This is a genomic window from Chitinophaga sp. CB10 (assembly GCA_001870995.2).
Taxonomy (GTDB): domain Bacteria; phylum Bacteroidota; class Bacteroidia; order Chitinophagales; family Chitinophagaceae; genus Chitinophaga.
Genome location: MLAV02000019.1, coordinates 1 through 57,671, shown reverse-complemented (window position 1 = coordinate 57,671; position 57,671 = coordinate 1). Strand labels below are relative to the sequence as shown.

Sequence of the window (57,671 nt, the reverse complement as noted above, 5' to 3'; positions counted from 1 at the left end):
CGCATCCGGAAACACCCTTTTGAATTCGTATAGCCGTTTATTTTACCAGGTCAAAGCCCCAGTTAACGCCTTTTTCTGTAGCAGGCACGCCATATTCCATCCACACCGGCGCGGGCGCGCCTTTCAGGAGGTGGTCAAAGAATTGTTGTTCCCTGCGGGAAATGTCCTTACGGTTTTGCCGTTGTACGAGGTTATGCGCCTCATTATTATAGTTCAGCATCCAAACCGGTTTGCCGAGCCTGCGTAAGCCGGTGAACAGCTCAATCCCCTGGTACCAGGGCACTGCGCCGTCTGCATCATTGGCCATAATGGCCAGCGGCGTGGTTACTTTAGGCAGGGAGAACAGCGGGGAGTTTTGCAGGTAGAGCTCCGGCTTTTCCCAAAGGGTAGCGCCGATCCTGCTCTGCGAATGCTCGTACTGGAACTGGCGGTTCATACCGCTTTCCCAGCGGATACCGCCGTAGGCGCTGGTCATATTTGCCACCGGGGCGCCTGCCCATGCGGCTGCAAACAGGTTGGTCTGGGTAATCAGGTAAGCCACCTGGTAACCGCCCCAGCTCTGGCCCTGGATGCCCATATGTTTGCCGTCCACGAAAGGTTGTTTGGCCAGGTCCTCTGCGGCGCTTACGATATATTCATAGGCGCTTTTGCCGGGGTAACCCGGTTCGTAGGTGATATCCGGCGCAAACACGAGGTAGCCGCGGCTCACAAAGAAGCTGATGTTCAGCCTGGAAGGCGTAGGAGCGGGAGGCTGGTAGTTATAGAGTCCGTCCGTTAATTTTTCGTAGAAATAGAATATTACCGGGTATTTTTTGCTGGCATCAAAGTTTTCCGGTTTGTATAAGATACCTTCTGCTTTTTTACCGCTGAAGGTGGTCCACTTATAGAGTTCCGCCGTGCCCCAGTTGTATTCCTGCTGTTGCGGGTTGGTGGCGGAGATTTTCACCGCCTTATCGATCGCCGTGCCCACGTAAACATCCGGAGAGGCTACGTAGCTGGCTTTGATATAGGTATATACGTTGGCGTTCTTCGCTTTGGACAGGTCGTTATAACTGTTAGGGCCCAGTACTATCTGTACGGGGTTGCTTACTTTCGCTTTACCGCCCGGCAGCTGCATGGAGAAGTAGCCGTTGTATTTGGTGGTATCCGCAAACGCGGTCATGATGCGGGTTTGGCCGGGCTTGTAGGCGGTCTCCTCCGGGTCGAGCCGTACAAAGCGCAGGCTCACGGCGTTTTTGCGGCCATAGCCGTTGGTTACGTTCACGGGCGCTTTGGCGCCGGAAGGGTCCAGCTGCCAAACATCATAACGGTCGTACACGTACACGTAGTTGTCCTGCTCCATCCAGCCGGCGAGGCCGTAAGGTTCCGGCAGGTCCGGATGATCGTCTTCCTCGTCGTATAATTTCACCGGCACTTTCGCGGAGATATTGGCGGTAAGGCCTGTTTCGTTATTATACGTCCACCAGTTACGGTTTTCCAGGTCATACCAGAGTATATATTTCCCTTCGGGAGATATGGAGTACATACCGTCCAATTTGTCCTTTACCGGTTTACGGCTACCGTCCGCTACATTCACGAGGAAAGCGGTTTTTAAACTCCGGCCCGTCCATTGAACGCGTACACGCTCACCTTTGTCCGTATAACCGAGCGCGTATTTGCCATCGCCTTTTTTGGATGTGACCACTGTTTCCAGCTCTTTATCCCCCAGCTGTACGGCCTTGCCGGCAGAGGGATAGTACACGGCGAGGTAGGTCCTTTTCAGTTCCTTATCCGCATTTTTGAGCTGCATGGGTTGGAGGTAATCGTCCTTATAGTTCCAGATATCCACCTTGGCCACTTCGAAGTCTACGATGGTAGTGTCTTTCGGAGGGAGAATGGGCGCCGTGCCGAAGAACAGGCGCTCGTTATTTTCAGAGAAGTTCAGGTTGCCGTGCGGGCTTACCGTCCATTTGACGGGGAGGGCTTTGTGTTGTTTGTCGACAACGATCACGGCGCTGTCCGCCCCGGGTTTATAGTAATACAGCGCATAGAACTGCTGCAGGGCTTTGGCGCTGTCGCGCGTAGCGAGGTAGGCAGCCTGTTCGCCTTTATTATCCAGCGTCAGTTGTTTATAATCGCCGTAGCCGCGGCTGAGCGTATCTGCTTTGCGGCTGGCGGTATGCCAGAGCAGCACGCCGGTGCGGGAGAGGGAATCTTTTTTATTCCCGCTGATGGCCACGAGGATGGAGTTGCCCGGTTTGCTGAGCGTGTAGGCGGTCGCGTTTTTGATGGTATCCTGCGCGCCGGTCAGCAGCTGGCGGATGACGAGTATGCCGGTTTCGTTTTTATCGCTGCCGGGTTTATCATCATCCTCACGGTCGGTATCCTTTTTAGCCGGCGCTTTGGCATTTTTGCCTTTGGCGGTATCGGCGGCCGGCGCTTCAGCGAGGAAGGCGAGCAGGCCGCTGCCTTTGGCCGGCGTTTTAAATGATTTCACGTTGGCGAATTTTTGCAGCTGACCGGTGGCCAGTGTTACGATCACCAGTGAGTCCTTGGGCATGTCGGCCGGCTTTTTCTTTTTGATCCTGGCTTCGCGCACATCTTTGAAGGGGGCTTTGATGGTGCTGATCACAAATTTTGAATCTTCGGTGATCACCGGCAGCGCGCCGCGAGGCACGATTGTTTCCCTGCCGGTTTTACGGTCAAAGATGATCAGGCGGCCATCCCCTTCCTGCGGGTTGATGGTATAAGCGATCCATTGTCCATCGTTGCTGATAACTTTTGCTCCCGCGGTTTCCCAACCATCGTACACGCTGTGGTCCAGCGGTTTTTTAGATGGTTGTTGCGCATAGGTCATAAGGGCGGTTCCCATCAGCAGGGAGCCCAGTACATACTTTCTCATAAGCGCTAATATAGACGTCAGATTTTAATGGGTCAAGATACAAAAGGACGGACGGTTGTTCATAAAAAAAAGGATGGACGTACAAAAGGCTACATGGAAAGCCGGTCGTTTTTCAATAGTTTTGGCACAAAGTGGACCGGATTCATGAAGCATGTCATGACAGATGAAGATTTATTGACAGCTGTTTCTACAGGAAATACAGCGGCTTTCAGGATCTTTTTTGACACCAATCGCCCAAAACTGTATGGATTTATCCTGAACATGGTGAAGTCGCGCGAGGTGGCAGAAGAGATTGTAATGGATGTATTCCTGCGTATCTGGCAGCAGCGGGAGTTGCTGCAATGGGTAAAAAATATAGACGGTTTCCTGTTTAAGGTAGCCTACAACAAATCGGTGGACTTTTTGCGGGCGGCGGCCCGTAGCCCGGAGCTGGAGCAGGCGTTGTGGGAGGAGTTGCAGCCGGTGAGCGATGCGTATGCGGATTCCCGGTTATTGCTCCGCGACTATGAAGCGCGGTTGAGGGAAGCGATGGACCAGCTGCCGGACAAGCGGCGGCAGGTATATATCCTCAGCCGGGAGCATGGGTACTCGCACGACCAGATTGCGGCTATGCTGCATATCTCCAAAAATACAGTGAACAACCATATCGTGAGCAGCCAGCAATTTATCCGGAACTACCTGGTAAAGCACCTGGACCTGGGCAGTACGGCCTTTATTGCGTTTATCATCAGCCATATTTAAAAAAAATTTCCCGGAGCATAGTTGTCCGGTTAAAATCTGTCGTCAATACTTATAACAGTGAACAAATCATCTATGCCGGAGGCAGACTGGAAACATATTGTAGAAAAATACCTGAATAATACCTGCACGCGGGAGGAGCTGCATCAGCTATTGCAGTGGGTGAATGAGGAGCCTGACAATGAGGCGCTTGTTGCGATGCTGCGTATTCGATGGGAGCAGCAGCAGGCGTTGGCTGCGGATGACGGTACTCGCGGGAAGCAGGGGATTGGAGGAGATGATCCTGCCCGCAGGAACCAGCAAGGAATTGCTGGGGATGATCCCACCCGTAGAAACCAGCAAGGAATTGCTGCAGATAATCCCACCCGTAGAAACCAGCATTTGGTATTTGCCGCAGATGACCCCGCCCGCTGGGAACAGCGTTTTGAACAACTCCTCGCCGCCGCGCCGCCTTCCCGTTTAAAGGCGATCTCCAGACGCGCTATGATGGCTGCTGCGGCAGTACTGCTCTTACTACTTACCACTACTGTTACCTATTACTTTTATCATACCCGGTCATCCATTGTTGCTACCCCGGCAACCGTGCAGACCAACGACGTTCCTCCTGGCGGGAACAGGGCTATGCTCACTTTGGCAGATGGCACGCAGATTTCGCTGGACAGCGCCGCCAACGGCGTGCTGGCTACGCAGGGCGGCGCGCGTATCAGCAAACAGCAAAACGGGCAGATTGCCTATGATGGCAGCAGCGCCAACGCGCAGCAACAATTTAACGTGATGAGCATCCCCAAAGCCGGCAAATACTCCCTGGTATTGTCGGACGGCAGCAAGATCTGGCTCAACTCCGCTTCCACCTTACGCTACCCGCTGGCCTTCGGCAAGGAGAGAAGGGTGCAGCTGACCGGCGAAGCCTATTTCGAGATCGCGCAGGACGCCAAACATCCCTTTATTGTGGAGGTGAACAATATGGAATTGCAGGTGCTGGGCACTTCCTTCAACGTAATGGCCTATGCCGAGGAAGGGCAGATGAAAACCACCCTGGTAAACGGTGCCCTGGCAGTGAACCACCGCGGCGCCCGCGCCTTGCTGAAACCCGGTCAGCAAGCCACTGTCGCCGCCAACGATCCTGAAATAACGATCGCAGCGGCAGACCTGGAAGAAGCGCTGGCCTGGAAAAATGACCGTTTTTATTTCAACAATACGGATATACGAACCGCTATGCGACAATTGGAGCGCTGGTACGATGTGGACTTCACCTTCCGCGATACGCTGAACATGCGGTTAAATGGTACAGTGAGCAGGACGGTGAGCATATCAGGGGTGTTAAAACTACTCACCCTTACCGGCGAGGCCAACTTTACGATCCAGGGAAGAACAGTGACTGTAGGAAAATAGCTTGTAACCAATTAACAACCAAAAATCTAATACCATGAAAAGCAACTAGTCTATTTCGCAGCATTAAAAAAAATGCCGGAGGTCTGGAACACCGCCGGCAGGTTTGAGATAATGCTTTCCACATTTTTGACAGAACGTATTCAACACTACCCAAACAGTAACAAAAGTATGTATTTGCGCACTCTAATCAAAGGTACGCACAGGCGTAGCCTTTGCCAGATCACAATTATTCGTGTGATGCAACTGAATTCTATTTTTATACTAGCTTTTATGCTGCAGGTAAACGCTGCCAGCTTTGGTCAAGCCAGGATCACGCTTTCCAAAAATAATGCGCCGCTGAAGGAGGTGTTTAAAGAAATCAGCCGGCAGACGGGCTTTGACTTTCTTTACACCAACAGGGTTTTGTCCGCCGGACGCCGTGTAAGCTTACACGTAAAGGATGCCGAACTAAAAGAGGTGCTGGGCGCCTGTATGGCCGGGCAGCCTTTAAATTATACCATTGTGGATAAAACAGTGGTGATCAAACTCCAGCCGGAAGCGGCCTCCCATGCCCCCGCGCCGCCGGCGCTCCCGCCTGCGGATGTAAACGGGAAGGTGCTGGACGAGGCAGGCAATCCCATCCCCGGGGCTACCGTGCTGGTAAAAGGTACGTCCAAAGGCGTGGTATCCGCTGCGGACGGCTCCTTCCACCTCCTGGTGCCTGAAAACGGCGTGCTGGTGGTTAGCTTCATGGGTTTTGAAACAAAGGAAATTCCTGTTACCGGCAGCGGTACGGTCAGCGTAGTACTCACTCCTGCCAAAGCAGGACTGGACGAGGTGATCATTACCGCCATGGGTATCAAGAAAGAAAAAAAAGCCCTGGGTTATTCCGTACAGGAAGTAAAAGGGGCGGACCTCACGAAAGCCCGTGAGCCCAACCCCGTGAGCGGCCTTACCGGTAAGGTGGCCGGCCTCGTGATTACGCCCAGTCCCAACCTCTTCGGCGATCCGGGCATCCAGCTCCGCGGCCGCAGCAACGTGCTGATCGTAGTGGATGGCGTGCCTGTAAGCTCCGACTCCTGGAACCTGAATGCAGATGACATCGAATCCTATTCCGTGCTGAAAGGCGCCAACGCTGCGGCGCTGTACGGCTCCCGCGGCCAGAACGGCGCGATCGTAATCACCACCAAACGCGCCAAGGCGGATAAGAAAGGTTTTAAAGTGGAAGTGAATTCCAGTACACAATTACAGGCAGGGTACAACGCAATCCCGAAATATCAGACGGAATACGGCCCCGGCGACGATTTTGAATATGCCTTCAAAGACGGCCGCGGCGGCGGTTTGAACGATGCGGACTACAACATCTGGGGGCCGCGCTTCGAAGGGCAGCTGATCACCCAGTATAATTCCCCCAAGGACCCGGTTACCGGGGAGCTGACGCCTATTCCATGGCTGGCCAGAGGTAAGGACAACCTGACCAACTACCTGCGCAATGGTTTACTCAGCACCAATAACGTCGCTATTTCCACCGCCAATGACAAAGGCGACCTGCGCATCTCCTTTTCGCAGGTGGCGCAGCGCGGACAGGTGCCGAACACCAAATACGGCAGCAGCAACGTCAATTTCACAGGCGGGGTAAACGTAGGGGATAAACTGCGCATCGAAGGCGCTATCAACTACAGCAAGCAATACACGCCTAACTATCCCAGCCTGGGCTACGGCCCCAGCAGCCTCATTTACCTCATTACCGTATGGGGCGGGGTGGATTATGATATCAACGACCTGCGTAATTACTGGCAGCCCGGTAAAGAAAACGTGCAGCAATACAACAGGGAATATACTATCTACAACAACCCCTGGCTGATTGCCAATGAGGCGCTGCACTCGTATAATAAAGACGATGTGTACGGGCACCTGCAAATGTTATATCACCTGTCGTCCAAACTGGATTTTAAAGTACGCACAAACGTGAGTACCTGGAACCGCCGGCAATCCTGGCGCTATCCGATGTCGGCCGACTTCTACGAACCATACCGCCGCGTGGGTGGCTACCGGGAACTCTATGATTATTTCTGGGAGAACAACACCGAAGGCGGCTTCACGTATAAAGATAAAATCGGCGGCAGCTTCAACTTTACCGGGTCGGTAATGGCGAACCTGCGAACTGTGAAAGTGAGCAGCCTTAGCGGTACGACGAAGGGCGGCCTCATTACCCCAGGCGTGTACGACCTGGCCAATACAAAAGAGCAGAACAGCCCTTCCAACGACTTTGGAAAAAGACAGGTGGGCAGCCTCTATGGCTTCCTGGATATGGATTGGAAAAGCATGGTGTTCCTGAGCCTGACCGGCAGGTACGACAGGTCGTCTACCATGCCGTTGAAGAACAATACCTACTTCTATCCTTCCGCTTCCCTGAGCATCATGCTGTCGGAAATGCTGCGCCTGCCGGACTATGTGTCCATGCTGAAGCTGCGTGGCTCCTATGCCAACGTAGCGGGCGACCTGGCCAATACTTCCAGCGATTACGATATTTACAAGCTCCTGCCTTTCTACAGCACCAGCGGTACCCGTTGGGATAACAACGTAGGGATTACCTATACCGGCACGCTGTATAATCCGGACATCCTGCCGAGTCGCGTACAGACCGCGGAAGCAGGCGTGGCGGCTAATTTCTTCAACAACCGTTTGGGTATTGACGCGGCATACTACCGCAATATCGAAGGCCCCGGCGTGGTGAACGTAACGGTATCCTCCGCATCCGGCGTAAATACCGTGCAGCGCAACGCGAATACCTTCATCCGCAAAGGCGCTGAAATCACCCTAACAGGAACGCCTGTACGTAAAAAAGATTTCAACTGGGATGTAATGGTGAACTGGTCAACCAATCACCGTTGGCTCAAGGAGATTGATGGCATACAGCAGCGCATAGATATGATCAAAATCGGGGACCGGTATGACAGCTACTATATCACGGACTTCCAGCGGGATGACAAGGGGAATATCCTCGTGGGCAACGATGGATTGCCGCTATACAATCCGTTCCAGACGAAGATTGGTTATGAAGACAACAAGTTTATGCTGGGGATGAACAACAGTTTCCGCTACAAAAACTTCGGGCTGAGCGTGCAGGTGGACGGCCGTTTCGGAGGACTGATCTCCAACTACGTGGATTATTACCAGTGGAAGTCGGGCACGGCGCCGGCATCCGCCAGCGAATACCGTTTCCTGGACTGGACCAACCGCAACAATCCTGATTGGAACGGAAGCGTAATGACCAAAGGCCAGAAAGTAGTTTCAGGTAAGCTCAATGCGGACAGGGATGGCAACATCATCTCCGACGACAGGAAGTATGCGCCGAACGATGTGCCGGTATTGTGGCGGGATTGGGCGACCGATTATTACATCGCTGACAGGAACCTCGTACACGACGCTACCTTCGTAAAACTGCGCGAAGTAGTATTGTCCTACAACTTCCCTTCCGCCCTGTTGCAACGTACCAAATTCTTTTCCACTGCCAGCATTTCCCTGGTAGGCCGCAACCTGCTGTACTTTACCAGCAAGCATAACAAGAATATGGAACTGGACCAGTACACTTCTGACAATGCCGGTTTCCAGACGCCTGCGGTGAAGAGCTATGGTGTGAACATTAACCTGTCCTTCTAAAAACTGAAAGAAACATGAAAGCGATTATATCTAAATATTTATTGGGCGCCGCGCTGGTTACCGGATTGTGGGGCTGTGAGAAAATGGGCACCCTGCAAAAAGACCCGGCGGCCGTGTACGATGGTAATCCCAAGCTGATATTCACCGGCATCCTGCTCAACATGAAAGACGGCCCCTGGAATGATGTGCAACGCCATAACCAGTACGCCACGCAAAACAACTCCTACTATTACGGCCAGCCGTACGACTGGACTACCAGCGGAGAAGGTTTTTCGGCGTACGACCGTTTACGTGATGTACGCCAGCTGTTGCTGGAGTCCGCCAAGTATGGCGATGTAGCAAAAGGCTATGTGCCGCTGGCCCGGTTTGTAAAAGCCTGGTTCCTCGTAAGGGCTACTGAAATGTATGGGGATATACCCATGACAGACGCCATCAAAGGTATTTCCGAAGGTAATTTTACCCCTAAATATGATGAGCAGAAGGAAGTGTACCGTTACTGCCTGCAATTGCTGGACTCTGTAAATACGGAGCTGACGCCGCTGGTAGCCGGCAACGTAAAGGTAGAGGGCGACTTCTACTACAAAGGGGACCTGGCCAAATGGCAAAAGCTTGTCAACTCCTTCCGCCTGCGGGTATTAATGAGTTTGAGCAAACGCGCGGATGATAATGCGGACCTGAAGGTGAAAGAGCAGTTTGCCGCCATCGTCAGCAACCCTGCCAAATACCCGCTGATACTTACCAATGCGGATAACTTCCAGCTGTTGTACAACGGGAATGCCCGTGATAATAACTACCCGTTATGGCCTGCAGACGGTATTGTGATTAAGCGGGATAATGACAATAACCTCGCCAGCACGATTGTGGATATCCTGAAACGCACGTCCGACCCGCGTTTATTTGTGATGGCGCTGCCTACGGATTCGGCGAAGAAGAGCGGCGACCCGGCGTATGCTACCAAGTTCACCTCCTTCAGGGGCGGGTCAGTAGGTATGATTCAGTCGGACCTGAAGGCCCTGGCTACCGCGGGTAAATTATCCAATCTGAATTTCGACTTCTGGGAAGTAACGCCTTCCGGCGTGCCCTGTATCCAACTCGGCGCTGCCGAAGTGAATTTTATCATTGCCGAGGCTATTAACAGGGGTTGGGTTAGTGGAGATGCTAATGCATACTATACAGCCGGGATCCGTGCCAATATGGCTTTTTACAATGTGGCAGCCGCAGCACAGGATGGGTTCCTGTCCGGTCCGGAGGTGGTTTATGCCGGCAATACAGCGATTGGTTTAAAGCAGATCCTGGAGCAGAAGTATGTGGCATTTTTCCAGAACTCCGGCCGCCAGGCGTTCTATCAGAACCGCCGTACGGGAGTGCCGGTATTTGAGGTAGGCCCTGCGAATAAGAATGCGCAGATGATACCGGTGCGGTGGAAGTACCCGACGTCGGAGTATAATGCGAATGAGAGTAATTTGAAGGCTGCGTTGCAACGGCAGTTTAACGGGTCGGATACGCAGAATGACAGGATGTGGTTGATAAAGTAAAGTAGATGAATGAGGCAGCATTGCTGGCGCCTGAATTTGATCAGTATAAAAGCGGATGTAGCTGTTAGGAGGCTACATCCGTTTTTTATTATCAGGCCCCCATCCCCACTTTTTCCTAAAAGCACCTGTAGTCAACAACCCTCTTTTTTATCACCAACTTATCAGGGTCAGTTTCATTTCTTACACATTGCCATATTATGGCAGTGAGTACGGTTAAAATTGTTTCATCACTTTTAAACCGTATTTATGAAAATGAAGTTTACCCTATTGAGCTGTACCCTGTTACTGCATGTATCCCTCTTTGCGCAACAGGTAGTAGAGCTGGACACTACGCGCAATGGCAAAGTAGCCGCCATCCGGCTAGATCCCAAACAACGCCCTGTAAAAGCCGCTGAAGCGCCTGTATTTCTAAGGTCTGTATTGAAGCTCCGTTCTGAAGACAGTTTACGCCTTGCCAAACGGCTGTCGGAAGATAATGGGCGCAGTCACCAGTATTTCAACCAATATTACAAGGGCTATCCCGTGCGGGGCGGCAGCTATGCCGTACATGGCAGGGACGGCGTGATCGAATCCGTGGACGGGCAACTGGCGGACATAGGCAACGTATCCGTTGACGTGAGCCTGGATGAAAGCGCTGCTTTGGCCAAAGCCCTCAGCGACGTGCACGCGACCCGGTATGCCTGGCAGGACGAAGCCGCACAGGCGCGTTTCCGGGAAGTAGAGCGCAATCCCAATGCTACTTTATATCCTAAAGGTTCATTACTCATCTTTAAAGACGAAAAATTTACCCGTACCTACCGGCTGGCCTGGCAGTTTCACATCAAAGCCCTGGAACCTGACCTCGACCTGGACGTATTTGTAGACGCCGCCAGCGGCCGCATCCTCGCCAAAGAATCCCGTTTGTTCCACGTAAATGTACCGGGATCAGTGGCATGCTTATACTGGGGTACGCGCAATGTTACCATGGATAACTTCAGCGCCGGCAACTACCGCCTGCGTGAAGTGCGCACCACCAATGGCCGAACGGCCAACATCCATACATTTGACAACCATGGTTCCACTTCCTCCACCAACCCCGGCGCAACGGATTTTACCAATACCACCACCAGCTGGACGACTCCCAATGCCGGCCACGACGTACACTGGGGCGCTGAAACGGTATTCGACTACTGGGCTACCGTTCGTAACCGCAATAGTTACGACAACCTGGGCGCTACCCTGGAATGCTATGCCCACGCAGGTAATATCGACAATGCCGGCTGGGACCCTACCATGAGGAGGGCGCTGTTTGGCGATGGAGCCACGCAGTTCAAACCTGTGGTGTCCATTGACGCCGTAGCTCATGAAATAGCGCATGGCATCACGCAATATACCTGCTCCTTAAACGGCACGCTGGAAGCGCGTATGCTGAATGAAGGCCTGAGCGACATCTGGGCGGCCGTGGTGGAAAGCTGGGCCGGCGCCTGTTGCGACATCTGGGAGATAGGCGAGTATATCGTCAAAGACTATACGTGCTTACGCAGCCTGAGAGATCCCAACAAAAAGAACAACCCGGATACCTACGGCGGCACCTATTGGGACGGCGATCCATTTTCCTCCGCGGCCATTCACACCAACAGCACGGTGTTCAGCCACTGGTTTTACCTGCTTTCCCAGGGTGGTTCCGGCACGAATGATTTAGGAAACTTTTACAGGGTTACCGGGCAATCCATGGACGTTGCGGCCAATATCGTATGGAGGGCGCAGCAGTTTTACCTGAATGCCAACAGCGGTTTTTCCGCAGCAAGGACGGCGATGATCAGCGCGGCAACAGATCTGTACGGCGCCGGCAGCTGCCAGGTGAAAGCCGTGCAGGATGCCTGGTATGCGGTAGGAGTAGGGGCAGCGGGGCCGAGTGCGCCGCTGGTGTTAAACGGCCCTGATGCCTTGTGCAGCACCGCTACTTATACCTGCACTGGTGTTCCTGCCGGGCAGACGGTTACCTGGAGCGTAAGTGACCCCAGCGCCGTGAGTATGTCGCCATCAGGTAATTCCGTAACGCTTACTTATCTGAGTCGCAACCTGTTCACTCTAACCGCCAGTCTGCCTAACTGTGTTACTGTTTCCAAATCATTATCCACCATCCCCAGTATGGCGCTTTCCAGCAGTATGAGCGGCTCCTGCAGAAGCGGCGGCTGGCAGGACTGGTACATTAACGCAAACCCCAATATGCCGCTGACGAACTACGTATGGACTTCCATGCCGGGTGGCAGCACTAGCGAAATCTATATTTACAGCCCTACTTCATCCGGCTCCTACGTATCTGTAAAAGGTGGCGGCAGCGTTAAAATTACAGCCAAAAATGCCTGCGGTGAAACGGTGACAGACGGCGTCACCGTCTACGCTCCCTGCCCGATGACGCTGTTCGCCGTATCGCCCAACCCGGCGGTCAATACCGTCACCATCTCACCTAAACAGGATGACAATATGCTGAAACCTGCCGGCTCGTCAACAGCCGCACAAATACAGGTGATTTCTGTATTTGATCAGATGGGTAACCGTGTGAAGCAACAGAAATTCAGCAATGTAGGAACCGCCCAGCTCAATATTAGCGGGTTGAAACAAGGTATGTACTATATTGAAATTGAATATAACGGTACCAAAGAACGGCAGCCGCTTATTGTAGGGCAGAAATAGGATTGAAGCGGTTGTTGATGATTGAATTATGCGAGAGAGAGTAAGTATATAAAAAGCCTGGCGCCGTATGGCCCAGGCTTTTTATATGGTAAATCTTTATCCATTAACACCCTTCAAACACCAAGCTCCCCAATAGCTCCTCCCATGCTATTCCCGCGCTCAATGCGCCGCCGGCACATCCCCGCCGGACCTGCTCACCCTCACCATCTGCAACACCACCGACAAAATTATACACGCCAAGCCGCCATAAAACGCGGCATTCAAATACTTATTCTCGTGAAAAATCGCAAACGCAAGGATAATACTATACACCGGCTCCAGGTTGAAACACAGGTTAACAGTAAACGGAGATATCTTTTTCAATGCGCTCATGCTCAGCAGGTACATACAAATCGTACAGGCCCACGAAAGGATAAGCAGGTATAACCAGTCCATCGCGCCGGGCACAAGGCTGGCCACCGGGAACAGGTGCAGGTACAGCGGCGCAAAAATGCTCAGCACCGCCAGCCCCGTAGTCAGCTCGTAAAAAGTAATGGTCTTGGTATCAAACCGTTTGATAAGGCGCTTGTTGAATACCGTAAACAACGCGGCAAACATCGCGGAAATAATGCCGAGAATAATGCCCGTGCGGTATTGCGTATCGAAGTGGAATATAAGCAGGATGCCGGCCAGCGTGAGCATGCTAAGCAGCATTTCCACCGTATCAAAACGCCGCCGGTTGATCAGCGGGTCAAAGATGGCGGTAAACAAGCTGGTTAATGAGAAGCACACCACGCCGATGGATACGTTGGCGTATTTAATGCTCCCGTAAAAAAAGAGCCAGTGTAAGGCCACAATCACCCCTGTGCTGCCTATCGGCAGAATATCTTTCCAGGAGAGCCTTTTCAGGGCGCCCTGGTAGCGAAACAGGATATACATGCTGATGCAGGTGATCAGAAGGCGATACCATACAAGCATTCCTTCGTTGAGGGTAATGAGTTTACCTAAGATGCCGGTAAAACCTGCGAGGAATACCGAAAGATGAAGTTCGAGAAATGCTTTTTTCATGTTGGTCCGCCAGGGGCGGGTTTGCTGTCCGGTGCAATGGCCGGGTAGCCATTACACCGGTGCTATGCTAATTACTTACTCTTTTCTTGTACTTGCGGAAGAGGCTCTGCCACTGGATTTTCAGTACGCCCAGCACGCCTTCCTTGATGATGCCTTTACTCATTTTAGAGTAACCTTCCTTGCGGTCCTTGAAGGTAATAGGCACCTCGGCTATTTTGAATCCCAGCTTCCAGGCAGTGAATTTCATTTCTATCTGGAAGGCATAGCCTACGAACTGAATCTGGTCCAGGTTGATGGATTCCAGCACCGCGCTGGTGTAGCATACAAAACCCGCAGTAGGATCTTTTACCGGCATCCAGGTGATCAGCCCCACGTAAATGGAAGCCCCCTTGGACAGCACAGCCCTGTCCCACGGCCAGTTTTCAGTTTTTCCGCCCTTTACATAGCGGGAACCTACGGAAACGTCCGCACCGCCTTTGGCGCAGGCATCATACAGGCGTACCAGGTCTTTGGGGTTATGGGAAAAGTCCGCATCCATTTCGAAAATGTAACGGTATCCCTTCGCCAAAGCCCATTTAAAGCCATGGATATAAGCCGTGCCAAGACCCAGTTTGCCGGAACGCTCCTCAATAAAGAGCTCGCCCGGATGCTTGGTTTGGAGCGATTTTACAATGGCGCCGGTACCATCCGGGGAACCATCATCAACGATCAGGACATGAAAATCCTGCTGTAAGGAAAATACAGCGTCAATGATGTGCTGGATGTTGTCCTTTTCATTGTACGTAGGTATTATGACAAGCTTTTCCAATTCAGCAGATAGTGTTTTTTGGACTGCGAAAATAGTTCAATTCGGCTGCAAGATAGAACGTTCTAAAAAAAGATTACATTTTTTTTAACATCATATTATAGTATATCTCGGAGAGTTTCTGCTTTGTATTCAGCGGAAAATCAGCTTTCATCATCCAGTCGTAGTACTGCGGCTCCGCCTTCAGCACCTCTCTCACCGGCCGGCCTTTGTATTTCCCGAAGTTAAACACTTCCTGTCCGCCCTGCATCACAATCCTGCGGGCAAAGTCCACATAATCCTCTTCTTTGGTAAAGGTGGCGAGCGACTCAATGTCCGACTGCAGCTGCTCATAACGCGTCAGCTGCGCTTCCAGGATCTCGTAAGTCGCCAGCGCATCGGCTTCCGCACTGTGCGCGTTTTCCAGCGTCTTATCGCAGTAAAACTTGTAAGCCGCAGCCAGGGTGCGTTTTTCCATCAGGTGGAAAATACGCTGCACATCCACGAACTTTCGTTTATTGATGTCAAATTCAATCTCAGCACGGAGAAATTCCTCCACCAGCAACGGAATATCGAAACGGTTGGAGTTGTAGCCCGCCAGGTCGCAATTATCCATAAACTGCTTCAGCTCATGGGCGGCCTGCTTAAAGGTAGGGCAGTCTTTCACATCCTCATCCTTAATGCCATGAATTGCTGTAGATCCTGCCGGAATAGGCATTCCGGGATTGATGCGTTTTACTTTGGATTGTATGGTTTTATCAGGAAATACTTTTATGATAGCAATTTCAATGATACGGTCCGTGGCCACGTTTGTACCGGTAGTTTCCAGATCTATTACGGCCAGTGGCCTCTTGAGGAGCAAGGGAGACATTATATGTTTTTTAAATATTGTAAGCTATTATTTTTCCAGCAGTCGCGCCAGGCTGTTAAAGTCGATACCGTCATAAGTACCTGAACTCATCAGGAGCAGATTGGTATGATCATACTGCTGCGCATCCAGGAAGGCTTCAAAAGCGGGCCGGTCTGTAAAGATATGGAGATCTTTCCTGCCAAAGCGCATCCTTACCAATTCAGGGTCCAGGTCGGGCATGCGTTTGATCTCCAAAGCATGCTTGCTGTAGAACACGCCGGCAATATCCGCCGGGGCCATAGCCCCTTCATACTGGGTCAGGAATTCGGCATTCAGGCTGCTATAGGTATGCAGTTCCAGCACTGCAATCAGTTTACGGTCGGGGTATTGCTGCCTTACGGCCTCCATGGTGGCTTTCACCTTGGAGGGGGCATGGGCAAAGTCGCGGTAAATAGCGCTGCGCTCATTCTTCGCCACCAGCTCCAGCCGTTTGGCCGCCCCTTTAAAGGAAGCGATACCTTCCAGGAAGGCTTCGTCGGAAATGCCCAGCTCATTGCATACCAGCTTGGCCGCGTGCATGTTCAGGAGGTTATGCCCCCCAAATACTTCCAGGTCGGCATAGCCTTCGTCAAAAAATACCCGCGTCACCCCATTGCGGATCATATGAATCGGCATGATATAGGGCACGAGCCGCAAATGACGGCCTTCTTTGGCCACCAGGTCCGATAATTCCGTATCGCTGCTGTTGTATATCAGCACCGCGCCGGCTTCCATCTGCCGGATGAAGATGGCAAACTGCTCCTTGTAAATCTCATACGTGGGAAACACGTTGATATGATCCCAGGCAATGCCCGTCAGCACGGCAATCTGCGGGTGCAGGAAGTGGAACTTCGGCCTTTTCTCAATCACGGAAGCAGGATATTCATCCGCCTCGCACACAATGACCGGCGCGTCCGTAATGTTGACGGACTGCGGAAAGCCTTCCAGCCTGGCGCCCACCAGGTAATCGAATTGTTTTTGGCTATGTTGCAGCACGTGCATGATCATAGCGGTGGTCGTGGTTTTACCGTGACTACCGCCAACGGCTACACGCGTCTTATTTTTACTCTCCTGGTATATGTATTCAGGGAAGGAATAAATCTTCAGGTTCAGCTCCCGGGCGCGGATCAGCTCCGGGTTTTCTTCCCGGGCATGCATCCCGAGGATCACAGCGTCTATATCCGGTGTGATGCGACTGGCATCCCAGCCGAAGGAGGCGGGCAAAATGCCGGCATGGCGGAGGTTCGTGAGGGCGGGTTCATATATCTCATCATCACTGCCGCTGACTGCATAGCCTTTGATTTTCAGGGCTATTGCCAGCTGGTGCATCACACTTCCTCCAATCGCAATAAAATGTACTTTTGTCATAGCGTCATTCAGGCCACTACCGGATATATAGTGTTGTTTTTTGTAATATATTTTTTATCTTTGCAAAATAACGTTACAAAAGACGATTAAAAAAGAGGTCGTATCATATTTCCTGTGAAAATTCGTTATAACTTATTAAAACTCCCATCATGAAATCTAACTACAGAATTTTGGGCTGCACCGCTCTGTTATTTATCTTTGTAGCTTTCTTAACTTCCTGTGCTACGCATCAGAAACTGGGTTGCCCGATGAGAGGAATGGGCATGGCTCCGGTTCCGCCAGGCACAGAACAAATAAAGCACTGCTAATCAGATGAATTGGAAACAGTTAACCAACGAGGAACAACTGCAGGAAATCAATGCTGCCTCCGCTGAACAGACGATTGTCATTTTCAAGCACAGCACCCGCTGCTCTATCAGTTCTATGGCCAAATCCAGGCTGGAACGCGCTGAAGCGCCTCAGGGGATAACTTTTTACTACCTGGATCTGATCAGCTACCGCTCCGTTTCCAACGCTATTGAGTCAATGTACAACGTACCTCATGAATCTCCGCAGGTTTTACTGATCCGTAACGGCAAATGCATCTACGATGAAAGCCACAACGGCATCCGTATGGAAGATATCGTCAGCCACGCCGCGTAAGTATATTTCTTTTAGATAGTATAACAGGTCCTGCCGCTACCATGGCAGGACTTTTTTTATCCCTGCCCCTCCGCCGCCCGATTCCCGAACTTTAACTAGCTTTGCCACATGAAGCATCGTATAGTTGTAGCTGTTACCGGGGCCAGCGGCTCCATTTACGCGCGGCAGCTGCTCAATAAGCTCGCCGCCTGTAAGGAACAGCTGGATGAAGTGGCTGTTGTACTCACAGAAAACGCCAAAACAGTATGGCAAACGGAACTGAACAATAATGAATACCAGGATATCCCTTTTAAATGCTATACCCAGCAGGATTTTCATGCGCCTTTTGCCTCCGGCTCCGGCAGGTTCAATACCATGATCATCATCCCCTGCTCCATGGGTACCCTGGGCCGCATTGCCACCGGGATCTCCAATGACCTGATCACCCGCGCCGCCGATGTGGTACTAAAAGAACGGCGCCGCCTGATCTGCGTGATCCGGGAAACGCCCTATAACCTCATGCATATACGCAATATGGAGGCGGTGACCCTCGCCGGCGGTATTATCTGCCCCGCCACTCCTTCCTATTACAGCCTCCCCGCTACCATCGAAGAGGTGGCAGCTACGGTGGTCGACCGTGTGCTGGACCTGGCAGGGATCACCATCAACACCTACCGCTGGGGAAGTGATAGTAATAGTAAAGGCGAATAACTATCTTCGTGCAGTTACATATCTCACTACATTATGCAAATCGTAATTATAAACGGCCCTAATCTCAATCTCCTGGGTAAAAGAGAGCCGGGTATCTACGGCAACGAATCTTTCGAGGATTATTTCGAGAAGCTTAAAACCAGCTTCCCGCAGGTAAGCTTTACCTACTTCCAAAGCAATTCGGAAGGCGCCATCATCGATATCCTCCACGAAAACGGGTTTACGGCGGATGGCATCCTGCTCAACGCCGGCGGTTATACCCATACTTCCGTGGCCATTCGCGACGCTATTGCCGCTATCAAATCCCCCGTGCTGGAAATCCATATCAGCAATATCCACGCCCGGGAGGAGTTCAGGCATACCTCTATGATCGCTCCCAAATGCGTGGGCAGCATCTGCGGATTGGGTATGAAGGGTTACAAATTAGGGGTAGAATTTTTTTTATAGAGGGGGGAAAGATTTAATGCCGCAGGGCATTGCCTGTCCGTCTTTGCCGGCGGATGGCGCAACGCAAAAAAGCGAGGGCCAAAGGTCCTCGCTTTTTCTTTAAGGCTGCCGTTAGGGCATGCCGCTGTTGTCCCGTTCAGCGTTTATGCTTTCAGGTAGTTGAAATTCGTTTTTGGCGTAATATTCAACAGCGTCTGATAAATCAGCTGAATGGTGTTTTCAATATCGTCTTTCTTCACCATTTCCACGGTAGTGTGCATGTAGCGCAGGGGCAGGCTGATCAGGGCAGACGGGGTGCCGTCATTGGAATACGCAAATGCGTCCGTATCTGTACCGGTGCTGCGGCTCACGGCATGGAGCTGGTAAGGAATCTCGTTTTTCTTCGCGGTTTTGATGATCAGGTCCCGCAGGATGTTGTGCACCGCCGGGCCGTAAGTAATGCTGGGGCCGGCGCCGCATTTGATCTCCCCTTCGATATTTTTGTTGATCATCGGGGTGGTGGTATCGTGGGTCACATCTGTAATAATCGCCACATCCGGCTTAATGCGCTTGGCGATCATTTCCGCGCCGCGCAGCCCTACTTCTTCCTGTACGGCATTGACGATGTAAAGGCCGAAAGGCAGCTCCGCCTTCTTTTCCTTCAGCAGGCGGGCCACTTCAGCGATCATGAAACCGCCAATGCGGTTGTCGATAGCGCGACAAATAAAATAATCGTAGTTCAGCTCCTCGAAGCCATCCTCGAAGGTGCATACGCAGCCCACGTGGATGCCCAGGTCTTCCACTTCCTTGCGGGAGCGCGCCCCGCAATCCAGGAAAATGTTGTCCACCTTGGGTTGCGGCTCCTTGCCGTCAGCCCCGCGGAGGCGGGTATGGATAGCCGGCCAGCCGAATACCGCTTTTACAATACCTTTTTCAGTATGGATGTTCACTCTTTTGGAAGGCGCAATGGCCTGGTCGGAGCCGCCATTGCGGATCACATAGATCAGCCCCTCCGGGGAGATGTAGTTGACGAACCAGGAAATCTCATCGGCATGGGCTTCAATAACTACTTTGAAGGGAGCCTTCGGATTAATGACGCCCACTACGGAACCATAGGCATCTACGATATGTTCATCGATGTAGGGAGTAATATATTTAAGCCATAATTTCTGTCCTTCCTTTTCAAATCCGGTAGGAGAAGGGTTGTTGAGGTAATCTTTCAGGAATGCGAGGGATTCCTTCGTCAGTATTGATTTCTGTTTCTTAGCCATATGTTTCCAGATTTGTGATCGGACAAATGTAAATTATTTTGCGAAAAAGCAGACGTATCCCAGGTGCAGTAAGGCGGAAAGCATCATGAACCCGTCCAGCACTACGTAGTAGAGGTAGTCGGCATTGTCCTCCCAGGCCTTGCGGGTGATCAGCGCCGTTGCGCCCACGGCAATGAGCAGGCTAAGCACGGCCGGCAGGTCCGTATAGGGGTAGAGGCCCAGCGCGCTGAAAAGGGCCAGCAGCAAGGAACCGTAATAGACTTTCCGGAGTTGCGCATTAGGCAGGTGCGTGATCAGGCTGCGGATGCCGGCCTTCTTATCTTCCTCAATATCCCGGCGGTCAAACAAAATACAGATCGCATAGATCAGGGCAAAGCGGTGAAGGGTAAACAGTACAGCAGGCAGCGCTGGCGCATTGTCAGCTATCAGCGCGGGCAGGACCGTGGTAACGTAGGTCCACACAAACGTGAGAAATAACGTCTTGCCAATAGCGATTTTACTCAACCAGCGCAGGGAAGGATGTGGCACTTTAGGAGCCGAGTACAGGAAGGTGAGGAACACCGCGCCGGCAATTTCCAGCCAGTGGGCCTTCAGCTCCCAGAAATACCAGGCCGCCCCGAAGCCCGCCAGCACGCAGAGCGTCATCATGAGCCAGCGGTTCCGGCCGCCCCAGCGCACCCTTTCGGAATGGCTTTCCGGCGAGTCCGGCGTCAGGTACCAGTGAAAATTATAGCTGCAAATGGTGGAAAACAGTACGAAGAGGTAGTACTCGGTTTGCCTGTAGTGGAGGCCCAGCAGGTAGTTGGTTTGCCAGATCATCACCAGCGCACAGGCGGTAATGTAAACGGAAGTATATACGAAGAAGTTCAGCAGCTTTTGCACCATGCCATTTTTAGTTTATTGCCACCGCAGGATCGGCTGAAGCGCATTCCTGCGGTGGTAACCGCCAACGATACTACAAAGGTATATTGCCGTGCTTTTTTCTGGGCATGTTTACTACTTTATTTTCGAGCATTTTAAAACCTTTGATCAGTTTTTCCCTGGTCCGGGCCGGCTCCACGACCTCGTCGATATAGCCTTTTTCCGCCGCCAGGTAAGGGTTTGCGAATCGGTCGGTGTACTCTTTAACCAGTTCATTCATCCGTGCTTCCGGGTCCGGCGCGGCGTCAATTTCTTTCTTATAAATAATCTCTACCGCTCCTTTAGCGCCCATTACGGCAATTTCCGCCTGCGGGAAGGCGAAGTTGAGGTCCGCCCCGATGTGCTTGGAGTTCATCACGCAGTAAGCGCCGCCGTAAGCCTTGCGGGTCGTAACGGTGAGCTTGGGCACGGTGGCCTCGCTGAGGGCAAAGAGCAGTTTGGCGCCGTTGGTAATGATGCCGTTCCACTCCTGGTCCGTACCCGGGAGGAAGCCCGGCACATCCACCAGTACCAGCAGCGGCACGTTAAACGCGTCGCAGAAGCGGGTAAACCGCGCCCCTTTTACCGAAGCGTGGATATCCAGCACCCCGGCCAGGTGCGCCGGCTGGTTGGCTACAATGCCAATGCTGCGGCCTGCAATGCGGGCAAAGCCTACGATAATGTTTTCTGCAAAGTCTTTATGCACTTCAAAAAAGCTGTCCGCATCCGTTAATTCGGCAATCACCTCCTTCATATCATAAGGCTGGTTAGGGTTAGCGGGGATCAGCGTGTTTAACTTCTCCCTCGTCTCATTTCCTAACGTGTACGGGTACACGGGTGCGGTTTCTTCGCAGTTTTGCGGGATATAGCTGAGTAAGGTCCGGATGTTCTGGATGCATTCCACCTCGTTGGCGCAGGCAAAATGGGTAACCCCGCTTTTGGTGGCGTGGGTTTGCGCCCCGCCCAGCTCTTCGGAAGTTACTTCCTCATGGGTCACGGTCTTCACCACGTTAGGGCCGGTCACAAACATATAGGAAGTTTGCTCCACCATGAGGATGAAGTCCGTAATAGCAGGGGAGTACACGGCGCCGCCGGCGCAGGGGCCCATGATGGCGCTGATCTGCGGGATCACGCCGGAAGCCCGGGTGTTCCGGTAAAAGATGTCGGCATAGCCGCCGAGGCTCACCACCCCTTCCTGTATGCGCGCGCCGCCGCTGTCGTTCAGCCCAATCACCGGCGCGCCGTTTTCCATGGCGAGGTCCATCACCTTGCAAATCTTGCGGGCATGGGGTTCGGACAGGCTGCCGCCGTAAACGGTGAAATCCTGCGAAAATACATATACCAGCCGGCCATTGATGGTACCGTAGCCGGTTACCACGCCATCGCCGGGAAATTGTTCCTGTTCGGTGGTCATCCCTTTGTTACGGTTGGTCACCAGCATGTCCAGTTCTTCGAAGGAACCTTCGTCCATCAGGAGCTGCAGCCTTTCCCGGGCTGTCAGTTTACCCTTTTTGTGCTGGGAAGCAATTCTAACTTCACCGCCGCCTAACATGGCTTCGGCTATCCTGGTCTGTAGTTCTTCTATTTTATTCATCGCGGAAATATATGGTGTACAAGGTGGTAATTTAAGGATAAAATAGACGCCGCAGGGAGGCGGCAGGCATATTTTTTCGCCGGCCATAAAAAAACGCCGCGCTAAGGCGGCGTTTTAATCGTTTATCCTCAACGCAACAGCTTACTGTTGTTGCTTGTAAATCGGAATCTTGGTGGTTTTGATGGTATCGCTGATATTACCCGCCCTGTCCTGGACGAATACTTCCATCCACAAACTGTCCGGCCGGGTGCCGGTATGCTCTACCCAACGCTGGAAGTCGATCTTTTGCAAAGTGACCCTTACCTGCGCGTTGACGCTTTTGCCGGCGTTCTGGCCGATATCGGGCATTTTTTTATTATCCTGGACCTCCAGTGTGGAAGGAATATGATAGTGGATGGTATAAAAAATGGAGGAATCAATATCGCCGTCACCGTCTTTAACCCGGAATATAGCCTCGAAGGAATTGGTGTTGGAATCTACAGCAGGTACGGTGTACCCCTCGAATGTTAAAATGGGTACAGGTCCATAGGAGTCCTTTTTACAGGCGGCTGCCAGGGCTATGACCAGGAACAAAAACAGGAATTTCTTCATAAAACAAACCTACATTAATTTAAGTAATATACAAATATATCAGGGATGTTCGGGTACTGTTGTACTAACGTTTTTTTAATCCAATTGTTACTTACGGCGGCTAAATTTATTCTTCTCCCTACCTTTGTGCTGTTTTAAAGCAACAAACAGATGAGTGGAGTATCAACGGATCAGATATTTTCTTTGACGCCGGACGGGCTGGAAGCTACAGCCCTGGAGCTTTTTCATTTCCAGTACCGGACCAATCCTATCTATCGCGCCTATACGGACGCGATCCATGTGCGGCCGGAACAGGTGAAAGGCATACTGGACATCCCTTATCTGCCGATACAGTTCTTTAAAACGCACCGGGTGGTTTGTGGCGACTTCCAGCCGGAACTCATCTTTGAGAGCAGCGGTACTACCCAAACCATCAACAGCAAGCACCTGGTCAAGTATAGCAGCGTGTACACGGAGAGCTTTATGAAGGCCTTTGAACTGTTTTACGGGCCGGTGGAAGATTATGTGATCGTGGGCTTACTGCCTTCCTACCTGGAGCGGCAGCATTCCTCGCTGGTGCGCATGGTGCAGGTGATGATAGAACGCAGCGGTAAACCCGAAAGCGGTTTCTATCTCTACGAACATGACAAGTTATACCAGGAGCTGCAAAGCCTGAATGCCCGCCAACAAAAGGTGCTGCTGATCGGGGTGACGTTCGGGTTACTGGATTTTGCGGAAAAGTATCAGCTCCGCCTGGATCATACCATCGTCATGGAAACCGGCGGTATGAAAGGCCGCCGGGAGGAGTGGACCCGCCAGGAGGTGCATGAATTCCTGAAAGAACGTTTGGGCGTGGACGTGATACATGCGGAGTACGGGATGACGGAGCTCCTGTCCCAGGCGTATTCCAAAGGCAATGGCCTGTTTATGACCCCGCCCTGGATGAAGATCCTGCTCCGCGATGAAAATGATCCCTTCGACCTGCGGGCCGGCAAAGGGGCCGGTGTGATCAATGTAATTGACCTCGCCAATATATATTCCTGCGCTTTTATTGCCACGGAGGATATCGGTAAAATCCACGGGGATGGCCGGTTTGAAGTGCTGGGGCGGCTGGATAACTCCGCCCTGAGGGGTTGTAGCCTGATGGTAAGTTAAGACCCTTTCTTTGTTAAATCCCGTTCCTTTATTCGGATAAGGCGCCATTCATGGCTACCTGCAGTAATGCCGGCAGCTTGGCAGGGTTGTGCATAATGGTAATCAACGCCGGCATGTAAGGGAAGCTGTGGTGATCCATGCCGAACCTGTTCAGCAGGTACACGTCCAGCTGCTCCGGAGAAGTATGGCCCTGTATGAAGTCGCCCAGGTAAAAGAGGAAACGCTGCTGCTCCTGTTCGGTTAATAAAACGAGCGCCACTTTATCTTTCAGGGATTGGTAATGGGGGTTGCTGAAGATGGCCAGCGCCTTTTGCAGCTGCGCTTCTGTAAGCTCATAGCCCGCTTTCGGCAACAGCTGGGTACAGCAATAGTCCACCGCCACGTCGTCAAAAAAGCCGCCGCCATTGTCCGTACCGGGTTCGTTATGCCAGGTCGCCCATTCAATAAAGTCCTTCCGGGAAATAGCGCCCTGGAGCAGCGCCTGCAACTGGTGTACCATACCCGCCCTGGTAGGAGTGGTATCCGCCGCATGGCCCATCTCGGTGATGAGCTGCTCATAGAAATCTTCGTTCACTGCACGGGCGGCTTCGATCACTACCTGCGTTACCTCGCCGTCTGCCAGGGTGCTGGCAGGCTGAACAGGAGTGATATCTGAAAATACTTCCGCTTTTGTTTTGAGTCCGCGCAGGTAATCCTTCACCAGTGCAACAAAGAAGGTGGAAGTTACAGGAGGCGTTTGATTGTTCATGGCCTGTTAAATTAGTTTTAGCAATTCACCTGAAACTACCCGTAAGGTATAGTATATGGATGTACGTTATATTTCATTATCCGGATTAACATTCGCTAATTTTCCCGGTTACTGTCGACCAAAAATAGTACAAATCTGATTATTAACATTTTTTTGCGAAAGGGAGCAAACTAAAACCTTTAATTTTCCGTAAGCTAAGTACAGCAATATCTTCCCAAAACAGGTATAACCCGCTGGAACCAGCGTTATTTATGAGCGAAACAACAGTTAACGGTACTTTATCTCCCAGGGAGTGGGTCAATAGGTATGCGGACGATTTTTTCCGTTTTGCCATGGCAAGAGTGAGCGACCGGATAATAGCCCAGGACCTGGTACAGGACACGTTTTTATCGGCATTGCAGTCGGCGGACCAGTTCAGGGGCCATAGCAGCGAGCGCAACTGGCTGTTGGCCATCCTCAAAAACAAGATCATTGACCATTACCGCAAGGAAGGCAAGGTAGTAAGCCTCGGGCGCCTGGAAGAGGAGGACGCCTTTTTCGATGAAAAAGGGCATTGGCGGAAAGAGGCCGCTCCCCAGCCCTGGCCTGCGCCGGGCGAGCAAAATGAGTTCTACCGGATATTGCGCGCCTGCATCCGGAAATTGAACGGCCTCGGTCAGGCGGTGATTAACCTCAAATACCTGGAAGAAAAAAAATCCGAAGAAATTTGTAAGGAACTGTCCATAAGCCCGTCTAACTACTGGGTGCTCATGCACAGGGCCAGGCTGCACCTGCGCAGCTGCCTGGAAAAAAACTGGTTAAAGTAATGGATACACATAAACATGGCTGGCCGCCCTGTTGTAAAGACGCTACTTTGCTGGCTGAAAAACGACTACAGGAAAAGCTGAGCTTCCGGGAACGGTTCGGGTTAGGCCTGCACCTGTTGTACTGCAAATATTGCCGCAGGTTTATGAAACAGGGCCGCATAATAGCAGCAGCTACTGAGCAGCTCCTGCAGCATGACGAAAGTTTGACCCTGGACGCGCAGGTTAAAGCGGAATGGGAATTAATTATCTCCCAAAAAATAGATTTATAAAAATATTTTTTTAAAAGCCTGTGCTTAAAAAGCGGCGTGTATTCATTGTTAATAATTAGGAATCCTAATCTTTATATTTTCACATCTGTAATTCATCATTAAATCTCCCAACATGGAAAACAAAAAAATCAGCAAGAAAGTACTGTTTAGTGGTTCATTGGTAGCAGGCGCTATCATGGGCCTGACGACCTTTGCCAGTGCCAATCCTGTAAATTATGCCGACATGGGCAATGGCGCAGCGGTACGTACTGCGTTAACAGGTGTTACTAACCATGCTAACAGTATAGAGTTGGCCTGCGGCGCCACCAAGGATTCCACCATGAAATCCAAGGAGGGCAAATGCGGCGAAGGAAAATGCGGAGAGGGAAAATGCGGTGGCAAAAAAGGCGGCGTAAAGGAAAAAGGTAAAACCAAAGACAAGGCTAAGAAAGGAAAGGATTCCACCGGCGCCGGTAAATAATTGACCACGGGAAGCGTTGCTATTGCAGCAGCGCTTCCTGCTTTTCTTGTACGCTTAAAACCTGAAGCATGGTTGGTATCGGATTTCGCAGGGACTTTGCCGCGGCGCTCCTACAAGGCGAACGCATAAAGCCCGATTTTATTGAGTTTGCACCGGAAAACTGGATGAACATTGGGGGATATTGGAAAAAGCAGTTGCATAAGGCGGTAGAGCAATACCCGGTGTTATGTCATGGCCTCTCTTTGTCTATCGGGAGCCCAGAGCCGCTGGACATGGATTTCCTCCGGTATGTAAAATCTTTTCTGGAAGAATACCAGGTGCAGTTGTATTCCGAACACCTGAGTTATTCCAAATGTGATAATGCGCATATGTACGACCTGTTGCCCATACCGTTTCGCAGGGATGCGGTGCAGCATATATCCGGGCGCATAGGGCAGGTGCAGGATTACCTGCAGCGGCCGCTGGTGATGGAGATCGTATCGTACTACACGCCGGTGGCGGCGGAAATGAGCGAACTGGATTTTATCCGGGAGATCGTGAAGACAAGTGGTTGCCAGTTGTTGCTGGATGTAAACAACATTTATGTAAATGCCTTTAATCACGGGTATGACGCCAGGGAATTTATCCGTCAGCTGCCGCTAGACAAGGTGGCCTATATCCATATGGCGGGCCATGAGCAGGTAGCGCCGGACCTGATCATCGATACCCACGGGCAGCCGATAATAGACCCGGTGTACGAGCTGTTTGACTGGACGGCGCAGCGTTTACATCCTGTGCCGGTGTTGCTGGAGCGGGATTACAATATTCCGCAGCTGGAGGAGTTAAACGGAGAGTTGCAGCGGTTGAAAAATATTTGTCAACAACACTGGCATGCGCGCTATGAAACTGTCAGCTGAAACATATAAGATACAGCAGGATTTTTCACATTTCATCCGCACGGGCAGGCAGGTAAAGATCCCTGGTGTGCGGCCCGCGGCCATGGCCCATTACCGGCGCCTGGTGTACAACGTGGTGAAGGATACGCTGGAAACGGGCTTCCCCATTGCCTTTGCGAACCTGCCCCGGAAGAAGTGGGAACGGATGGTATATCAGTTCTTCAGCACGCATACCTGTACGGCTTACCAGGTGTGGAAACTGCCGTTGGATTTTTATACCTGCGCGGTGGAGAACAGCTGGGAGGAAAAGTATGATATTCCCTATCTGCACGATTTATTGAGTTTTGAATGGGCGGAGATGGAATTGTTCAATATGGAGGATGTACCGCCACCGGCTTATGTTGCCACGGGGAGCTGGTTGTTGGACCAGCTGGCGTTTAACCAGGAATACCGGTTATTGCAGTTGAAATACCCCGTTCACCGGGAAACCTCCCGCAGGAAGATACTGCAGCAGCAGGGAGCTTATTTTGTGCTGGTGTACCGGCTGCCAGATACGGGAGATATTCATTTTACGGAGTTATCGCCCTGGCTGGCGTTTGTAACTGAGCAGCTGCTGGCAGGTATAACGTTGACGGATATACTCAGTTATGCGCCGCAGTTAAATATCGCGGTGACGCCGGCGTTGCAGGAGGATACGATTGCCTTCCTGCGGCATTTGCAGGAAAAGCAGGTCTTGCTTGGTTTTATAAAAGCTTAGCAACCATTGCCCGGGCTGGCAACGGTTGCTGTGAAAGCTTACTGTACATGCATTTCCAGTTTTGTTTGGGGGAGATGCAAATGCGGTTTTAGTAAATTTTGCTCGTCATAATCTCCATTGGGCACGGAATAATACGGGATGGTGGCCGTGGTTTCCAATGTGGATAATCTCTCCTTTAAGTCCTCTATCGCTTTATTAATAGCTGATTCACTCAGGTGGTTGGCGCTATGCACCAGGAATGGCGGTAATGCGGCCATGCCGGTAAACCACATGATACCGTGGTGGATGGGGAAGAGCAGGTCGTGGATGTTGCCATGGATGCCTCTTTCGCTAAAGGTATTGGCATCGCCACCGGTGGTGATGAGCAGCATACCTTTTTTGCCGGCGAGTTTTCCGCCGCCATAGCGTTGGCCGATGCCGTACCCGAAGCCGTTGGTGAAAACGCGGTCGACCCAGCCTTTCATAATGGCCGGCATGCTGAACCACCAGAGGGGGAACTGGAAGATGATGAGGTCCGCCCAGAGGACTTTCTCCTGTTCGGCGGTGATGTCCGGCGACTGTAATCCTCGCTGGTAGGCTTCTTTGGCGGCCTGCGCCACGATGAGTCGCTGATCCTCCGTGTACTGGAGGAAATCGCTGCCATCGGCCTGGGCTTTCCATTTTTGCTGATAGAGGTCGGATACGATTACCTTGTGGCCGGCGGCTTCGAGGAAGCTGACGGCGGCGTTTTTGAGGGCGCCGTTGAGGGAGCGGGGCTCCGGATGAGCAAATACTATTAAAATGTTCATAATTGTATATCTTTGAGAGTGTAAAATTGTACAATTAAAACCTTTGTTTTCTTGAATGATTTTACTATAATTTTGTATAAAATTGCTTTAGATGTACAGGAACAATATTTTTCAGCCATTTGAGATACGGGAGTTGGTAACGGATGAATGTCCGATGGAGGCGCACTTACATAATTTCTTTGAGTTGGTATTTATCGTGGAGGGGAGGGGCATTCAGCGGGTGAATGAGAACCAGTTTAAGTATGGCCCGGGGCATTTGTTCCTGTTGACGCCGGCGGACAGTCATTCCTTCACCGTGGAGGAAACGACGAAATTTTTCTTTCTGCGTTTCACGGATATTTATATTAAGGAGTTAACCGACCGCAAGGCGTGGATACAGCAGATGGAGTTCATCCTGCATCATGCGGGGCATGCGCCTGGTTGTATTTTGCATTTATCGTCGGACAAGCCGCTGGTGCAGCATTTAGTGGAGGCGTTGCAGCGGGAGCATAATGGGGAGTCGCTGTACAAGCAGGAGATTATTTGTCAGCTCGTGAATACATTGATTTCGATAGTAGCAAGGAACATTGCGCTGCGCTTACCGGCCAGCCTGCCGCAGCAGGCGGATCGCACTTTCCAGGATATTGTGCATTATATACAATCCAACATTTACGAGCCGGAGAAGCTGAAGGCCGAGAAGATGGCGGACCAGGTGGGCGTGTCAGTGAATTACCTGGGGCGTTATTTCAAGAAGCATGCGGGTAAGAGCATGCAGGATTATATTATGCAGTACAAGCTGAAGCTGGTGGAAACGCGGTTGTTGCACAGCAGCATGCGAATAAATGAAATTGCCTGGGAGTTGAACTTCGCGGATGAGAGTCATTTAACCCGTTTGTTTAAGAAGCATAATGGTGTAAATCCATCTGCGTTTCGCAAGCAGAAGGTGAAGGTGGAGTTTTCAAATTGCTAAGATTTTTAACTTTGAGCATAGCGTGATCAATTTGATAATAGTATTATCAGTAAAGGGTTTCAGCTGGTTGATTGTTGAAAAAAATATTTTGTAGATTCATTAGGAGTGCTAAATTTGTTAGTACATTGTTTACAACAAAATTTATACTCCATGTTTAGTTTTTTGAAAAGGTTTTTTAGGAGGCCGGCGGAGCCGGTGGTGGAGGATGACTTATTAGGTAATCCAGCCCCGTATCGACCAATTATTTCCGGTAAGCAACTGGAATATTTTAAGGCGCAGTTGCGTAGTTTTAAACCCTTTGATGAAAAAAGGCTGAAAGAGATACAGGAAGCGAAAGAGTTTTTTAATGCTATTCGCAAGTAGCATTCTCCTGCCTGTTTAGTATAACTGTCTGCAGCAGTTATTCCCTGCTTTACCCATTCCCTTCTTGATGTTGGCAATTTTGTTAATCCACTGTAAAACCTTCCGTATGCAGGTTAGCCAATTATCATTAGTAAAGCTGGAAGATAAAAGTCAGCTCAGACCTTTCGATTGCGGAGATGATACGCTTAATTCTTTTCTGGCAGAAAAGGCTTTATTATATCATACCTCCCATCTTGCCACCACGTATATATGCCAAAGTGAGCAGCAGATCATCGCTTACTTCAGCATCTTTTGTGATAATCTCAAGTTGAAGCCGGAAGATTTTCCCTCCCGTTCAGCCTACAAGAAATTTTTTTCCGGGATGCTGACCCATTCCAAACGTCACCTGAAGGAACTGCCGGCTATTAAAATAGGCAGGCTGGCGGTAGCTAAAAGCTGGCAAACCGGTGGTATGGGCCGGCGAATTGTAGATTACGTAATTGGAATGGCCATTGAACAAAATGCTCTTTGCGCGTGTAAGCTGGTCACAGTGGATGCGTATAGGGAGTCAATCCGGTTTTATGAAAAGCTGGGTTTCAAATTCGTTACGGAATTGGATGTGCAGGAGCGTACGCGTATGATGTGCCTTGACCTGGCGCCGGATAAGTAGAAGATCTTAAAGGAGAGGAGATTAGATATGTGGTGAACGTAATTTATCCTTTCAGCAATGTGGAATGCACACCGCTGAAAGGATTTGAAGCAAAAGAATTTGATTTGCCGGTTTATTGCTGGCTATCCCGGAGTTGGTGAATCCAGCTGCCGGATGGCTCTAATTTGCCATTGAATGGAAGAGACTCCCGTGTTGTATCGGCGATCAGCGGCAGATGGCTTTGTGAAATTTGTTTGCTTGCTATTCGGAGCAGGTGTACCCGGCTTGCCATATGCCTATAAACTGCCGTTGGATGGGCCAAAGCCCGCCGGTATTTACTACCATCAAAGCGAAACTTAGGGTCGCTTTGTTCAAGAGCGTTTAGTTCTGACCAATCAGAACTGGGTGGCTAAGTCCTGGGCGCTCGGTTCGGGACCACTCTGCCCTGGGGCGGTCAGCTGTGGGTCGGTCAGCCGCTTCGCTCTGGGTAAATCAGCCAGGCTGCACAGCCTCAACTGCTCAGTTTTGACTGCTCTGCCGTGGCGCGCTCAGTTCAGGACCGCTCTGTTGGGGACCACTCAACCGTGGGTCGGTTAGGTGTGGGTCGGTCAGCCGCTTCGCTCGGTGCGGGACTACTCAACCCTGGGTCGGTTAGCTGTAGGTCGCTCAGCCGGACCGCTCGGTTCTTGACTACTCGACCCTGGGTCGATTAGCTGTAGGTCGGTTAGCCGCTTCCATCGGTGCGGGACTACTCAACTCTGGGTCAGTTAGTTGTAGACCGCTCAGCCGGACCGCTCAGTTCGGGACCACCCAGTTCCGGGCCGGTTAGATTTGGGTCGCTCAACCCAGACAGCTCAATCCAGACCGCTCGGCCGGACTGCTCAGTTCGGGACCGCCCAGACCTGGGCTGAGCGGTCGCTTGGGTCGATCAGTCCAGGCCACTCAGCATAGACCACTCAGTCCAGACAAGCTCAGTCCTGGCCGCTCCATCCAGGCCGCTCAGCCTTGAGCCACCTTTTGCGCTCCTCTGCCCAAAAATATCCCGCTATCCCTTAGGAACGCGGCAAGCCATACCAGCGCCAGCGGCAGCAGCGCATGGAACTCCATGCCCCTGGATAACTCCACGGCCAACGCGCCGGCAAAGTAACAGCTGAGCAGGATAAAACCCAGTTTGTAGGTCTGTGGAATTACAAAGAGCGCAGCAAATGCGATCTCCATGATTCCCAGCAGGGTTACGTATTTTCCCACGCCAATGGCGGACATCATTTTCACGATGTCGTCGCTGGCGGTTAGTTTCATAATACCGCTAAGCGCAGCCATACCGGCCGCCAGGATGATGAAAATAACAGTGATAATCTTCTTCAGTTTCATAGATAAGCTAAGTTTTAAACCAGCGCAAAACTAGGTACATTTGCTTCTGAAGTATTAGTAGTATGCTGAAGGTTAGTACTAACCTTTAGGTTAGTGGTTAGGAGTATGGAATGGAAGGAAATGCGGGGAAATATGGTATAATTTTGCAAAAAAGATCAGCGACGGTTTTGTCGCCCAGGAGAAACAGATTATAAGGAGAAACAGATTATCATATGAGTACACTAACACTGCCAGCCCACAATGCCACCAGCTGCAACGCCGCGCTCAACGCCGTGGGCGACGCGCTGTACGTCATCGGGGGGAAATGGAAGATGCGCATCATCATCGCACTGAAGCACGGTAGCAAACGGTTTAATGAATTGCAACGCACTGTAACCGGTATTTCAGCCAGGGTATTGTCCAACGAATTAAAGGACCTGGAAATCAATGGATTTGTAAAAAGGGTAGTAGACTCCGACGCCACCCCGGTGGTGGTTACTTATGAGCTGATGCCCTATGCAGATACGCTTACCGAAGTGATCAACGCGCTGCATAACTGGGGAGTGATGCACCGGAATAAACTGATGCAGAAATTGGTGCAATAAATTCATGATGCAATAGGCTCATGGAGGAATAAGCTATTGGAGTAATAAATAATGATGCATTAGATTATGATGCAATTGGCTCATGGAGGAATAAGCTATTAGTGCAATAAAATAATAAAATATGATGCAATAGGCTCCTGGAGGAATAAACTATTAGTGCAATAAATAATAATGCATTAGCTGCGTGATGCAATAAATTATTAGTGCAATAAATAATAATGCATTAGCTGCATGATGCAATAAATTATTAGTGCAACTAACTAGCGATACCATTAACTATTACTGCAATAAACCGAAACTGCAATAAACTATCGCTGCATTAAACTAATACGGAGGAATGAACCGCATCAAGCTGCCGTTCCGGACCCTTGCTGCCGCCCCCGCAGTGTTACTTTCTCCCCCAACCAACAAACCCCATACCCCAGGGTAACGCCCAGTACATAGCATACCATATCGCTCCACCGGAACCCATAACCCAGCACCAGCCCGAACGGGAAGGTATGACGCAGCCGTTCCAGCCAGGGAACCGTTATCAACTGCTGTAACTCAATGCCTACGCAAAACAGCAGGCCCCACAATACTACCATCCATAACCGCCATCGTGGAAATAGAAACCGCAAACCAAATACAATAAACGTGGCATAGAGGATATCGCCACCGTACACACGCAGCAGCCGGGGAAATACACATTCCGGGTCACGGGTGGCCAATCCCAGCCACATCGTCAGCGGAATGAGGGTCGCATAAAGTACTCTTAGCGTAGTGTTGCGGGACATAGTGTACCAAATGTACAGCTAATCTTCTCCACTGACGTAGTAATGTAGTACTCGATAAATATGATACCAGTACTGATTCTGATACTTTTGCGGCGAAGCTTCTTTCTTATTACTCACTGTAAAAATTCCCTTATGAAAGCAAATCTATTCAGTTTGTTTTGCCTGCTTTGCTGCCTGCTCACCGCCAGCGCCCAAACGCCTTTCAGGGTGGTAGGCTATATGCCTTCCTGGGCAGGAAGCGTAAGCGCCGTGCAATACAGTAAATTAACCCATATCAATTATGCGTTCCTGTTACCCACTGCAACGGGTGGACTGCAGCCCATTGAAAATCCTTCCAAGTTGCAAAGCCTTGTTTCCACCGCGCATGCTAATAATGTAAAAGTGCTGATCTCCGTGGGTGGTTGGAATAACGGGAACGACAGCGCCTTCGAAACGCTCGCTGCCAATGCCACCTATCGCACAAACTTCGTGAACAACATGGTCAATTTCGCGAACCAGTACAACCTGGACGGGGTGGACATCGACTGGGAATACCCCGATGCCGGCGCTTCCGCGAACAACTACATCTCGCTGATGACACAGCTCAGCACCGCCATGCACAACCAGGGCAAGCTGCTTACCGGGGCGATTGTAGGTACCGGCGGGTCCAGTATTCTTAGCAGCGCCTTCGCGCTGGTGGACTTCTATACCCTGATGGCCTACGACTACAATGATTTCGATCACTCTACCTATAACTACGCCACACAATCAGTGAACTACTGGCTGGGCCGGGGCCTGCCGGCTTCCAAACTGGTGCTGGGCGTGCCGTTTTATGGCCGCCCCACCTGGGAGTCCTACGCCCAGCTGCTGGCACGTGGCGCCAGCCCCAATGCGGACGTATTCGGGAATGTTGGCTACAATGGCATCCCCACCATCAAAGCAAAAACCAACCTGGCATTTGACCAGGGCAGCGGTATCATGATCTGGGAGCTGTCCCAGGACGCCACCGGGGCCAATTCCCTCCTGTCCGCCATTCACGAAGTTGTGGTAGCCCGCAGCGGCGGCGGCAGCAACCCAGCGCCCATCGGGAAGGTGATCACCCTTCGCGGCAACAACAACCTGTACGTCAGCGGGGAAAACGGCGCCACCGCCATGACCTGCAACCGCGCTTCCTATGGCAGCTGGGAGCAGTTTTCCGTACTGGACGCCGGCAATGGCAAAATTGCACTGCGTTCCATGGCCAAATATGTATCGTCCGAAAACGGTACCCAGCCCATGAATGCCAACCGTGCCACGGCGCAGGACTGGGAAAAGTTTACCTGGGTATCCAACAGCAACGGCACCATCTCCCTGAGAGCCAGCAATAATTTATATGTCAGCTCCGAAAACGGGGCCGCCCCTATGAATGCCAACCGCGCCACCATCGGCGGCTGGGAATCTTTTAACTATACGGTGGTAGGCAATGTGGTAGGCTCCGTGATCGCGCAGACCACCGGCACAACGGAAAAGACTTCCGCGGTGACGCTGGCAGAGATGTCCACCGCGCCTTCTTCCACATCGGCCGGTAAAGGCGCTACCGCCTTCAACGTGTACCCTAACCCGGTATCCGCCGGCGGTAACATCTTCGTGAAGTTACCGGAGTATAATAGTAAGTCGCCCGTAAAAGCGGTACTCCTCAGCGCCGGCCGCCAGGCCCTGGTGCAACAACAGGAAACCAGCGGCAGTTTTACAGTGAAAGTAGCCAATGTGCCTGCCGGCACCTACTTCCTGGAAGTAAGCCATAACGGTAAAGTGTACACGCAAAAGATAATAGTACAGTAGCCTTTCTTAGATCTCAGCAGGCGCAGGCCCTCCCATAGCGGAGGGCTTGTGCATTTTGGCATACTGCATAGGGCGGCTAACCATTTAACTTTTCCACGTTCCCCGCGGAGTTATTCTTTCTCCCCAAAAAAACAAAAGCTGTTTTTCACCTTTTTTTAGCGGGTATCTACTGGCAGGCGCTTGCGCCGCTTGCATTAGCTTGCCGGAAATTACCTGACACATGAAATTATCCCATGCCGTACTCACTGGCATCTTCTGCTTTGCCACAGGCGCAGGAGGTACCTATTTCCTCATGAAAGAAGATATTAAGCGCCATTACCAGCCGGACGGTCCGGCCCTGAGCGATGTTAGCGGCGTGGACCTGACGCCCGCGCAGGCAGCCGCGTACGTCCGCAACTACGGCCGGCGCGTACAGTATATTGCCGGCTACCAGGATTCTGCCAGGTCGTGGGTGAAGCGCGACTCCCTGCATGACACCCGCTGCGTATGGTTTCCGAAAGGGGAAATTTCCCAGCTGGATTCGATCATGCGGAGTAATGATACCCTGAGCGGGCTGCGGATTTACTTAGCCGCCTATGATTTTAATTATCATGAACAAACTGCTGCCGGCAAGTATGAAAAAATACCGCCGATGGCTTACTGGAACCGGACTACCCTGATCATGGTGCCCACGTACGACGGGGTGAATAAGCAGGGGGATAGTATCCACATCGATTTCATTACCAGGGAACCGCGTGGGAAGCTGCTGGCAGGTAAAGCCTTCCTGCGGGATGCCTCCCCGGAAAATAAAGGAGAGCTTTGCCCTCCTGGCGACTGCCCGGAAAAAGGCGCGCTGCTCATGGAAGAATAAACTCATCACATGCTGTTAACCGTTAATACTGCTGTTGAGCTAACCTGCTTCCTGGTGGCGGGGATTTGTCTGCATCGCGACGAATCCGCCGCCTGGAAGCGCATGATCCCTTACCTCGGCCTCGTTTGCCTGACGGAAATGGCCGGCATCTACCTCCGCAGGCAGCTGCACGTCAGTAACACCTGGTTGTACAATCTGTATCAATACGTGGAAATGACGGTCATCTGGTCCTTCCTGTATTATCATTTAAAGCCTTACCTCAAAACCGGGAAGTGGTATTACCTGATCCTGGCGGCGCTGTTACTGGTATTTGTAACGGAAACGTATATACGGGGATGGTATGTGTTCGCCAATATCTCCGCCTCCGTAATGTCCGTGGTGTTTATCGTGGCCTGCCTGTACTACTTCCTGCTGGTGATCAGGGATGATCATTACGTGGAGCTCCGCGTGCATGCCCCCTTCTGGTGGATAAGTGGTACGCTGCTGTATTATTTCGGCAGTACGGCCTCCAATATTTTCTTTGATTACCTGGTGTCGGATGCAGTCATGAATTTGCCCTTTCCGCTCCGCTACATTGTTTTCAATATTCTGAATGTATTGTTATATTGTTGTTGGTCATACTCATTTCTATGCAGATATCGTCAAAGGAATTCCTCTTCCTCTTCAGTCTGATCACCCTGATTTTTTTAATCGCGCCGTTGTTCCTGATATATTATTTCTCCCTGTATAACAAGCGAAAGAAAAAACACATGGAAGAAAAAGAGGAGCTGAAAAAAGCCTTTGAACATGAGTTGCTGAAATCGCAAATGGAGGTAAGGGAACAAACGCTGAAGACCATCGCGCTGGACCTACATGATAATATTGGGCAGCTGCTCGGTCTTACGATTATGACGTTAAGCGCTATCAACCCGGACGACGGCCAGCGTGCCATGGAAAAGATCGATGCCGCTACGGAATTTGCGAAAAGGTCCGTCAAAGAGGTGAGGGCCCTGGCCCGCCTCCTGCATGGGGAAGAGCAGCTGAGCCGGGGTTTGGTGGCCGCCATTGCCACAGAGCTGGAATGGATGGCGAAGGCCCGGCAATACCAGGTAATCTACGATCATAACGTCCCGGAAATCCCGGCCAGCAGGGATAAGGAAACTATGGTGTACCGGCTGTTCCAGGAATCCCTGCATAATATTTTCCGCCATGCCCGGGCAAAGGAAATCCGGATTAACCTGGATTACCGGCAGCAGCGGCTCCGCCTTGCCATTGCGGATGACGGGGTCGGGTTTAATGTACCGGAAGTGCTGAAGATGCAGAAGGGCATGGGGTTGCATAACCTGCATAAACGAGCGGGTATGATCGGCGGAGAAGCGGTGATACATTCGGCCCCGGGCGCGGGCACGGAAGTCGCTATCACTATTCCTTACGGGTGAATGGCGATCCTTATTTTCCCTATGCGGAGGAGCGCCGGTAACCCTGCTAAGTTCCATTGCTGGCAGATGATTCCCCTGAACCCAGGAGCTATATCAATTCCATACATATGAATAAAAATCCCGCTAACCCAATCCCTATCGCCATCATAGATGATCATACCCTGTTCCGCCAGGGCCTCATCAGTCTACTCTCAGAGTACCCGGAAATAGACATCGTTTTTGAAGCGGCAGACGGCCTTGAAATGCAGCAGCGCTTCGCCACTGCGCGGGTTATCCCCGAAGTTATCCTGATGGATATAACCATGCCCGTTATGGACGGATTTGCCGCTACGGCCTGGGTGCGGCAGCAGTACCCGGATATACACGTCCTCGCCCTTTCCATGCGGGAGGATGACAAGGCGATCATCCGCATGCTGCGCAGCGGCGCGGGCGGGTACCTGCTGAAAGAATCCAAAGCCCTGGAACTGCTGAACGCTATTAAGACCATCCGGGAACATGGGCATTTTCTGAACGACCTGGTTACCCTGCGGCTCCTGCGCAACCTGCAAAGCAACAGCAACAGCGCCGGCGGCACGGAACTGGAACTGAGCAACAATGAGCTGAAATTCCTGCAATTATGCTGCTCCGAGCTTACCTACAAGGAAATTGCGGACCAGATGAACCTGAGTCCACACACGATCGATAACTACCGCCAGGAAATTTTTCAGCGGTTCCATATAAAATCACGGACAGGATTAGTTTTATTTGCGCTGCGGAATGAATTAATTTCGCTCTGACCTATATTTAGTGTACTATAAAAACTAATTGCACGTATGAAGAAACTGCCCGAAATCTTCCCGCAGTTGACTACGGACCGTTTGCTTTTGGAACCGATCACTATGGACATGCTGGAAGACATCTACTTTCTTTTCACCGACCCGCATGTGGTAAGGTTTTACCATGTAATACCTTTTTCCACCATGGGCAAGGCCATGGAGCTGATCCGGCATTACCACAAGGCCTTTAAGGAAAAAGAAGGTGTACGTTGGGCAATGATCCTCAAAGGTAGCCGACAGGTGATCGGCACCATAGGGCTGCATCATTTCAACAGCAGCAACAGGGCTACCTTCAGCTTTGATATTTCCAGCAACTGGTGGAAAAAAGGGTTTATGACAGAGGCGATGCATGCCGTGTTGCGCTACGCTTACCAGGAACTGGAGCTGCATCGCATACAGGCGGAGGTCGTGAACCTCAAAGCTGACGTGACCGCTATACTGGACCTGTTCGGCTTTGTAAAGGAGGGGCTGCTGCGCGACTGGCAGCGCCAGAACGACGTGTACGAGGATATGCACGTGTATGCCTTGCTGCGGCATGAGTATGGCCGCGGCGCCTGACCTTGAAATTACCTGAAACGTTCCGCAGAGGCCGCCGGCGGCAAAGTTTCCCTGCATGATGGTTTGTTTTTTGTTGGCATATATATGTACTAAAAAGTCAAATTATGAAAACTGCCACTACAAGGAAGAAGCCGGTAGCCAAACGGAGAAAGGCCACTACCAAGTCCGACAGCTATAACAGGTTCAAGGAGTATGAAGGCCGGCAATACACCGGCGTACAGGTAGGCAGAGGCCACCATTGGCATTACGATCAGGGGGATTGGAAGGAAACGAAGATTACGCCCGATTTATGGGAAATTTCCTACAAAGTGATGAAGCGGCGCACGGGCAAGGCGCCGGAAGGCTCAGGGGTGCCGGTAGGCACTGCTTATCACTGGTATATACTGGCGCACCAAAGTGCAGTAAAGGAAAATGCCAACGATTATATGACGACTATGACCGGGCTTAAATTCAAGATCGCGCATAAGCGGGCGGATAAGCCCAAGTGGAGTACCTCCGGCGCTACGCAGCGCAAACACCTGATCGCATTTTTGAAGCAGTTCATCGCACAGCTGGAATCGAATGTGATACCGCTGCAGTTTGAGGTGAAAGGCGTGCAGTACAAGGGGGAGGCCATACCCATTGCCGATACCTGCAGTAAGGGAGTGTGTTACCAGGCGGAGGTGATGCTGAATGATGAGAGCCTGGGTATCATTCGCTGCGCGAAAAGCGGCTGGAAGATGGATTTGGTGAAGGATCAGCAGCTGATTGATGCGATTGGGAACGAGATTATGTTGTGGTTTGAATAGCGGGGGTTTTTTCTCGCAAAGCGGGGAAGGATTTTAAGCTCGCAAAGGTTTGTGTTTTGTTTTTATCCGACGGGGTTTTTTTCTCGCAAAGCGGGGAAGGATTTTAAGCTCGCAAAGGTTTGTGTTTTGTTTTTATCCAACGGTTTTTTTCTCGCAAAGGAGGGAAGGATTTTAGGTCCGCAAAGGTTTGTGTTTTGTTTTATAATTCAGCTTTTTTCCCGCAAAGCAGCATTCAGCAACATTTCCCTTATGCCGCTTTGCGGGAAAAAATCAATATCCTTCCTAAAAAGTTTTACGGTAATTTATCCAGCATCACAATCCCGTGTTTGAGAGCGTAGGTTACCAGGCCTACTCTGGTTTTCACCTGCAGTTTTGCAAAGAGGTTGTCGCGGTAGCCGTCGATGGTACGGGCGCTGAGGCACATCTGGTCGGCTATTTCCTTATAGGTCAGTTCCGTGCAAACGAGTTTGAGGAAGGTGATTTCTTTTTCCGTGAGGTTGGTGGCGAAGCGCGTGGTGTTGCCTTCTTCCTCGGCTTCGTTGATGGAGTGAATCAGTTTGCCGGTCACCATTTCGGAATAGTAGAAGCCTTTGTTGATTACGGAGTTCATGGCTTCGCGGAGTTCGGACGGCTCGCTGTCTTTCAGGATGTAGCCTTTGGCGCCGGCTTTGAACATGCGGACGATGGATTGCTCGTTGTCGTACATGGATAATGCCAGGACTTTCACCGCAGGATAATTCTTCTTCAGCCAGAGGCAGGTTTCATAACCATCCATTTCCGGCATATTGATGTCGAGCAGGATGATATCCGGCAGGTTGTCCGCCGTAAGGCGGCTGATAAGTTCCTTGCCGTTGTTGGCTTCAAACAGGAGATTATAGTCGTCGAAACTGGCGATAAGGGTACCGAGGCCTTTACGGAAAAGGGCGTGGTCATCCACCAGTACTATGCTGATCTTTTTATTCATATCAGTTGTTGTGGAAGCAGGTAGGGCAGGTTCACTTTTACGACGGTGCCGCTGGGCAGGTTGTCTGTAATGTGGAGTGCCGCGCCGATAAGATTGCTTCGTTTATACATGCTGCGCAGCCCTATACCGCTGGTTTCCTGTTGTTGCAGCCGGGAGGTGATGCCTTTCCCGTTATCTGCTATTTCCATGAGGCACTGATCGGGGCGATAATCCAGCAGGATACGGATGGAGGTGGCTTGCGCGTGCTTGATAATGTTGTTTAAAACTTCCTGAAATATACGAAATAGTATCAATTCTTTGTTGGCTTCCACGCGAACGGGATTGCCTTCTATCTGGAAATCGATTTCATAGGCGCCCGTACGGCGGAGGATTTCCACTTCCTGTGCGATGCCGGCGCAGAGGCCTTTTTCGGTGATGAGGTCCGTATCGAGGCTGCGGCTAAGGTTGCGCAGGTCGTGAATGGCTTTGGTAAGCAGTTTCTTTGAGTCGGTAATTTTTTCGTGCAGGTCGTTGGTATTGGCAGCATCCATGGTGCTCACGTGAAGTTTGACGAGGCTGAGTACCTGACCGATGTTGTCATGTATTTCCTGCGAGATGTTCTTTTGTGTTTGTTCCTTGATTTCCAGCTGCGCCCGGAGTAGTTCCTGGTCGTAGGTGGATTTTAATTGTTGTTTTTCCTGTTGGTGGGCGGCTTTGCGTCGCAGGTATATCATCCAGAAGGCGATGATAAAGCTGATCAGCAGGAGGAACAACAGGGTGGCCATTACAATGCTTAAGATGATGTCATTTTCCATTTTCACGATAATGAGCTATGTTGGCAGTTTGTGTACGATAATCCTTCCATATTCCGATGGTAAAGAGGCCATACATAGTGATGTTAAAAATACTCTGTATCACCCAGAGCCGGGTCATCAGTGAGTCCGGGTGAATTTTGATATACTGCCATAATGAAAATACCAGCATAGTGCAGGGCGCGTACAACAGGATCCCGGTGAGGTACCAGAAGAAGGGCTGGGAGGGAGATATCCCGTCCGTTACTTCGTACTGATCGAGGATGATGAGCAGTATCCACCCGGTGTACACCAGGTTGTTGACGGATACGGCTTCGCTGATGAATCGGGCCGACAAACCATTCCAGCCTACTATGCCAATATTGAAGAGCGTTACTAAACACGTTGTGATAATAAATAACCGTTGCCGGTGTTTATGTATGATTTTAGGGTATAAGAGCCTGCCTATAAGTGCAATTTCTGCTAAAGTGTACAGATTGTATGTTGTATTCAGCATGGGTCCTTTAAGGATGAAAGCTCTCATAAGCTGAGGGATAGTAGCAAGTGCTACTATCCCCAGTATAATTCTGGTATCTGCCGACGTGTACCTGAAGCAGTAGATACCCGTTATAAGCGGGCATACTACGATCCAGATCGAGATTTCGCTCAAGACTTCCTGTAGATGCATAAGGCCATTGGTATAGTACGCTAATGGGGATGTATTTACGCAAAATACTGAAGTTCCGGCGAAAATCTGCTGTCACCGTCAGGAAGCATTTTGAATCTGGGTTACATTGGTTGCCGGCGGGTGTTCCACTCCCACATAAGGAGGATCGCCGGCGGCTATGGCAGATTTGAGCAGCGCGCTGCCCTCTTTCATGCCGGTAGCTTCCAGGATAACGCCATTTTCCAATGCGGCATTCATGTCTTTAAGTACGGGAGGCTTACAGGGGATGACCATTACCGTAGGGTCACCTTTTTTGAAAGTCTCGCTGGCTTCGGGGTGCGCGCCTGCCACCACCATAAAGCATTCAGCGCCACTGTCGAGCAGGGCGGTCAGTTCAGCCCTGCTAAACAGGAATCCGTTGTCATTGCTCAGGAAATAGTTGGTTACTGCCTCGTCGTGCAGGATGCCGGTGGCTATCCGCAGCCCAAGTTCCATTTTACGGTAGTAGCTTTTGCGAGCTTCCATAATCCGGCGGGCCTCTTCGAGGTTGATTTCCTTACCAGATGCGAATTGTTGTTCCATCATTTGAAGTTTTAGGGATTAAATCATCAAATTGTATAAAATCGTTTTTATAATGCATTCCGAAAAAGGGAGGCGCCGCCGGTAGGACAGCAGCACCGCCCGAATCTTTGGGGAACGATACACTGCGCTAATAAGATAGCGCCGGATAAGGACAATATTGATCAGACCCAGTGAAAGCGGGCGCCGTTGCTTCCGAATCAGAAACAGCAGTCGCCTGTAAATTGTTGTAAGGAACGACGAACGAATTGTAGTCCGGGAAAACAGACCGCGGATGATGTAAGTATATCAGCAGATGCACGGATACAAGTAACAGTAAAACCAGCATAAATTTCATCTCTGAGTGTTTTGGTAACAGTAGCTTCGGTTAAGAATCAAAAGTAAATATCACAAGGGGAGGCGGCAATGGGAAAAACAACCGGAGGGGTACCGTGTTTTCACGGTATTTAACGGGAACGGCTATATGTTTTTACAGGTAAGGTATTGTAAATGAGTGGAATGGGCTGGGAAGTTTTCTTGTGGGGGAGCGGCGGGGCAAATACTTTACGGGTAAGCCGGGAGAGCAACGGCACTTAAAGGGAAATGAAAAAAAGCTGTTTCTTCAGGGAAATTACATGGGCAGCCGTTAATGGCGCTTCCTTGCCAATATACGGCAGCCTCCCTGCGAAAATTGCCGCAGGACTTTTCCATATTCCCCGCAGCCATTTCTTTCTCCCCCCACCCAAAAAATAATTTCCCCGCTTATAAATGTAATATTGACAATTATATATTTAAATCCTATTTTAGAGCTTTCCCGTTTAACACGTTATTTACCTATTCCACTAATGTTATGAAAGATGTTGTTTTAAAAGTCTTTTTTACAATTATTGTATTTTATATAGCGCCACTTACCAGCACGGCAGGTACGCCACCCGGCCACCCTGACTCGGTGTACCTGTTCTCCTACGGCACCGCTAAAAACGGCCACCATAACGGGTTGCACTTCGCCTGGAGCAAGGATAAACAGCACTGGACGCCCATCGGCAACGAATTCAGCTACCTCCGCAGCGACTATGGCCGCTGGGGCAGCGAAAAACGGATGCTCCACCCGTTCCTCTTCACGGACCAGCAAGGGCAGTGGCACCTCGTATGGGCCCTCAACGAAAGGGAGCCCGCCTTCGGCCACGCGGCCTCGGCGGACCTTGCCAACTGGGGCAGGCAAAGCTACCCGGCTCTTACCAAAGGAAAGAATTTCTGTAACCCTGTGGTGACGTACAACAGCGCCGCCAACCTGTACCAAATCACCTATCACGACAGTACGCAGCAATATTTTCAAATTGCCACTACTAACTTTAAAGACTATACGACGCCGAAAGAAGTGGCCGCCGTTCCCAACCCCAGCATAACGCTGGAACTGCCAACCGGCAAAGGTTACGGACAACTGCATTACGTGCCCTGGCGCGTGGTGGAACAGCTGGAACGGACATACGAAATTGAACAATACAGTCGCCTGCAGGATGCGGAAAGCACCGCCAACGACGCTACCCGATTCGCCAGGCTGAAACCCCTGCAGGTCGCCATCAAAGCGCAACCGCAGCAGGCAAAGCCCATCAGCGATATGCTCATGGGCGTGTTCTTCGAAGATATCAACTACGCCGCCGACGGTGGACTGTACGCGGAACTGATCCAAAACCGCGACTTCGAATACACCCCGGCCGATAAAGACTACAGCGATCGCTCCTGGAACAGCACGCATTCCTGGACCGCCAGCGGCCTGGAACTGCGCATCGACAGCGCCGGCGCCATCCACGAAAACAATAAGCACTACGCAGTTATCACAGTCGCCCAACCCGGCGGCAGCCTGCAAAACAGCGGTTTCGACGGCATTAACGTGCCCGCCGGCAGCAAATTCAACTTTTCCATGTTCGCAAAACCCATCGGCAGCAAACAGGCCGCTTATTCGGTGAGCCTCGTATCCGCGAACGGTAAAACGCTTGCCAGCGCCACCCTGCGCTATAACGGCAACGCATGGACGAAAAAACAAACCCAACTCACCGCCACCAGCGGCGACGCCAACGCCCGCCTGGAAATAAAACCGCTCGCCGCCGGCGCCAGCGCAATAGACATGGTTTCCCTCTTTCCGCAAAATACATTCAGGAACCGGCCCAACGGCCTCCGGGCGGACCTCGCCGCCAGCATCGCCGCCCTGCATCCCCGCTTCGTCCGCTTCCCGGGCGGCTGCGTGGCGCATGGCGATGGCCTGGGCAACATCTACCGCTGGAAAAATACCATCGGACCGCTGGAAGCGCGTAAGCCACAGCGCAACCTCTGGGGGTATCACCAGTCGGCCGGACTCGGCTACTTCGAATACTTCCAGTTCTGCGAGGACATTGGCGCAGCGCCGCTGCCGGTGATCGCCGCCGGCGTGTCCTGCCAGAACTCCGGCACTGGCGGCGGAGGCCAGCAGGGAGGCATTCCCATGGCCGATATGCCCGCCTATATCCAGGATATACTGGACCTGATCGAATATGCCAACGGCAGCGCCAGCACCACCTGGGGTAAAAAACGCGCCGCCGCCGGCCACCCCGCGCCGTTTAACCTGCAATACATCGGCATTGGCAACGAGGACCTGATATCGGACGTCTTCGAGGAACGCTATGCCATGATCATAAAAGCCGTGAAGGAAAAACATCCTGAAATTACCGTCATCGGTACAGTAGGGCCGTTTTGGAAAGGCACTGATTATGAGGAAGGCTGGAAAATTGCCGATGCGCTGCATATCGATTGCGTGGATGAACACTATTACCAGTCGCCGGGATGGTTTATCAACCACCAGGATTTCTACGACAGGTACGACCGGAACAAATCGAAAGTGTATCTCGGGGAATACGCCGCCCATGCGGCCGGCAGGGTGAATAATTTAGAATCCGCCCTGGCGGAAGCGCTTTACCTCACCAGCCTGGAACGCAACGGGGACGTAGTTTCCATGGCTTCCTACGCGCCGCTGCTGGCCAGGGAAGGGCATACGCAATGGCGGCCGGACCTCATCTATTTCAACAATACGGAAGTGAAGACTACCGTTAACTACGAAGTGCAGCAGCTCTTCGGGAAATATGCCGGCAATACCTATATACCGGCAACGGTTACACGCTCCGGCCCGCAGGATGGCGCCGGCAAACGCTTTGCCAGCTCCATTACCCGCAATAAGGCAGGAGAGGTGATCGTGAAACTGGTGAATATGCTGCCGGTGGAAGCCAGTGTGGATATGGATCTGAGCGGGATCCTTTCCAGGGAAGTAAAGGCGGAGAAGCTGGAACTTTCCGGGGACCCTGCCAGAACAGGCGCCCGCACAGTGGCCGGCAGCGCCGATATGAAAACAAATACCGGTATTAAACTTGCGCCTTATTCGTTGACAGTGATTAAATTTAAACCTTGATGAACCGGTTGCTGCGTGTACTTCAATCAGAAAGGCTGCTGATAAATCTTGCGCCTAATTTACTGCTCCTTCTCCTCGCCGTCGCGCCAACTGCGCTGCTGGCGGCCGTTTCAGACAGCGCTTACCTGTTCGTGTACTTCACCGGCAACCGCAAAAGCGATGAAGCGGTCCGTTACGCCATCAGCACTGATGGCTACCGTTTCCGTTCGCTGAACAATAATGAACCGGTCATATCGTCGGCCGCTATCAGTTCCACCGGCGGTGTGCGTGATCCGCACATCCTCCGCGGGCAGGATGGTAAAACGTTTTACATGGCGGTTACGGATATGGTGTCCGCTAACGGCTGGAACAGCAACCGGGCCATGGCACTGCTGAAATCTACGGACCTGATCAACTGGTCGTCTGCTATTATCAATATCCAGCAACGGTTTCCGGGGAATGATAGTTTGCTTCGCGTATGGGCGCCGCAAACGATTTACGATAAAAAAGCCGGCAAATACATGGTGTACTGGTCCATGAAACACGGCCAGGAGCCTGATAAAATTTATTACGCCTACGCCAACGATGATTTCACAGACCTCGCCACCGCGCCTGCACAGCTGTATTTCAGCCCGAACAACGGCGCCTGTATTGACGGGGATATCATTGAAAAAGATAACCGTTACTACCTCTTTTTCAAAACGGAAGATGGCAAACCCGGTATTCGTGTAGCCGTTTCCGATAGGGTGAACGGCGGCTATCAGCTCCGCCACGGGGAAGTGCAGCAAACGCAGCAACCCGTGGAAGGCAGCGGCGTCTTCAAACTCAATAACAACGAGGGTTACATCCTGATGTACGATATGTACACTTCGGGCAAATACCAGTTCACAAAAAGTAAAGACCTGCAGCATTTTGAGGTAGTGGACAAGGAGGTCAGCATGGATTTTCAGCCGCGGCACGGCACGGTGATGCCGATTACCGGGGCGGAATTAGCGCGGTTGATTACCAAGTATGCTACAGCAGCGGGTTTTATGGGTACCATTCATGATCCGGCTATCCGCCGGCAGAACATCACCATGGACACGGCCCGCCGTACGGTGCAGGTGATGGTAAAGCCTGGAACGGACCTGAAGCGCCTGCAGCCAGCGTTTGAACTGGCGCCCGGCGTGCGCATCACGAAGCTGGGGACGGATTTTTCAAAAGGGAAGGTCGACTATAAGGTAAGCATCCAGGGCCGCCCGGCGGAAGTATGGTCCGTGGTAGCAGTGGCCAATAACAACACCGTGCTGGATGGCTTTTATGCTGACCCGGACGTGCTGTATGCCGCCAAAACCGGCAAGTACTACATCTATCCCACGAGCGATGGATTTGCCGGCTGGTCGGGCGCCTACTTCAAATGTTTTTCCTCGCCTGACCTCGTCCGCTGGAAGGAGGAAGGTAAAGTGCTGGACCTCGGGACAGACGTAACCTGGGCCCATACCAAGGCCTGGGCGCCGTGCATCATCGAGCGTAAGGAAGGCGATGGGTATAAATATTACTATTATTACACGGCTGAGCAGAAAATCGGTTTAGCTGTTGGCGATGATCCGGCGGGGCCGTTTCACGATATCGGCCATCCCCTGATCGATAAACGCCCGCAAGGCGTAAACCGCGGCCAGGAAATAGATCCGGAGGTTTTCCATGATCCCGTAAGCGATAAATATTTCCTCTATTGGGGCAACGGGTATATGGCGGTGTCAGAGCTCTCCGCCGATATGCGTTCGCTGAAGGAGGGGACGTTTAAGGTGATCACCCCTGATGCGACGTTCCGGGAAGGCACGACTGTTTTTTACCGCAACGGAAAATATTATTTCCTCTGGTCGGAAAACGATACCCGCAGCGAAGATTACCGGGTGCGGTATGGCACGGCCGACGCGCCGGCAGGCCCTATTAAAGTGCCTGCCAATAACCTGGTGATAGCGAAGGATACGGCGGCCGGTATTTATGCCACGGGCCATAATTCCATCATACAGGTTCCCGGGAAGGACGAGTGGTACATCGTTTATCACCGGTTCAATTATCCCAGTGGCATCCGTTGGGGAAGGGCCGCGGGTTATAGCCGGGAGGTGTGCATCGACCGGTTGTATTTTAATGAAGACGGGAGCATCCGGCAGGTAACGCCCACGCATAAAGGAATTGATCCCGTGCGCTGATGCCGGCAGAGATACTTGTGCGGTTGCTATCTTTTTTACTATTTTTATCCCCGGTATGTCCGGGGAGTCCAACTATAGTGAAATTGACGTCTTGCGCCGAATTGCGGAAGGAGATGAGCAGTCTTTTACAGCACTGTATCATCGCTATTCGAATAAGGTTTATACTTACCTGCTGCGGATGACCAGGTCCCACGAAATAGCAGAGGAGCTACTCTACGATATCTTCACTAAGTTATGGACAGGGCGGGAGTTGATCACTGAAATTCAAAACATGGACTCCTTCCTGTCCAAAGTCGCCTATAATAAAGCTATCAGCTTTTTCCGTTACACGGCCAGCCAGCGCAAAATGCAGCAATATGTAGCCCGGCAGATGGAGCATGCCACGGTAGACGATGCCGCTGATAAGCTGCTGGACAGCGAAGCGCGGGAACTGTTGCAGGAAGCCATCCGCCAGTTGTCGCCCCAGCGGAAACTGGTATTCACGCTCTCCCGCGAGCAGGGGCTCACACATGAGCAAATCGCCCGGCGGCTGAACCTTTCCACGCAAACCGTGAAAAAGACGATGTCGCACGCGCTGCAATCCATCAGGGAGTTCCTGCATAAGCGTGGTATGGAAGGGGCGGCGCTGCTTTATTTTTATATGGAGTCAAAAAAATAAAAATTTTTTCCCACGTTGTAGGTGGCCATGGTAGCCGGTTCTGGCGATTTATTTTGCCTGGCTTCAAAAAAAATTTCTTCTCCCAATACCTCCCCGCTCTATTTGGCGCGTCTGTTATATATAAGCCACTTTTTCACAGATGTCTGACCAGTCGAAACGATTAACATTTTTATTCGGGAAATATGCCGCCGGAGATGCCTCTGCTGAGGAGCTGCAGGAGTTTTGGCAACTGCTCGCCACGCACGGGGAGGACGAAGGTCTGTCCGCTGAAATGCAGTCCTGGTGGGGTAAGGAGGAGTCAAAAATGGGGGATAGGGGGGAAAAGATATTGCATCGTGTACTGGCAGCGCCGCGTAATCCGCGGCGGTACTATCCTTTGCGGGCAGCCGCGGCAGCCGTCCTGCTGATAGGGTGTGCGTGCTTCTATTACCTTCATCGCCACCAGGCCGCTCCCATGCCCATGGCTAAAGTAGCCAGGGCGGCCTATAAAAATGATGTGATGCCGGGCGTTACCGGCGCCACCCTCACACTGGCGGATGGCACGGTGGTGCCGCTGGACAGCGCAGGGGCGGGGTTGTCGCTCATGCAGGGAAGTACGCAGGTTGCCGCCGTCAATGGTACGGTGGAATATAAAGGCAACGCCACTTCGGCCGCCTTGCTGTACAATACGCTCACCACCCGCAGGGGGCAGCAATACCCCGTGAAATTATCCGATGGTACGCTGGCCATCCTCGACGCAGGATCGTCTATCACCTATCCCGCGGGATTCCCGGCGGACCGCCGCGAAGTGACCGTTACCGGGCAGGTATGGTTCGACATCGCTACAGATGCATCGCGGCCATTTATCGTAAAGCATAACAACAGGCGAATAGAGGTGTTGGGCACCTCCTTTAATATAAAAGCTTATGAAGAAGAGCCAGGCCTGGAAGTAACGCTGGTATCCGGCAGCGTACGGGTAACCAACGGAACGGCGAGCCAGGTGCTCAGGCCCGGCCAGCAGGCGGTTTTATCCAATAACAGCACAGGTATCACACTGGCCGCTGCCGACGTAGCAACAGCCACCGCCTGGAAAGACGGCAACTTTGAATACAAAAGCCGCAGCCTGACTTACGTCATGCAGGACGTTGCCAGGTGGTACGATATAGAAATCGTGTACGAGGGCGCACAGCCAACCGATACTTTTACCGGTGGATTCAGCCGCTCGGTCACACTTACTGAATTACTGACTATTCTCGAAATGAGCAGGGTTCATTTCAAACTGGAAGGACGGAAATTAACGGTGTTATCCAGGTAGTATCGCCGCACAGCGACCAAAATTTTATAAGTCTAAAACCAACCAAAATTATGCAGTCATCTGCTAAGGGGACAACCTGTCCGCAAACTAAGGGCAATCGGGCGATGCAGCCATTCAAACAGCGATGGAGAACGATGGTATGGGTAGCAGTACTAACCATTGCCGCGCAGCCGTTATGGGCGCAAAACATTAGCCTGAGCGCTAAGCAACAACCGCTTTCACGGCTGCTGCCGGAGCTGAAGCGGCAAAGCGGTTACCAGTTTTTTTACAACGATGCCATGCTTGGCAAGGCGACGCCGGTATCCCTGGAAGTAAAGGAGATGCCGCTGAAAGACGTGCTGCGCATCATCTTTAAGGATCAACCGCTGACCTATGCGATCGTGGCAAAAACGGTAGTCGTAAAAGATACGGTGATTGCTTCTATGATCAATGTGGAAGGCATCGTCCGTGACGAAAGCGGTATGCCGGTAGCCGGCGTAAGCATCCAGGAGAAAGGTAAGGCGAAGGGCGCCATTTCCGGCAGCGACGGGCGTTTCGCCATCAGCGGGGTAGGGTCCAACAGCACCCTCCTGTTTTCAGGGCTCAATGTGGAAGCCCTGGAAATTAAGCTGAACGGCCATGGGGACCTGGCAACCGTTACGCTTCGCACGAAAGTAACCGCGCTCAATGAAGTGAATGTAGCGGTATCCACCGGCTACCAGACGATCTCCAAAGAGCGCAGCGCCGGCTCTTATGCCAAGCCCGACATGAAAGTGATTGCAGAACGCTCTACCAGCATGAACATCCTGCAACGCCTGGATGGCCAGATACCAGGCCTGGTGATCAACAATTCCCCCAGCGCCACTGCGGATGGCACGCCGTTTCTGATCAGGGGGCTGAACACGATCAACTCCGACAAAAATCCTCTCGTAGTGGTGGATGGTATTGCCATGGATGTAAACAAGATCACGACCGTCAACCCGCAGGACGTTGCGGATATTACCGTGCTGAAAGATGCTACTGCGGCGAGCATCTGGGGAGCCAGGGCTTCCAACGGCGTTATCGTCATTACCACAAAAAAGGGAAAGGCGGGTAAGCTCAAAGTGAGCTATGACGGGTTTGTGAATTTTCAGGGCAAGCCGCAGTACGATTATTTTCCCATGATGAACAGCAGCGAGTATATCAAGGCAGCCAAAGAAGTATTTGACCCGGTGTACATGCCATACACCCGCGCTACGACGTATGATCCGCTGAACTCCGTGTACGGCCTTTCGCCGGACCGGCAGATATTGTATGACATCAGTCGCGGCGTACTTACACAGGAGCAGGGCAATGCCAAACTGGACAGTCTTTCCCGCATCGGCAACCTGGCATCCATCGGCGACCTGTACCGCCCGGCCAGGCTGATGAACCATACTATTTCCGTAAGCGGCGGTTCGGAGAAACATACTTTCTATAACTCTTTCGCCTATACGGATAACCAGTCGTACCTGCCCGGCAGCAGCGATAAGACGTTTAAGCTGAATACCCGCCAGGATTTTAACTTCAACCGGTGGCTGAAAGTATTCATCAGCGCGGACCTCACGAATAATAACACCAATGATAACCGCGCCATCGTGGCGGATAACCGGTTTATCCCTTACCAGCTTTTCAGGGATGGCAGCGGCCGCCCGATCGACATGCCGTTTATGGGCTACCTCAGTGAGCGCCAGCGGCCGGATATTGAGAATGCCGGGAAGATCAATATGAATTACAATCCCATAGAGAACGCGAACACCGGCTATACGAAAGCCGCTACTTTCAATGGCCGTTTTAATACGGGGCTTACCGTGCAGCTGTATAAGGGCCTGCGTTTCGAGGGGATGTACGGGTATGTGAAGGAATCAGGCAGGCGTCGTTTATACGTTGACGTTAGTAACTACCAGCAGCGGTACAACATCCTGAACTTCGCCGTAGTAGGCAGCAATGGCGTGGTGAATTACAACATGCCAACCAAGGGCGGGAAGTACACCGTGTACAACACCTCCCTGGATAATTGGGTGGTGAGAAACCAACTGTATTATGATAAAAACTGGCAGGGCGGAAAACATCAGCTGACGGCCCTTGCCGGCGCTGAAGCCCAGCAGCAACGGACCGTGCAGAACAGAAGTACCGTGTACGGGTATGACGTGGATTTACAGACCTTCCCGTTACTGGATTATAAATCCCTTACTACCACCGGCGTGATGTATCCGATATTGCCGAACCAGATCGACAAGGTGAGCTCCAAGCTTTCTGCCGGCGATTCGGAAACGGGCGCTTATTTCGGGGAGTCGGAGTCCGTGCCGTTATCCCGCTTTACTTCCTATTATGGGAACGTGGCGTATATGTTTAACCGTAAGTACAACCTGAATGCCAGCTGGCGTAACGACCAGAGTAACCTCTTTGGCCTCAACAGGGCCGCGCAACGCAAGCCGGTATGGAGTGTTGGTGGAAAATGGAATGTCGGGAACGAACCTTTCCTTCAGCCGGCCACGTGGATGGAGGCATTGAGCATCCGCGCCACTTATGGGCTGACGGGCATTTCCCCCAGACCCGGCTCTGCATCTTCCTATGATATTTTTAACCCTTCCATTGTAAGATATGTACCGGGAGGCCAGGCGCTGGCGATTGCCACGCTGAGTAACCCGGACCTGACCTGGGAAAGTACCAAAACCTATAACCTGGGTATTGACTTTACCGTGCTGCACGGAAGGCTGAGCGGATCGATAGACGTGTATAAGAAGCGTACGGAAAACCTGCTGGGCAACCTGCCGGTGAATCCGCTGGCCGGCGCGAATTTCATTTTCGGGAACGTAGGATCGCTTAATAATAACGGGCTGGATGTGGCGCTGAACAGCGTGAACCTGCAAACGCGGGATTTTAGCTGGAGCAGCACGTTGAATCTTTCCTACAATAAAAATAAACTGACCAACCTCGGGCTTATTACTACGCCTATTACCCGCGGGGATCAAATGATCGGCAAAAATTACGTGGTCGACTATCCGGCGTTTTCCGTATTCGCCTATAAATACGCCGGGCTGGACGCTATGGGCGATCCGCAAATCCAACTGGCCGATGGAAAGATCACGAAGGCGCAGAATGTGAGCAAGCCGGAAGACATTGTGTATAAGGGCGTGTATCAGCCGGTATGGAGCGGCGGTTTCGCGAATATGTTTACGTACAGGGGATTTACGTTGTCCGTTAACATGATCTTTAATATGGGAAATGTGATGTACCGCCCTGTGAATACGCTGTATTCAGGCACGGTGAATGTGAGCTACCTGAACTTCAGGGCGGGTAATATTCACGAAGAGTTTGCCAATCGCTGGCGCCAACCGGGGGACGAGAAGGTGACCGATATCCCGGGGTTTATAGCCAATGCATCGACCAGCAGCAGTCGCAGGTATATCAATTATTATACAAAGGGGGATGTGAATGTGGTGGATGCTTCCTACATCAAGGTGAGGGATATCACGCTCTCCTACCAGGTGCCGGCGAAGGTATTGCAGCTGCTCCGTGCGGAGGGCCTCAGTTTCCGCGCGCAGCTTTCCAACCTGATGTTATGGAAGGCTAACCGGTATGGCCTTGATCCTGAATTCTCGAACAATACGGCCCCGGGTTCCGCCGCCGCGATGCCATTCAACCAGAAGGCCATTACTGTTGGCGCTCATTTAACGCTCTAAAACTGATTATGCATGAAAAAGGTTGTAAGAAATATAGCAGTACTCTCACTTTCCATGATAAGCCTGGGGAGCTGCAAGAAGGATTTTTTGGAAGTAACGCCGAAGGGTAAGCTGATAGCGCAAAAGACGGTGGATTATGACCTGATATTGAACCAGTCGTCCCTGCATCAGTTTATGACATTTTCCCCTATGGTGATGGGGGATGAAGTGACCGGCTCCCCGAACTTTACGACGCTTGGCTTTGGGGCCAGCACGCTGGCGGACCAGGAGGCGTTCAAATGGGCGGATGATATTTACCTACCCAGTATTACCGATTCAGAGATTACAGCGTTTGTAAAGCAGGTCTATAGCTACAATAAGGTGATCAAGGAGGTGATGGCATCCACGGGCGGCACGGAGGCGCAAAAGAAATCGATATTGGCGGAAGCGCTTACGGGAAGGGCCTGGGTGCATTTTATGCTCGTGAATTTATACGGGAAGCCTTACCATGCGGCTACAGCGGCTACGGACCTGGCTTCGCCGTTGTTTATGACGCCGGATGTGACGCAGACTACCTTTACCCGTGCTACGGTGCAGCAATTATACGATCAGATCATTGCGGACCTTAAGGAGGCTATCCCGCTGCTGCCGGCTACTATCAGCAACCGCGCCCGGGCGGCACGGCCTACGGCGCAGGCGATGTTGGGGAAGGTGTATGTGTTCATGCAAAAGTTTGACGAGGCGGCGCCGTTGTTGAATGCATTCATTGATGCTTTGCCTCAGGCAACTACCAATGTAGGGTTGTATGATTATCATAAAGAATTTGCGCCGGGTGGCATATTTCTGCCGATAGACCCCATGTACGGTCCCAGCAGGCTGATGGTGGACTTGGATAAAGAAGTGGCCTATATGAAATCCGCCACCCGTATGTATGCGGCGGGGCTGGACGGCGTGATCCTCAGCAGTTGGGCTGCGGCCTTGTTTACGCCTGGCGATGAAAGGCTGAAGTTTTACAGTCCTCAAACCTGGATTACCTATGAAACCTATCCTAACGGCATGTTACGTGCCTGGGGGCAGTCGTATGCCAACCTGGGCGTAACGGTGCCGGATGTGTACCTGTTGGCTGCCGAGTGCAAGGCTCGCCTGGGGCAGTTGGCGGAGGCAGCGGAGGATGTCAAAAACTTCCGCCTTACCCGCGTGCCGGCGTCCGAAGCGCCGGTGGAGGCGGCAGTGGTAGGCAATAAGCTCGCTTTGGTGAAATACATCCTGGAAGAGCGTATCCGCGAAATGGCCATCACCGGTAATCGCTGGCTGGATATGCGGCGGTTGTCCGTCGACCCTGACTTTGCCGGCACGGTAGGCGATACCCATCATATTGTGGATATAAAAGGGAATATAACGGGCACGTATAAACTGAGGCCGGAGCGCCTGACCATGCGCTTCCCGATTTACGTAATGGACAATAATCCCAACATGGGCAATAATCCTTAACCAACCAATCATGCTATGAAGAAGATACTGCTTTTATTCAGCTGCCTGTTGGCGGTGGCTGCCAGCTTTGCCCAACAGGGATACACGCTGAAAATCAAGTTAAGTAATTATAAAAAGTATAAACCCTGGCTGGTGTACATGGATGGGGAGAAGCGTGAGGCGGACAGTGCGTTCACGGTTGAGAAAGGGTATCTGGTGATGCGGGGGAAGGTAAGCGAGCCGGTGATCGCGTATTTCAGCCTGAAGGGAAACCCTGCGCTGGAAGCGGTGGTAGACGGTCAGGTACTTACCGCGCCATATTTATCATTTGTATTGTCTAATGAGGAAATTATTATCAGGGGAGATGCCAATGCCATCTATGCCGCAAGTGTACGTGGCGGAAAAGGGAACCAGGAGTGGGCTGCCATCCGGCCACAGCAAGCCCGGATGGATCATGCCACGTGGAGGGCTATACGCGATTCGGCGGCGGCGTATCAGTCGGGTAGTGGATTCCGGAAGGTAGCGAATAAGATATACGGCGCCAAAGCGAAAGAGCAGCGGGCATTGGAGAATGAATTTACGGCGCGGTATCCGAATGCTATACTGAGTATGTACTACCTATACCGCACGCATGTATTTATGGAGTTTGATACCCTGAAGCAGGCCTTTGGCAAAATCGGACCGGATGCCAGGCAGAGTTGGTACGGGCGCTTTGTTGCAGCTAAAATTGCGAGCCAGGAAGCGACATCCGTAGGCAAGGCAGCGATCGACCTGCGAAAGAAAGATGCGCATGGCAACGAGGTGAGCCTGGCTACGCTGAAGGGCCGTTATGTGCTCCTGGATTTCTGGGGTACGTGGTGCCATCCTTGTCGTGCTTCGCATCCGCATTTAAAGGAGTTGTATGAAAAGTACAAGCCGGAGGGGTTGGAGATTGTAGGGATTGCGTCGGAGAATGGCGCTGACCTGGAAAAGAACCGCAAAGGGTGGCTGGCGGCTATTGAGCAGGACGGTATTCATTGGGTGAATGTATTGAATAATGAAGGGATTGAGGCGTTTGATGCGGTGAATGCCTACGGGATTGTGGCATTTCCTACGAAGATATTGCTGGATAAAGAAGGCCGGATTATCGGCCGATGGATAGGGAGTAGTGAGGAGTTGGATGCGAAGTTGAAGGAGGTGTTTGGGAAGTAGGGGGGATGGAGGCAAAAATGGGGGTGTTGATTTGGTGTTGGGTGGAGGGGTGTAGCAGGCAAGATGGGGTGTTGATTAGTGGTTGTTTGGGGAGTTGGAATAAATTGGAAGAGGTAGGATTGCAGTGATCTAAAAAAATGGGTAGCCGAATGCGGCTGTATCATTTCATGATACAGCCGCTTTTTACGTTCACCCGCCTTGACTGCTGGGGATTAAATTTTAAATTAGCAGTAAGGGGATACGGCGTACTGTGCCGTTTCCCGTTGTTTAAATTAACCTATATGGCAAAAAAGAAAGCTACTGAAAACCGTTTATCTGCTACAGCGCGCGAGGCGCTGCTGCATATCCTGCAAACCCGTTTCGAGAAAAATAAGTCACGGCATAAAGGCATTACCTGGGAGGAGGTACAGGAGCGGCTGGAAGCTGCACCGGGGAAGTGCTGGTCGTTGCAGCAGATGGAAGAAACCGGCGGCGAACCCGATGTAATAGGAAGGGATAAGAAAACAGGAGAGATTATTTTTTGTGATTGTTCTGTGGAAACGCCCAGGGAGCGCCGTAATGTATGTTATGATGCCGAAGCGCTGGCTGCCCGGAAGGAGCATAAGCCGGGCGATAGCGCGGTGGCCATGGCGGAAGCGATGGGGATTCGTTTGTTAACGGAGGCAGAGTACAGGCAGTTGCAGGAGTTAGGGGAGTTTGACCTGAAAACATCCAGCTGGATTGATACGCCGAAGGAGATCAGGAAGCTGGGAGGGGCATTGTTTGGGGATCGTAGGTATGATCATGTGTTTGTGTATCATAATGGGGCGTCGTCGTATTATGGAGTGAGGGGATTTAGAGGGGTGTTGATGGTGTAGGGGGAGGAATGTTAGTGGAGTATGGGGCATGCTGTTGGGCGCCGGTGGGCATAAATCTCCTTCGCCATTATCGGGAGTGTAAAATAAACTGTGTCAAGATTTAATTTACAATCGTAATTTCAGCCGCTCACCAAAAATAATTGATAATTGTGACACAGTCAAGCTCCAGT

50 protein-coding genes are annotated in these 57,671 nt (G+C 51.6%); 33 read left to right on the top strand and 17 right to left on the bottom strand.

Features of this window, described 5'->3' with window-relative positions; translation table 11 throughout:
* Window positions 1–37 precede the first annotated feature (37 nt).
* Window positions 38–2,881 carry a prolyl oligopeptidase family serine peptidase gene (locus BOC67_RS21915; protein WP_291913661.1) on the bottom strand — a complete coding sequence of 948 codons (2,844 nt, stop codon included), beginning with the start codon at window positions 2,879–2,881 and terminating at the stop codon, window positions 38–40.
* Between the two features lie 144 nt (window positions 2,882–3,025).
* Here BOC67_RS21915 and BOC67_RS21910 point away from each other — a divergent pair, with 144 nt between their 5' ends.
* The 5 genes from BOC67_RS21910 (at window position 3,026) to BOC67_RS21890 (ending at window position 12,864) form a co-directional block, all read left to right on the top strand.
* Window positions 3,026–3,622, top strand: a complete 597-nt coding sequence (locus BOC67_RS21910; protein WP_291913660.1) for an RNA polymerase sigma factor — start codon at window positions 3,026–3,028, stop codon at window positions 3,620–3,622.
* Between the two features lie 57 nt (window positions 3,623–3,679).
* A complete protein-coding gene (locus BOC67_RS21905; protein ID WP_291913657.1) occupies window positions 3,680–5,011 on the top strand; it encodes a FecR family protein in 1,332 nt (443 codons plus the stop codon).
* 270 nt (window positions 5,012–5,281) lie between these two features.
* Window positions 5,282–8,653, top strand: coding sequence for a SusC/RagA family TonB-linked outer membrane protein (locus BOC67_RS21900; RefSeq protein ID WP_291913655.1), 3,372 nt, complete (start codon window positions 5,282–5,284; stop codon window positions 8,651–8,653).
* 14 nt (window positions 8,654–8,667) lie between these two features.
* Complete coding sequence (locus BOC67_RS21895; protein WP_291913654.1) at window positions 8,668–10,188, top strand: SusD/RagB family nutrient-binding outer membrane lipoprotein; 1,521 nt, start codon at window positions 8,668–8,670, stop codon at window positions 10,186–10,188.
* A 246-nt stretch (window positions 10,189–10,434) separates the two neighbouring features.
* Window positions 10,435–12,864, top strand: coding sequence for a M4 family metallopeptidase (locus BOC67_RS21890; protein WP_291913651.1), 2,430 nt, complete (start codon window positions 10,435–10,437; stop codon window positions 12,862–12,864).
* 159 nt (window positions 12,865–13,023) lie between these two features.
* Here BOC67_RS21890 and BOC67_RS21885 read toward each other — a convergent pair whose 3' ends face one another.
* From BOC67_RS21885 to murC, 4 genes are all read right to left on the bottom strand, one after another.
* The gene (locus tag BOC67_RS21885; RefSeq protein WP_291913649.1) at window positions 13,024–13,911 is read right to left on the bottom strand and encodes a DMT family transporter; all 888 of its coding nucleotides are present in this window, start codon (window positions 13,909–13,911) and stop codon (window positions 13,024–13,026) included.
* A gap of 67 nt (window positions 13,912–13,978) precedes the next feature.
* On the bottom strand, window positions 13,979–14,719 hold the full coding sequence (locus BOC67_RS21880; RefSeq protein ID WP_291913647.1) for a polyprenol monophosphomannose synthase: 741 nt from the start codon (window positions 14,717–14,719) through the stop codon (window positions 13,979–13,981).
* 73 nt (window positions 14,720–14,792) lie between these two features.
* Entirely contained in the window at window positions 14,793–15,566 is a 774-nt protein-coding gene (locus BOC67_RS21875; protein WP_291913645.1) for a 3'-5' exonuclease, read from the bottom strand.
* 27 nt (window positions 15,567–15,593) lie between these two features.
* The gene (gene murC, locus BOC67_RS21870) at window positions 15,594–16,952 is read right to left on the bottom strand and encodes a Mur ligase family protein (protein ID WP_291913643.1); all 1,359 of its coding nucleotides are present in this window, start codon (window positions 16,950–16,952) and stop codon (window positions 15,594–15,596) included.
* Between the two features lie 312 nt (window positions 16,953–17,264).
* On the opposite strand from murC, the gene ytxJ reads away from it, so the two are divergent.
* From ytxJ to aroQ, 3 genes are all read left to right on the top strand, one after another.
* Window positions 17,265–17,594: a bacillithiol system redox-active protein YtxJ gene (gene ytxJ, locus BOC67_RS21865; protein ID WP_291913641.1), complete on the top strand. Its 330-nt coding sequence runs from the start codon at window positions 17,265–17,267 to the stop codon at window positions 17,592–17,594.
* 108 nt (window positions 17,595–17,702) lie between these two features.
* Window positions 17,703–18,284: a UbiX family flavin prenyltransferase gene (locus BOC67_RS21860; RefSeq protein ID WP_291913638.1), complete on the top strand. Its 582-nt coding sequence runs from the start codon at window positions 17,703–17,705 to the stop codon at window positions 18,282–18,284.
* Window positions 18,285–18,317: 33 nt separating this feature from the next.
* Window positions 18,318–18,731: a type II 3-dehydroquinate dehydratase gene (gene aroQ, locus BOC67_RS21855; protein ID WP_291913636.1), complete on the top strand. Its 414-nt coding sequence runs from the start codon at window positions 18,318–18,320 to the stop codon at window positions 18,729–18,731.
* A 143-nt stretch (window positions 18,732–18,874) separates the two neighbouring features.
* Here the strand turns inward: aroQ and BOC67_RS21850 are convergent, their stop codons facing one another.
* From BOC67_RS21850 to BOC67_RS21835, 4 genes are all read right to left on the bottom strand, one after another.
* On the bottom strand, window positions 18,875–19,981 hold the full coding sequence (locus BOC67_RS21850; protein WP_291913634.1) for a M42 family metallopeptidase: 1,107 nt from the start codon (window positions 19,979–19,981) through the stop codon (window positions 18,875–18,877).
* A gap of 33 nt (window positions 19,982–20,014) precedes the next feature.
* On the bottom strand, window positions 20,015–20,866 hold the full coding sequence (locus tag BOC67_RS21845) for a UbiA family prenyltransferase (protein ID WP_291913632.1): 852 nt from the start codon (window positions 20,864–20,866) through the stop codon (window positions 20,015–20,017).
* Between the two features lie 70 nt (window positions 20,867–20,936).
* The gene (locus BOC67_RS21840) at window positions 20,937–22,475 is read right to left on the bottom strand and encodes an acyl-CoA carboxylase subunit beta (RefSeq protein WP_291913630.1); all 1,539 of its coding nucleotides are present in this window, start codon (window positions 22,473–22,475) and stop codon (window positions 20,937–20,939) included.
* A 141-nt stretch (window positions 22,476–22,616) separates the two neighbouring features.
* Complete coding sequence (locus BOC67_RS21835) at window positions 22,617–23,066, bottom strand: hypothetical protein (RefSeq protein ID WP_291913628.1); 450 nt, start codon at window positions 23,064–23,066, stop codon at window positions 22,617–22,619.
* 150 nt (window positions 23,067–23,216) lie between these two features.
* Between BOC67_RS21835 and BOC67_RS21830 the strand changes: the two genes are divergently transcribed.
* Entirely contained in the window at window positions 23,217–24,200 is a 984-nt protein-coding gene (locus BOC67_RS21830) for an acyl transferase (RefSeq protein ID WP_291913626.1), read from the top strand.
* Between the two features lie 28 nt (window positions 24,201–24,228).
* Here the strand turns inward: BOC67_RS21830 and BOC67_RS21825 are convergent, their stop codons facing one another.
* On the bottom strand, window positions 24,229–24,948 hold the full coding sequence (locus BOC67_RS21825) for a hypothetical protein (protein ID WP_291913624.1): 720 nt from the start codon (window positions 24,946–24,948) through the stop codon (window positions 24,229–24,231).
* A gap of 251 nt (window positions 24,949–25,199) precedes the next feature.
* On the opposite strand from BOC67_RS21825, the gene BOC67_RS21820 reads away from it, so the two are divergent.
* The 5 genes from BOC67_RS21820 to BOC67_RS21800 all read left to right on the top strand — a co-directional run bounded on the left by BOC67_RS21820 (window position 25,200) and on the right by BOC67_RS21800 (window position 28,115).
* On the top strand, window positions 25,200–25,754 hold the full coding sequence (locus BOC67_RS21820; RefSeq protein ID WP_291913622.1) for a sigma-70 family RNA polymerase sigma factor: 555 nt from the start codon (window positions 25,200–25,202) through the stop codon (window positions 25,752–25,754).
* Complete coding sequence (locus BOC67_RS21815; RefSeq protein ID WP_291913620.1) at window positions 25,754–26,023, top strand: hypothetical protein; 270 nt, start codon at window positions 25,754–25,756, stop codon at window positions 26,021–26,023. The genes BOC67_RS21820 and BOC67_RS21815 overlap by 1 nt, the downstream gene beginning before the upstream one ends.
* A gap of 112 nt (window positions 26,024–26,135) precedes the next feature.
* On the top strand, window positions 26,136–26,483 hold the full coding sequence (locus BOC67_RS21810; RefSeq protein WP_291913617.1) for a hypothetical protein: 348 nt from the start codon (window positions 26,136–26,138) through the stop codon (window positions 26,481–26,483).
* A gap of 68 nt (window positions 26,484–26,551) precedes the next feature.
* Entirely contained in the window at window positions 26,552–27,379 is an 828-nt protein-coding gene (locus tag BOC67_RS21805) for a DUF692 domain-containing protein (protein ID WP_291913614.1), read from the top strand.
* The gene (locus BOC67_RS21800) at window positions 27,363–28,115 is read left to right on the top strand and encodes a putative DNA-binding domain-containing protein (protein ID WP_291913613.1); all 753 of its coding nucleotides are present in this window, start codon (window positions 27,363–27,365) and stop codon (window positions 28,113–28,115) included. The genes BOC67_RS21805 and BOC67_RS21800 overlap by 17 nt, the downstream gene beginning before the upstream one ends.
* Window positions 28,116–28,153: 38 nt before the next feature.
* On the opposite strand, the gene BOC67_RS21795 is transcribed toward BOC67_RS21800, so the two are convergent.
* A complete protein-coding gene (locus tag BOC67_RS21795; protein WP_291913610.1) occupies window positions 28,154–28,903 on the bottom strand; it encodes an NAD(P)H-dependent oxidoreductase in 750 nt (249 codons plus the stop codon).
* Window positions 28,904–28,994: 91 nt separating this feature from the next.
* Here BOC67_RS21795 and BOC67_RS21790 point away from each other — a divergent pair, with 91 nt between their 5' ends.
* The 3 genes from BOC67_RS21790 to BOC67_RS21780 all read left to right on the top strand — a co-directional run bounded on the left by BOC67_RS21790 (window position 28,995) and on the right by BOC67_RS21780 (window position 30,864).
* Window positions 28,995–29,852: an AraC family transcriptional regulator gene (locus BOC67_RS21790; RefSeq protein WP_291913608.1), complete on the top strand. Its 858-nt coding sequence runs from the start codon at window positions 28,995–28,997 to the stop codon at window positions 29,850–29,852.
* 150 nt (window positions 29,853–30,002) lie between these two features.
* Window positions 30,003–30,215, top strand: a complete 213-nt coding sequence (locus tag BOC67_RS21785) for a hypothetical protein (RefSeq protein ID WP_291913605.1) — start codon at window positions 30,003–30,005, stop codon at window positions 30,213–30,215.
* A 106-nt stretch (window positions 30,216–30,321) separates the two neighbouring features.
* On the top strand, window positions 30,322–30,864 hold the full coding sequence (locus BOC67_RS21780) for a GNAT family N-acetyltransferase (RefSeq protein WP_291913603.1): 543 nt from the start codon (window positions 30,322–30,324) through the stop codon (window positions 30,862–30,864).
* A gap of 978 nt (window positions 30,865–31,842) precedes the next feature.
* Here the strand turns inward: BOC67_RS21780 and BOC67_RS21775 are convergent.
* Window positions 31,843–32,214 (bottom strand): DoxX family protein, encoded by a 372-nt coding sequence (locus BOC67_RS21775; RefSeq protein WP_291913601.1) that lies wholly within the window; start codon window positions 32,212–32,214, stop codon window positions 31,843–31,845.
* 212 nt (window positions 32,215–32,426) lie between these two features.
* Between BOC67_RS21775 and BOC67_RS21770 the strand changes: the two genes are divergently transcribed.
* Window positions 32,427–32,798 carry a helix-turn-helix domain-containing protein gene (locus BOC67_RS21770; RefSeq protein ID WP_291913598.1) on the top strand — a complete coding sequence of 124 codons (372 nt, stop codon included), beginning with the start codon at window positions 32,427–32,429 and terminating at the stop codon, window positions 32,796–32,798.
* Between the two features lie 347 nt (window positions 32,799–33,145).
* On the opposite strand, the gene BOC67_RS21765 is transcribed toward BOC67_RS21770, so the two are convergent.
* Window positions 33,146–33,574: a DUF2809 domain-containing protein gene (locus BOC67_RS21765; RefSeq protein WP_291913596.1), complete on the bottom strand. Its 429-nt coding sequence runs from the start codon at window positions 33,572–33,574 to the stop codon at window positions 33,146–33,148.
* 132 nt (window positions 33,575–33,706) lie between these two features.
* Here BOC67_RS21765 and BOC67_RS21760 point away from each other — a divergent pair, with 132 nt between their 5' ends.
* The 7 genes from BOC67_RS21760 (at window position 33,707) to BOC67_RS21730 (ending at window position 39,803) form a co-directional block, all read left to right on the top strand.
* Window positions 33,707–35,374, top strand: a complete 1,668-nt coding sequence (locus tag BOC67_RS21760) for a glycosyl hydrolase family 18 protein (protein ID WP_291913594.1) — start codon at window positions 33,707–33,709, stop codon at window positions 35,372–35,374.
* Between the two features lie 220 nt (window positions 35,375–35,594).
* Window positions 35,595–36,224: a hypothetical protein gene (locus BOC67_RS21755; RefSeq protein ID WP_291913592.1), complete on the top strand. Its 630-nt coding sequence runs from the start codon at window positions 35,595–35,597 to the stop codon at window positions 36,222–36,224.
* A gap of 9 nt (window positions 36,225–36,233) precedes the next feature.
* The gene (locus BOC67_RS21750; RefSeq protein ID WP_291913589.1) at window positions 36,234–36,896 is read left to right on the top strand and encodes a hypothetical protein; all 663 of its coding nucleotides are present in this window, start codon (window positions 36,234–36,236) and stop codon (window positions 36,894–36,896) included.
* Entirely contained in the window at window positions 36,854–37,642 is a 789-nt protein-coding gene (locus BOC67_RS21745) for an ATP-binding protein (RefSeq protein ID WP_291913586.1), read from the top strand. The genes BOC67_RS21750 and BOC67_RS21745 overlap by 43 nt, the downstream gene beginning before the upstream one ends.
* Before the next feature lie 107 nt (window positions 37,643–37,749).
* Window positions 37,750–38,418, top strand: coding sequence for a response regulator transcription factor (locus BOC67_RS21740; RefSeq protein WP_291913584.1), 669 nt, complete (start codon window positions 37,750–37,752; stop codon window positions 38,416–38,418).
* 36 nt (window positions 38,419–38,454) lie between these two features.
* Window positions 38,455–39,015, top strand: coding sequence for a GNAT family protein (locus BOC67_RS21735; RefSeq protein WP_291913581.1), 561 nt, complete (start codon window positions 38,455–38,457; stop codon window positions 39,013–39,015).
* Between the two features lie 104 nt (window positions 39,016–39,119).
* Window positions 39,120–39,803, top strand: coding sequence for a hypothetical protein (locus tag BOC67_RS21730; protein ID WP_291913579.1), 684 nt, complete (start codon window positions 39,120–39,122; stop codon window positions 39,801–39,803).
* 292 nt (window positions 39,804–40,095) lie between these two features.
* Here BOC67_RS21730 and BOC67_RS21725 read toward each other — a convergent pair whose 3' ends face one another.
* The 4 genes from BOC67_RS21725 to BOC67_RS21710 form a co-directional block, all read right to left on the bottom strand.
* Entirely contained in the window at window positions 40,096–40,767 is a 672-nt protein-coding gene (locus BOC67_RS21725) for a response regulator transcription factor (RefSeq protein ID WP_291913577.1), read from the bottom strand.
* Entirely contained in the window at window positions 40,764–41,561 is a 798-nt protein-coding gene (locus BOC67_RS21720; RefSeq protein ID WP_291913575.1) for an ATP-binding protein, read from the bottom strand. The genes BOC67_RS21725 and BOC67_RS21720 overlap by 4 nt, the downstream gene beginning before the upstream one ends.
* Window positions 41,551–41,895: a hypothetical protein gene (locus BOC67_RS21715; protein WP_291913573.1), complete on the bottom strand. Its 345-nt coding sequence runs from the start codon at window positions 41,893–41,895 to the stop codon at window positions 41,551–41,553. The genes BOC67_RS21720 and BOC67_RS21715 overlap by 11 nt, the downstream gene beginning before the upstream one ends.
* Before the next feature lie 408 nt (window positions 41,896–42,303).
* Window positions 42,304–42,789, bottom strand: coding sequence for a hypothetical protein (locus BOC67_RS21710; protein WP_291913571.1), 486 nt, complete (start codon window positions 42,787–42,789; stop codon window positions 42,304–42,306).
* Between the two features lie 823 nt (window positions 42,790–43,612).
* Between BOC67_RS21710 and BOC67_RS21705 the strand changes: the two genes are divergently transcribed.
* The 8 genes from BOC67_RS21705 (at window position 43,613) to BOC67_RS21670 (ending at window position 57,501) form a co-directional block, all read left to right on the top strand.
* Window positions 43,613–46,198, top strand: a complete 2,586-nt coding sequence (locus BOC67_RS21705) for an alpha-L-arabinofuranosidase C-terminal domain-containing protein (protein ID WP_291913569.1) — start codon at window positions 43,613–43,615, stop codon at window positions 46,196–46,198.
* Entirely contained in the window at window positions 46,198–48,369 is a 2,172-nt protein-coding gene (locus BOC67_RS21700; protein ID WP_291913567.1) for a family 43 glycosylhydrolase, read from the top strand. The genes BOC67_RS21705 and BOC67_RS21700 overlap by 1 nt, the downstream gene beginning before the upstream one ends.
* A 91-nt stretch (window positions 48,370–48,460) precedes the next feature.
* Window positions 48,461–49,027 carry an RNA polymerase sigma factor gene (locus BOC67_RS21695; protein ID WP_291913565.1) on the top strand — a complete coding sequence of 189 codons (567 nt, stop codon included), beginning with the start codon at window positions 48,461–48,463 and terminating at the stop codon, window positions 49,025–49,027.
* Window positions 49,028–49,166: 139 nt separating this feature from the next.
* Window positions 49,167–50,321 (top strand): FecR family protein, encoded by a 1,155-nt coding sequence (locus BOC67_RS21690; RefSeq protein WP_291913561.1) that lies wholly within the window; start codon window positions 49,167–49,169, stop codon window positions 50,319–50,321.
* A 104-nt stretch (window positions 50,322–50,425) separates the two neighbouring features.
* Window positions 50,426–54,004, top strand: a complete 3,579-nt coding sequence (locus BOC67_RS21685) for a SusC/RagA family TonB-linked outer membrane protein (protein ID WP_291913559.1) — start codon at window positions 50,426–50,428, stop codon at window positions 54,002–54,004.
* Between the two features lie 12 nt (window positions 54,005–54,016).
* Window positions 54,017–55,474: a RagB/SusD family nutrient uptake outer membrane protein gene (locus BOC67_RS21680; protein ID WP_291913558.1), complete on the top strand. Its 1,458-nt coding sequence runs from the start codon at window positions 54,017–54,019 to the stop codon at window positions 55,472–55,474.
* 15 nt (window positions 55,475–55,489) lie between these two features.
* Window positions 55,490–56,644 carry a TlpA disulfide reductase family protein gene (locus BOC67_RS21675; RefSeq protein ID WP_291913557.1) on the top strand — a complete coding sequence of 385 codons (1,155 nt, stop codon included), beginning with the start codon at window positions 55,490–55,492 and terminating at the stop codon, window positions 56,642–56,644.
* Window positions 56,645–56,925: 281 nt separating this feature from the next.
* Window positions 56,926–57,501, top strand: a complete 576-nt coding sequence (locus BOC67_RS21670) for a DUF4256 domain-containing protein (RefSeq protein ID WP_291913556.1) — start codon at window positions 56,926–56,928, stop codon at window positions 57,499–57,501.
* Window positions 57,502–57,671 lie beyond the last annotated feature (170 nt).

Coding starts and splice junctions, on each gene's coding strand:
- BOC67_RS21690 (WP_291913561.1), top strand. CDS start 49,167: ATGTCTGACCAGTCGAAACGATTAACATTTTTATTCGGGAAATATGCC.
- BOC67_RS21740 (WP_291913584.1), top strand. CDS start 37,750: ATGAATAAAAATCCCGCTAACCCAATCCCTATCGCCATCATAGATGAT.
- BOC67_RS21895 (WP_291913654.1), top strand. CDS start 8,668: ATGAAAGCGATTATATCTAAATATTTATTGGGCGCCGCGCTGGTTACC.
- BOC67_RS21885 (WP_291913649.1), bottom strand. CDS start 13,911: ATGAAAAAAGCATTTCTCGAACTTCATCTTTCGGTATTCCTCGCAGGT.
- BOC67_RS21775 (WP_291913601.1), bottom strand. CDS start 32,214: ATGAAACTGAAGAAGATTATCACTGTTATTTTCATCATCCTGGCGGCC.
- BOC67_RS21815 (WP_291913620.1), top strand. CDS start 25,754: ATGGATACACATAAACATGGCTGGCCGCCCTGTTGTAAAGACGCTACT.
- BOC67_RS21710 (WP_291913571.1), bottom strand. CDS start 42,789: ATGATGGAACAACAATTCGCATCTGGTAAGGAAATCAACCTCGAAGAG.
- BOC67_RS21800 (WP_291913613.1), top strand. CDS start 27,363: ATGAAACTGTCAGCTGAAACATATAAGATACAGCAGGATTTTTCACAT.
- BOC67_RS21810 (WP_291913617.1), top strand. CDS start 26,136: ATGGAAAACAAAAAAATCAGCAAGAAAGTACTGTTTAGTGGTTCATTG.
- BOC67_RS21875 (WP_291913645.1), bottom strand. CDS start 15,566: ATGTCTCCCTTGCTCCTCAAGAGGCCACTGGCCGTAATAGATCTGGAA.
- BOC67_RS21725 (WP_291913577.1), bottom strand. CDS start 40,767: ATGAATAAAAAGATCAGCATAGTACTGGTGGATGACCACGCCCTTTTC.
- BOC67_RS21720 (WP_291913575.1), bottom strand. CDS start 41,561: ATGGAAAATGACATCATCTTAAGCATTGTAATGGCCACCCTGTTGTTC.
- BOC67_RS21850 (WP_291913634.1), bottom strand. CDS start 19,981: ATGGCTAAGAAACAGAAATCAATACTGACGAAGGAATCCCTCGCATTC.
- BOC67_RS21770 (WP_291913598.1), top strand. CDS start 32,427: ATGAGTACACTAACACTGCCAGCCCACAATGCCACCAGCTGCAACGCC.
- BOC67_RS21680 (WP_291913558.1), top strand. CDS start 54,017: ATGAAAAAGGTTGTAAGAAATATAGCAGTACTCTCACTTTCCATGATA.
- BOC67_RS21700 (WP_291913567.1), top strand. CDS start 46,198: ATGAACCGGTTGCTGCGTGTACTTCAATCAGAAAGGCTGCTGATAAAT.
- BOC67_RS21890 (WP_291913651.1), top strand. CDS start 10,435: ATGAAAATGAAGTTTACCCTATTGAGCTGTACCCTGTTACTGCATGTA.
- BOC67_RS21735 (WP_291913581.1), top strand. CDS start 38,455: ATGAAGAAACTGCCCGAAATCTTCCCGCAGTTGACTACGGACCGTTTG.
- BOC67_RS21730 (WP_291913579.1), top strand. CDS start 39,120: ATGAAAACTGCCACTACAAGGAAGAAGCCGGTAGCCAAACGGAGAAAG.
- BOC67_RS21805 (WP_291913614.1), top strand. CDS start 26,552: ATGGTTGGTATCGGATTTCGCAGGGACTTTGCCGCGGCGCTCCTACAA.
- BOC67_RS21675 (WP_291913557.1), top strand. CDS start 55,490: ATGAAGAAGATACTGCTTTTATTCAGCTGCCTGTTGGCGGTGGCTGCC.
- BOC67_RS21915 (WP_291913661.1), bottom strand. CDS start 2,881: ATGAGAAAGTATGTACTGGGCTCCCTGCTGATGGGAACCGCCCTTATG.
- BOC67_RS21785 (WP_291913605.1), top strand. CDS start 30,003: ATGTTTAGTTTTTTGAAAAGGTTTTTTAGGAGGCCGGCGGAGCCGGTG.
- BOC67_RS21835 (WP_291913628.1), bottom strand. CDS start 23,066: ATGAAGAAATTCCTGTTTTTGTTCCTGGTCATAGCCCTGGCAGCCGCC.
- BOC67_RS21745 (WP_291913586.1), top strand. CDS start 36,854: ATGCAGATATCGTCAAAGGAATTCCTCTTCCTCTTCAGTCTGATCACC.
- BOC67_RS21780 (WP_291913603.1), top strand. CDS start 30,322: ATGCAGGTTAGCCAATTATCATTAGTAAAGCTGGAAGATAAAAGTCAG.
- BOC67_RS21755 (WP_291913592.1), top strand. CDS start 35,595: ATGAAATTATCCCATGCCGTACTCACTGGCATCTTCTGCTTTGCCACA.
- BOC67_RS21900 (WP_291913655.1), top strand. CDS start 5,282: ATGCTGCAGGTAAACGCTGCCAGCTTTGGTCAAGCCAGGATCACGCTT.
- BOC67_RS21845 (WP_291913632.1), bottom strand. CDS start 20,866: ATGGTGCAAAAGCTGCTGAACTTCTTCGTATATACTTCCGTTTACATT.
- aroQ (WP_291913636.1), top strand. CDS start 18,318: ATGCAAATCGTAATTATAAACGGCCCTAATCTCAATCTCCTGGGTAAA.
- BOC67_RS21750 (WP_291913589.1), top strand. CDS start 36,234: ATGCTGTTAACCGTTAATACTGCTGTTGAGCTAACCTGCTTCCTGGTG.
- BOC67_RS21820 (WP_291913622.1), top strand. CDS start 25,200: ATGAGCGAAACAACAGTTAACGGTACTTTATCTCCCAGGGAGTGGGTC.
- BOC67_RS21840 (WP_291913630.1), bottom strand. CDS start 22,475: ATGAATAAAATAGAAGAACTACAGACCAGGATAGCCGAAGCCATGTTA.
- BOC67_RS21760 (WP_291913594.1), top strand. CDS start 33,707: ATGAAAGCAAATCTATTCAGTTTGTTTTGCCTGCTTTGCTGCCTGCTC.
- BOC67_RS21790 (WP_291913608.1), top strand. CDS start 28,995: ATGTACAGGAACAATATTTTTCAGCCATTTGAGATACGGGAGTTGGTA.
- BOC67_RS21765 (WP_291913596.1), bottom strand. CDS start 33,574: ATGTCCCGCAACACTACGCTAAGAGTACTTTATGCGACCCTCATTCCG.
- BOC67_RS21830 (WP_291913626.1), top strand. CDS start 23,217: ATGAGTGGAGTATCAACGGATCAGATATTTTCTTTGACGCCGGACGGG.
- BOC67_RS21825 (WP_291913624.1), bottom strand. CDS start 24,948: ATGAACAATCAAACGCCTCCTGTAACTTCCACCTTCTTTGTTGCACTG.
- BOC67_RS21670 (WP_291913556.1), top strand. CDS start 56,926: ATGGCAAAAAAGAAAGCTACTGAAAACCGTTTATCTGCTACAGCGCGC.
- BOC67_RS21795 (WP_291913610.1), bottom strand. CDS start 28,903: ATGAACATTTTAATAGTATTTGCTCATCCGGAGCCCCGCTCCCTCAAC.
- BOC67_RS21685 (WP_291913559.1), top strand. CDS start 50,426: ATGCAGCCATTCAAACAGCGATGGAGAACGATGGTATGGGTAGCAGTA.
- BOC67_RS21860 (WP_291913638.1), top strand. CDS start 17,703: ATGAAGCATCGTATAGTTGTAGCTGTTACCGGGGCCAGCGGCTCCATT.
- ytxJ (WP_291913641.1), top strand. CDS start 17,265: ATGAATTGGAAACAGTTAACCAACGAGGAACAACTGCAGGAAATCAAT.
- BOC67_RS21910 (WP_291913660.1), top strand. CDS start 3,026: ATGAAGCATGTCATGACAGATGAAGATTTATTGACAGCTGTTTCTACA.
- BOC67_RS21705 (WP_291913569.1), top strand. CDS start 43,613: ATGAAAGATGTTGTTTTAAAAGTCTTTTTTACAATTATTGTATTTTAT.
- murC (WP_291913643.1), bottom strand. CDS start 16,952: ATGACAAAAGTACATTTTATTGCGATTGGAGGAAGTGTGATGCACCAG.